Genomic DNA, 57,671 nt, shown 5'->3' with positions numbered 1-57,671 from the left:
AATTCCTTGACACTGTAACTCCTGAGCAATATGCATTTTCCAGCTATGATTCGGCGAGAGCAGTTATTCAATCATCATAAAGGAGGCACTCTATTATGTTAAATAGAGCAAAACCCATAATATCAGGGGTGGCTGAGCGTGTAGCAGCCCAAGAGGAGAAGTTCAACATGGGCATGCAAGAAATTCAAAAAGTAACAGCTAATCAGGCACTTGCCGAACAATTTCCTGACTGGGATTTAAAACCGCCCGCATTATTAATTAAGCGAAGGAGCAGCAAAATCGGATGAATGCTCCCAAAACTTATGCGGAATGGTCGAAGTTGATGGCGATCTTTAAAGAGCAAAAGTCAAACGATGAAGAATGTCTTGCAGCGATGGAAAAAGGCGGCATCGAATGGACGGCAGGCATAGCGGAAAAGATGACTCAGCAAGCCTACGCGGTTATCGAAAGCAGACTGCAGGCCGCTGCGCAATCTTTTAACGCGGAGCTTAATCGGGCAGGAGGACAAGAAGCTTCCATTGTCAAGGCGCTCACGAATGTTCGAACTCGATTCGCGATGCTGCAAAGATTTTGTCAATTGCCGGTTTTCCCTGAGAAGGTGCGGAGTACGCTGTCGGATGTATTGAATCGGTATATTGACGACACCCAACAATCCCTTGTTGCAAGCGCAAGGGAGGATCGGAGCGGGAAGCTCGCGCATCTCGTCAAGAGCAACTCTTTAACTAACTATACGCAATCATACACGCCGGCTCGGAACATCGGAAGTTCCAATGATTCCAGCGGTTACGGCAACGGCCAATCGTCGAAAAGAAGAAGGGTGTTGTTCTGAAATGAATGATTTGAACCATGTCAAAGATACAATGGAACGGTATTTAAAGGCGAGAATTCCCTTTATTTCGGTTAGAACATCGGAGAGAGGCAGAGCATTGTCCGTCTTGGGACAACTGGCAAGCAAGCTGGGCTTGCAAATGGGCTATCATACACTCTCGCAAGGCATGCGCGATATTACAAATAACCGTTTAATTAACGAAGATCGTTCCGTAATGGGGGGAATCGATTTTGCGGCCCAGAAGATCGGACAGCAACAGAATCAAACGTATGTGTTCACCGAGATGCAGGACATTGAAGACGATACCCTCATGGCAAGGCAAGTACAGGATGTCGTTATGTTGGCTACGGAGACGGGCGGAAGTATTATCATCATAACCAATAATCCGATCTGGAGCCCGTTGCAACGATTAGGCATGTCGATTACGTTGGCGCCCCCGAACGAAGACGAAATGCTTATGATCATCAAGGACCAAATCGATCCCTACCGAAGCGAAATGCCGATTGAGTGGCGAGAGGCGGAGGAAAAGCAAGCGGCTGCCATCTTGTCCGGGATCAGCCAGATTGAAGCGGAGAATGTCATCGCTACATTGTTGGCAAATGGCTCCATAACCAATGAGGATCTGAAAGAGCTCATGCATGCTAAGGACCGGATATTCGCGGATATCTCGGGTATTGAGCGAGTGATGGTGCGAGAAGACTATCAGGTAGGAGGATTGGAAGGGCTGAAGCTGTGGCTGGAGGCGAACGCACAATTATTGACGGCCGATCTGCGTGAAAGAGGGATCAGACCGCCGAGGGGTATACTGTTGGTCGGAGTTCCGGGCTGCGGCAAATCCCTGTCAGCGAAAGCTATCGCTTCATTGTGGAATCTGCCTTTATACCGACTAGATCTTTCGACGATTCATGGACAATATCTGGGGCAAAGCGAAAGTCGGCTCAAGGAAGCGTTGTCTACCGCCGATCACGTATCTCCATGTGTGCTGTGGATCGATGAGATCGAAAAAGGATTAGCCGGCGCGATTGGTGGAGGAGACGGAGGAACTTCGACCCGATTGGTTGGTCAATTCTTGTATTGGCTGCAAGAAAGCATGGCACGGGTTTTTGTTGTGGCCACCGCGAATGACGTATCCAAGCTGCCGCCCGAGCTGTTAAGACGAGGCCGATTCGATGAACTGTTCTTCGTGGACTTGCCTACTGCTGCAGAGAGGGAAGAGATTATTCGCATTTACGTACAAAAGGGATTAAAGCGTGACATTTCCTCAACGTTGTTGGCTGAGCTGGTTCGTTTGTCCAACGGGTTCGCCGGATCTGACCTCGAAGCGGCGGTAAGGGATGTAGTCAAGCAGGCATATGTCAAAGGGGATGAAACGATCACCGAGGAGACATTCATCAATTATTTTACGAATGTCGTCCCCTTGTCGCAAACCAGCCCGGAGCAGATCGATGCTATTCGCGCATGGGGGAAGGAGCGTGCTGTACCGGCAGGCAGGAATACCGAAGAAAGCGCAGGCACCGGAGGAGTGACCCGAGCGGCTGGCAGGAAGGTTATCGTATAGAGGGTGAGCGTATGAATCGCGACAATGCGCTTACATCGAATCGCATCAAGCATTCAGAAAAAGCATCTTCCGACGGGTGGTTTCCTTATAGCGAGAGCGCGTGCAATGAGCTGGAAATTGTATTGCGTCTCCCCGAGGGCTGTTCCGGTTCTTTTTATCTGCAACATAAATATCGGCAATGGCGCGTCCTTGCAGCATAACGAAGCCTATACGATTTATGCGGTAGGACAAAAGTACGACATCACCCCCCCGCCAAGGGGGGGATCACAAAATAGCGTTCCATCGACCTGCCGTGCAGACGGATGGGACAATCATAATTCGTATCGCGAACCGACGCGAGGGCGGAACGGTCAAGGTAGCGCAGTTCGGATTCCTCGTGGCGTCGCCGGATGCATTGCCGGAGCCGCGCCGTGTAAGCGCAGTCGCGGATGGCACAATCAGTCGCCTGCAGTGGGAGCCGGTCGGAGGGGCCGATTTGTATAACATCTACAGGAATCATCAGCTGATCGCCATGACGGATGGCCAAACATTCGGGAGCGAGGGCGGTTTGCAGAGAGGCGTGTATACCGTCTCGGCTTATGTAAGGCAACAAGGCGAAGGCATGTTAATTCCGCCGATACGAGTGGTGAGTGGAGAGTAAATAGTTAGGCAACGCAAAGAGGGTCAACCGGGCATATAGCCGGTTGACCCCCTTTAAGTTACACCCGGAACCTGCTCACCGCTGTATTAAGCTCAGAGGCAAGCGTGCGCAACTGCTCGGCTGCGCCGGCGACTTCTTCGACGGAGGCAAGCTGCTCCTCGGAGGCGGCAGCAACTTGCTGGGAATGGCCTGCCGAAGTTTGCGCGATACGGGCCAGCTCTTCGAGCGTAGCGGCGATTTGCTCGCTGCTTGCGGACATTTGCTCCGAAGCCGCGGATACCTCCTGAACCTGCGAGCTGACCTCTTCGACGGCTACCAGAATGGAACGGAACGAATCGCCGGAGCCGCCAGCGAGACTCGTGCACTCTCTCGCTTCGGAAGCCGAAGTCTCGAGTGATTTGGAGAGCGTGCCCGAGTGCGTGCTGATCGCTTGGAGGATCTCCGCGATCTCCTCCGACGATTCTCTGGAACGCTCGGCCAGCTTGCGAATCTCGGTGGCGACGACGGCAAAGCCATTGCCATGCTCGCCGGCGCGCGCCGCTTCGATCGAAGCGTTGAGCGCAAGCAGATTCGTCTGGCCCGCTACCTCGCTGATGTGGGACAGAATGTCGCCGATGCGATTGCTGTATTCGTTGAGCTCGCGCATGGATTCCGCCGCGAAGATGATGTGCTGCTCCAGCCGTTCGATCTGCCCCGTCGTACGGTCGATGATGATGCCGCCTTCCGCCGCCAGCTTCGCCGTATCGATGGCCAGCTCAGATACGACGCCGGATGATTCCGCGATGCGCTGAATGCCTACCGCCATCTCGGTCATCGCGGTCTGGCATTCCTGCGAGCTGATCAGCTGCGTCTCCGTGCCGACTGCCACGTTCTGGATCGACTCCGTAATTTCGTTTGTTGCCTGCGCCGTTTGGGTAGCCGTCTCCTTTAGATTGAGAGACGAATCCCCCACCTCTCGAGCGGATTGCTGGATGTTGATCGTGAGCCTCCGAAGACTGCCGATCATCTCGTTAAAAGATTCCGCCGCCTGTCCGATTTCGTTGCCATTCGTTACGGGGACGGAAGTGGTCAAGTCTCCGCCTGCGGCCAGCTTGGCGTTGTCCCTTAGATTTTGCAGAGGGCGGATGGCCATGCGCAGAAGCGGAATCATGATGCCGATGGCAAGCGCGGCGGCAATGAGGCCCAGGGCAACCGCGCGAAGGAGCATTGTACTCATGCGCGCTTCGACTTTGTCATAATCGAAGTCTATGCCAAATACGGCGATAGGCTCTCCTTTGACATTCAGAATTGGCGCCAAATAGGTAATCCAAGTGCCGAATCCATCTTCGAAAGGTGCGCTTAACCCGTGTTTGCCTGAAAGGGCTTCGTCGAAGTGGTTGAAAATGATGCTGCCAGCATCGTAGGGAGCAGTCAGCGTCTCGGGACCGCCAAAGGAGTCGCTGATTTGGAGAAAATACAGTTGATGAGCTCCGTTCAGGCTTGTGGTTTTAGCAGAAAAATAATAGGCGTTCGTAATCGTGTCATCGTCTGTCATGCCGTTAAGCAGACTTTTTGTAATGGAACCTTCGTTGTCCGGGATCGGTTGGCCCGAGTTGACTGCGTTTGCCATGGGCTCAATCACACTGAGGTTGGCTTGCGTCTGTGCTCTTAGCGTCCTGCCAAGCTGTTCGAATTCGTGATACGCTGCCTCTTTCTGAGCGAGATACATGACCGTTGTCATAATTGCAATGATGATCAAAAAGAGAAAGGATAAAACGATCGAGCTGGTTGCGAGCAAACTTTTTTGCTTCAGCCATTTGAACAATTCATAACACCCCGCTTGAAGTTTTAACTCCATTATAATGACTAATTGTTAGCGAATTACGTAACAAATCGTTTGATTTGTATTAAGAACACCCCGATTCGATAAAGAGACGATACAGCAGTAAATCGAAATCCGGCCACATTGTTAGCTAATCATTCAAAATTATTTTTTTAAAATTGCACCAAACAATTCCCCCGGTTCGTTTGTGTTTATATAGAAGGGGGGCAATTCAGCATGGAGGATCCCTTGCAGCGTACGGGCAAGGATATCGCTCAAATCTACCGTCGGCATGCCCACACCGTCTATAAAGTCAGCTTCATGCTGCTCAGAAACGTAGTCGATGCCGAAGAAGCGACGCAGACCGCCTTCTTGAAGCTGATACAGTCTGACATGACCTTCCGCGACAACGAACACGAGAAGGCTTGGCTCATCGTGACCGCCCGCAACCATTGCCGCAATATGCTTAAGCATTGGTGGAGGCGAATGCGAACGACGCTGGAAGAAGCCGACCAGCGGCTGCTCACGGAGGAAATCAGGCATGACGAGACGCTCGGCGAAGTGCTGGCCCTGCCTGCAAAATACCGTCTGCCTCTTTATTTGTTTTATTACGAAGGGTACAGCACGAAGGAGATTGCGGAGCTTCTCTCCATTAAGGAAGCGACGATCCGCACGCAGCTACATACGGGCAGGAAGCTTCTGAAGCTGCAGATAGGTGGTGAAGGCGATGACTGAGAAGGAGCTGATCGACCGTCTTGCCCGAATGGGACCTACGGACAAGCAGACGGATCGCATGCTGGAGCGGATTCTGAATCCGGCGGCGAAGCCCAAGTTTGCCCTCAAGCAAAGCTACCGGATCGCACTGCCCACAATCGTCATTCTGTTGTTGTCGCTCTATTGGCTGCCTGCCTTGCAACAGAAGCAAAACAAAGAGATTCCGCAGTTGATGAGCGTCCCTGCTCCTTTCGCCGTAGAATTCGGCCTTCCTAGAGGAGGCAAGTCGATCCATGCCGGAACGTTAGGGAAGTTTCTGAATTATAACGGCAGCCGGTACACGTTCCTGGAGGATGGTGCGGCATACGACCTCTCCGGCTGGAAGGTTGAAGAGCAAGGCGTGTTGGGTACGCTGCAATATGATATTGCGGCGGACATCCAAAACGGCGGAACGAAGGGGTACAGCAGCCGCGATTTGGCCACGACGTACATGAACGGAGGCACAATATATGCGCTGCCCGGCTACGCCCCCGCGTTCAGGCTGGCAGTATCCTACGAAGGCCGATACTATATCGCCGAGTTGTCGGGCAAGACGGACGACAGAGTGATCGACGCAAAAGAGTTTGTCTCGTTAGCTGATCTTAGTCGGATGACAATGCGGATAGAGTGGCTGGATTATCAAGGGACGACGGTTATGCAAGTCTGGGACGCAAAGAAGGATATCCGAAAGTGGTCCAACCTGATCGCCGAGAGCATCCCTATTGAAAAACTGACGGACGAGCAGTACGAGCGCCTGGCGAAAGCGCGATCGTCGGACAGATCCTTTCAGGTCAGATGGGTGCTGCGGGACGGAACATCCATCGTCATGTATCTCGTGCCCGATCTGTCCCTGCTTACGATTGGCAACGGCAACTACGAATTGAGCAAGACGTTTCTGGAGATGTACTCAAAAGAAATTCTACTAACCGACTGAAAGGATAGATGACAATGAATACAACGATAAAAAAAGCTTTCGTGACCCTTACAGCTGTTTCCTGCCTCGCATGCGGAGCATCCCTGGCTGCCGCGCAGCCGCTGGAGATCGTACCGATCAGTGCGCCGATTACCGGTGAAATCATTCCGATCAGCGCCCCGATTAACGGGGAGATCGTGCCGATCAGCGCGACTGATTATGTGATCGCGCATCAGAATAAGCTGGCGCCTGTTCGCGTATACGGCCAGGCCGCATCGATTGAGGAGAACCGGATTACGCTCGAGAATAACAACGACAACGCGGAGTTCCCCTCGATCGTTCTAAACATTGGAGAGAATACCCGGATTCTTAATGCGGTCGACGGACTACCTATGAAGCTAGAGGACATTCGCGAGAACGAGACGTTGTATGCGTACGTCGGACCGGCGATGACGATGAGTTTGCCTCCGATTTCGAACGCCGAGCTGATTATTGCCGGCATCCCGGCGGACTTTGCGGTGCCGACCTATGCCGAGATTGAAGGCGTGAAGAAGGGAACGGACGGCAGCGTCGTGCTGAAGACAAATCAAGATGTTGACTTTACAATAACAACGGATACAACTTTGATTCCGTTCCTGACGAAAAACATCATTACGGTCGACCATCTTAGACCGGGAAGCAAAGTGCTCGTGTGGTCGCAAGCTGTGACGGAAGACGGAAAGCAGGCTGCGGATGCCGGCACGGCGAACAAGGTCGTAGCGTTCCCTTATGAATACGCGGGATACGTAGAGGCAGGCTTGGAAGGGTTGTCGGTGAACGGGGAATCGCTGGAGCTTACCGAGGATGAGGCACCGTATGCGGCTGACGGTCATCTTATGCTGCCGCTTCGCAAGCTGGCGGAAGCGCTTGGCTATGAGATCAAGTGGAACGCGGAGACAAGCGGCATCGAGGTGGTGAGCGGCAATAATGTGCTGTACAGTCTTACGGCGCGCGGCTCGGAAGTGACGACGGGGGATGGCGAGACGCGTGAGCTTTTCGCAACATCCGTGGTGAAAGACGGAGTCACCTTCTTGACTGCGGATGATCTGATCGCGCTAAACGAAGTTAAGATTGTGAAGTAGGTCGTTGTCACAAATATAAATAAGGAGCTTGACTCTTGCAAAACTTTGTCAAAGAAAACCATGGGTGAATAAGTCGAAAATCAGCGCTCCAACAGAACCTTTGTCGATGTTGTAAAAATAAAAGGACATCGTACCGTTTCCAGCGAATTTGTTGGCTACCATACAAAACAATTTCCAGAAAAGGGGATGTCCCAATTCCATGGTATCTGTACACATAGCTTATCGTCAAGTTTATTTTGTCGCTTCGTTTAGAGTTTAGCAAACCTCAGAGTAATCATCTTATTTCAATGGTTAACGGCATTATTCTTTGTGAAAATGCATGCAACGCTCGGGGCTTTCATGTCATTGCAGCCGTCAAATCGAATCGAACGATCTGCCCAGCAGGTATTCGAACTTCGATGTCCGACTTCGAAGCAGTATACATGGATAACGCAGACCTCCGCTCCGTAACCGTGGAGAACAAACGTTACCGCGTCTATGTTTACGTAGGACCGCTAGCGGATACAAAAAATGTTCGGGTGTTATTATCTTGTGAGCCTAGAGGTCGGGTGGCTTTCGCTCGCCCATAATTTGCTCAAGAAGACGGCAATCGACCAAAAGGCAGAAATGGTGGTGCGGGGATAGCCTCCCTAGCACCACCATTTCTTTATATGCGCTGACATTTCAACACATGTACTGTCTCGTTAAGCAAAAAAACTACTTTTGAGACAGCCCCTTCCTCGATAATCTATAATTTTAAATATGCAGATGTAAAAATGTTAATGGGCAATCTTTAGAAGCGTTAGCCGGTGCATAATAAAAGAACTATGATTCGGGAGGGCCATCCTTTATATTTAGGGTCGAAACAAAGATCATATATGTTCAAGGAGGGGTAAAGATGAAGTTGTCCTTTTCGGCTTCGATTGGCGGACATTTGGCGAAAGTATTGACGGCGGTTATCGTCGTGGCTACGGCGTTCAGCGGACTTCTGCATACGGGAGTGGGCGAGCGGACGGCGCAAGCGGCGGAAGCGACCGCGAAACCATGGGAACCGGCGAACCTGATCGTCAACCCCGGCTTCGAATCGGCGGTAAACGGTTTTCCCGCTAATTGGCAAAAGTTCGTACCGGAAGGCACGCCTGAAATTTCAATCGATTCGGCCGTGCACAAAGATGGAAGCGCTTCCGTCAGGTTGAGGGCCGTCACTTCGGCTAGAGCCAGCATCAATCAGACGATGAACGTGCAGGGTGACAAAGACTACGAGCTGAGCGTTTGGCTCAAAACGGATAATATCGTTTCGAATGACAGGGGCGTAACGATTCGCTATATTTTGTTCAATGCCGGCGGCGCGAAGATCGGCGATACGACTCATATCGGCGATTGGAAAGGCACCCGCGACTGGACGAAGGTGACGCACAATCTCCATACGCCTGCCGGTACGGCAAAAGTGATGATCGAATTTTTCATTTGGGGGGCCAAGGGAACGGTTTGGTTTGACAGCGCAAAGCTTTCGCAGGGCCTTTATTTGACCGACATGCTGAGAAGCGAGCATCCCAGGCTGCTCGGAACGGCGAGTGATTTCCTGTATACCCGCCAGCTCGTAGCTTCCGATACCCGCGCTGCAGACTGGTACACGAAGGTGAAGGAGGCGGCCGATCGGCTGCTTAACGAGCCTGTCGTCACGTATGAGACCCCCGATGGTCTACGTCTGCTCGAAGTGAGCCGTGAGGTTATACAGCGGATGTACACGCTGGGAATGGTGTACCGCATTGGCGGAGATTCCGTCTACGCGGAAAGGGCCTGGAGGGAACTGGAGGCCGTCGCCGGCTTTCCGGATTGGAATCCGCGGCATTTTCTGGATACGGCGGAAATGACGCACGGGGTCGCGATCGGTTACGATTGGTTTTACGATTATTTCAGTGAGGCGCGGAAGCAAACGATTCGCGATGCCATTTTGCAGCTTGGCTTGACCCCTGGCTTGGACGGCTATCGCAATCGCGAAGGATGGTCCGTGGCGCTGGGAAACTGGAATTTTGTTTCCAACGGAGGGCTCGCGATGGGAGCGCTGGCGATCGGCGACGAGCCGTCCGCCAGATTCGTGGCCGAAGAACTTTTGCGCACGGGGCTGGATTCGATTCAAGCGGTCCTTCCCCAGTTGGCCCCCGATGGCGGCTGGTATGAAGGATACGGATATTGGGACTATGCGACGCAGTACTTGACGGTGCACCTTGCCGGCTTGAAAACGGCGCTCGGGACGGATTTCGGCCAAACCTTGAAACCGGGTCTCGAGGAGGCGGGACTTTTCCCGATTTATCTGGAAAGCCCGGTCAATCAAACGTTCAATTTCGCCGACGGCACCTCGGGCGTTTCCCAAACGCCGCAGCTGTTCTGGATGGCCGGGCAGTACAACAAGCCGGAGCTTCAATGGTTCCGCAGCCAGAGCGCGGCGCCGCAAGGCCTGCTATGGTATAAGCCGACGGCGTATCCCGGACCGAAGGCGGCGAATATGCCGCACGACGCTTATTTCGCGAATGTCGAAACGGCGACATTCCGCAGCTCCTGGGAGGATCCGAATGCGCTCTTTGTCGGCTTTAAAGGTGCTCATGAGGACCCTGCCCATAAGCGTTTGGACGGTGGCTCCTTCGTTCTTGACGCGCTTGGCGTCCGCTGGGGGTCGCTGTTATGGAGCGATGATTATAATTTGCCCGGGTATTTTGACGGCGGGGCGGCGAATGCGCAGCGCTGGACCTATTACCGGAACCGGGCAGAAGGAAGCAATACGCTCGTCGTAAACCCGGGAACATCCGCTGATCAGGATCCTCTGAAAGCGTCACCAATAACGTCATTCCGTTCGAATGACCGCGAGGCGTTCGCAATTGCCGATTTGACGCCGTTATACGCTGGGGCGAGCAAGGCGGCAAGGGGGATCAAGCTGCTCGACGAGAGGAGGCAGGTTTTGATTCAGGACGAGGTTGAGATGACCGCGCCCGCCGATATGTGGTGGTTCATGAATACGGCCGCCGAGGTGGAATCGATCGATGCCGCAGGCAAAACAGCTGTATTGAGGCAGGACGGCAAACGTTTATGGGCTAGAATCGTCTCCGCGCAAGGCGAATTTACAGTAATGGACGCACAGCCGCTGCCGCAGTCGCCGACCGGCCAAGGCCAGAACGCGAATGCGGGAGCCGTCAAGCTGGCGATTCATTCGCAGAATACGCAAAGCTTGCAACTCGCCGTGCTGATGGTGCCGTTAAGAGAGTGGGAGACGCCACCGGCCGTATTGCCGCAGCTTGCCCATTTGTCCGCTTGGGCCAATGATCAGCTTACGCTGTCCGAATTGAGCGGGATTACGCTTAGCGGTACTCCGCTTGCGGGTTTCGCGGGGAATACGTTTACCTACGATGCAATTGTTCCCGAGCAGGAAACAATTGTCCCGCTTGTCGAGGCCGTGCCGGCTAATCCCGGCGCTGCAGTCGTCGTCACGCAAGCGGCCGCGATTCCCGGAACGGCATGGATTGAAGTAACCGATCCGGGCGCAGCCGATGCAACTCGCTATGCGGTTCATATCGACAGGGCAGCTGCACCGATCGAAACCGTCCCTGCGGCGGCAATAACGGCGAGCGGCGACGACGGAAATGTTCCGGCAAATGTGGCGGACGGCGATCTGAACACCCGTTGGTCCGCGGAAGGCGACGGACAATGGATACAATACGATTTCGGCTCCGCAAAGACATTCAAGAGCGCTTCCATCGCATGGTTCAAAGGGAATGAACGGTCGGCCGTTTTCGATATCGCCGTATCGAACGACGGGCAGGCATGGACGACGGTATATAGCGGCACGAGCAGCGGAAAATCGCTGCAGTCCGAAAATTACAATATAGGCAATCAGACAGCCAGATATTTGCGGATTATCGGTTATGGAAATTCGCAGAACAAATTCAACAGCATAACGGAATTGAAAATATACGACCGGGAGTTCACCGTACCGGCGACGCCCAACCGTCTTCAGCGCGTCACGCTTTCCGCGGAGAAGGAGTCGCTGGATATCGGCGAAGCGGTACAATTGGCTACGGCAGCATTTATGAGCGACAATACGCCCGCGGATCTAGTAGGGGCGACGGTGGAATATTTCTCGGATCATCCCGGTATCGTCGCCGTATCGCCGCAAGGGATCGCGGAAGGCGTCGGAGACGGCATTGCACGCGTAAGCGTCCGGGTTACGAAGGACAGGTTTGCGAAAACGGCCAGCCTTTTCCTCGAGTCCAAGGACCAAAACAAGCTCAAACCGGTTCAAGCGACGTACGTTCGCGACGGGGATTATGCGGGTACGAATTTTTCGCAGGATACGGTACTAGCCGTTAAAGCCGGGGCCGCGGGTTACAACCGGATATCGTATTTACAGTTCGACCTTAGCACCGTACAGACGGCCGTATATGAAGCAAAGCTATACGTTTACGGCCAAGTGAACGATTCGCAGGGTAGCGAAGTGGACGTCGGCGTTCATGAGGTCTCCGAGGATAGCTGGACGGCGGCCGGGTTAAATTGGAACAACAGTCCGGCAGTCGGGCAGCAGCTTGCGTTGGAGCATTTTACCGGAATGGCGGAATGGCACGAAATCGATTTGACGGATTACATCCGTTCGCAGGCGGCGGGCGACCGAAAGGCAAGCTTGGCGCTTAAGCAAAGCGGAATCGGGCTGATGACCGTTCTTTACGGGCCTAACCATGCGGGAAACAAGCCTTATCTACGTATCAAGTCTGCCGTAACGGATAACGTATACGGAAATGCGGGGATGCCCGCGAAGCCGGTGCTGTCCGGCGACAACGGATACGATTCAGGCATCGGCGACGGCAACTACAACGTCAAGATGAATATGTGGTGGGGGGCCAACGGCACAATTTACAAGCTTTACGAGAACGACGTTCAGATCGATATTCAGCTTTTGGCGGATCGGACGCCGAATGCCCAATCCGCGATTTCCGCCGTTAAGCACCGGAAGAATGGTGTTTATCGCTACTATGCGGAATTAATTAACGAATACGGCTCCGCTCGAAGCGATGTTCTTACCATTACCGTCACGGAAGCGGCGCCAGGCAAGCCGATTCTTGCGAACGACAACTGGGACGGCGACGGCAATTACCAAATCAGCATGAATATGTGGTGGGGAACGAACGGTACGTCATATCTTTTGTACGAGAACGACGTGCTGATCGATACGCAAACGCTGACTCCGCAAACGCCTCAGACGCAGTCCGCCCATACCGCGATCCGCAATAAAGCGCCCGGCGCATATAAATACCGCTGCGAGGTTATGAACGGGGAAGGATCGACGACAAGCGAAACGATGATCGTGTACGTATCCAATTAGCTTCGCAAAAGCAGGCAGCAATGAGGAGCTAAGAGCGCTTTGGCAGCGGCAAGCCGCCACTTCGACGCACGGAAAGCGAATAGCCGGCCGGCGGCTGGGCGCCTCGCGTCAGGCGGGTGAACCGCTATGGCTATCCTTCGGGTGGATAGCTATAGCGGTTCGTGTTTGTTACGGATGAGGAAGCGCGGAGCCGTTTCCGGGCGGAAATTTGCGGAATTAGGAGAAATATAGCTGGAAACCGAAGTATAATCAGCTATATGAAATGCCGTTAGAGGAGAGATGATATGCGACAGGGCGCTGCCAAACGAAGCTTGCTCAAAAATAAAAACAGCGCTTTTATTACGCTGTTTTCGTCCTATTTGCTTATTTTTTTGCTGCCGGTCACGATCGGGGTCGTCATGTATGGGAAAATCGAGAGGAATATGACCGATCAAGGAAACCGCTCGAACCTTGTGATGATGGAACAGCTTATGCTGGTTGCGGACAACAGGCTGAAGGAGCTTGAGTATATGGCGGAGCAGATCACGTTGAATGCGAGACTGCAATTTCTGCTCAGCAAGGGCGCGTCGGAAAGTCCTGCGGATCAATACAAGTTCGTCGAGTTCATGCAGGATTTGACAAAATTCCGCAACGCGGACAGCATGATTTTGGATTATTACGTGTATGTCAAAGAGGGCGACCAAATCGTCACGGCGAATATGAAGACATCTCCCGAAACATTTTATCGACTGTCTCTGGGCTATGAAGATATGACGGCGAGTGAATGGAGACAGCGCCTGTTCGAAACAAACCATTACAAAAGCTATTTGCCTGCGGAACGGGTTAGCCATGCCGGAATGACCCGTAACGCGATTACGTTCGTGCAATCATTGCCGATCGATACGATGTCCGGAAATAAAGGGACGCTTGTTATTCTTGTGGACGAGCAGCAATTCAAACAGCTTCTCGCAAAAATCGAGTGGGGAAGCAAGGGATCGGTATTTATCGTCAATGACGATAACGAAGTATTGATGAACACCGGAGAAGTGACGGATTCGATCCGCGCGATCATTCCGACGCTGATCGAGCGTTCCGGCATGACAGAAGTGAAATCCGAAGGGCGGGCGCAGATGGTTTCCTACACGTCCTCCGATCGCAACGGATGGAAGTATATGACGGTCGTGCCCAAAAGCGCGTTTCTGGAGGTCGTCGACGAACTGAAAATGCGCGCGCTCTTCCTGTTGGCCTTCTGCCTAATCGGGGGAGCCGTCATCTCTTATTTGCTGGCCTACCGGCACTACAGTCCGGTCAAGGAACTGGTCAGTCTTATCCGCAACAAAAAAAGCATAACGGAAACCGATTCGTGGAACGAGTTCGATTTTATTAAAGAAACGATGCAGACGGCTTTCAACGACGAGAAAAAGCTGAGAGCGGCGCTCACGCAGCAAACCGCCGTGGTGCAAGCCAATTTTTTGGGCCGTTTGATTCGCGGTCAGGTGGATTCCTCGTCGTTAACGGAAAGTTCCTTAGCCGATATGGGCATCCGATTCGCTTCGAACCGATTCCGCGTGCTGCTCGTGGAAATTAATGACTGCAGTCGTTTTGTCCAAGGAGAGCACGAGAAGGAATGGGCTCTTGCAAGATTTGTAATCGGGAACATCGCCGGAGAGCTGCTGGACAGTCGAGGATACGTGCTGGAGCTTGACCAGAGGCGTCTGGCTGTCGTGATGAATGAAGAGGGACAGGCTGAGCACGGAAGCGAAACCGCCGGATCTTTTGCGGAGGAATTGTGCCAAACGGCGGAAACCAGTTTTCGGATGTTCATAACGATCGCGGTAAGCGGCGTGAGGGAAGGAGCCGATTCGCTCGGACACTGCTTCAGGGAAGCGGGAAAGGCGCTCGACTACAAGCTCATTGCCAGGCAGAACCGCATTCTTTTTTACGAGTCGCTTCAGACGAAGCTTTCCGCCTACTACTACTACCCGGTTGAAATGGAAGTGCAGCTGATGAATTTCACGAAGAGCGGAGAGCACGAGCAGATTGCGAAGACACTCGCCCAGCTGTACGAAACGAATTTGCAGGCTGACAGCATTACGCTGGAAATGGGCAGATGCCTATATTATGAAATCATCGGAACGCTCCTCAAAACGCTGCATTCCCTAAATATCGAGTACAGCTCGGTATTCGGCGACGGGATCAATCCGATTCTGCGGCTTGGCGACTGCAAGACGTTTCAAGAGATGCACATGCTCGCATTGGATTGGTATATAGAGGTCTGCGACTATCTCGCTGCGGGCAGAACCGACCATCGAGACCGGCTGCTAAGCGCGATCACGAAGCATATCGATGAACACTACGACGACATCATGCTCAGTCTGACAACCATTTCCGAGAAACTGGACATTACCCCGCAATATTTATCTACCTTCTTCAAAAGACAGAGCGGACAGAACATTACGGACTACATTGCGCACGTTCGGGTGCAGGAGGCCAAGCGGCTCATGGCGGAGTCTCCGCTTGCTTTGGCACAGATTGCCGGAATGGCAGGGTTCGGAAATAACATTAGCTTCAATCGCGTTTTCAAAAAAATCGAAGGCATTACACCCGGAAAATACAGGGAGCAGCTGCGGCAGCCTAATTCTATTAACGAAGATTAAATAATGAATGCGTCCATTCTTAATATTCGTTAACGAAAGCATAAACCTCATCCTATCCGAATAAAGCCGGCCGCGATATGCTAACTCATGAAATCGGCTGGCGGCCGGTTATCATAGCGGAAAGCACACAGGGAGGCACGAGTATGTTGAGGGGCACAAAAAAAATTGGGATGGCATCGCTCTCGCTTTTGCTGGCGGCTTTATTGGCGGCGGGCTGCAGCGGCGGGAAAGAGACAGGCAAAGAAACGGAAAAGAAACCTGTCGACGGGCAGTCGCAGACGACGGAGGTCGGATATCCGGACAAACTGAGTTATTTCGTTTATTTGGATCCGAATGTGAGCGCTACGCTGAAGGACTTGTCTCAGGTCGGCGTATATCGGAAGCTGGAGGAAATCACGAAGACGAAGGTGGAGTTTATGCATCCCTCTTCGGACGACCAGTTCAACTTGATGATGACGTCCGGCAATATGACGGATGTAGTGGAAGCCAATTGGGGGAAGGTCGTGCCGGGGGCTGACAACTACATCAAGGAAAAGCGCATCATCCGTTTGAACGAGCTGATCGAGAAACATGCGCCTAATTTTTCGAAGTTGCTTAAAGAAAGACCGGACATCAAGAAGATGATTACCTCGGAAGAAGGCAATATTTATGCGTTTCCGTTTATTCGGGGCGACGATTATTTGCTGACCGCACAGGGCCTGTTTCTTCGCAAGGACTGGCTCGACAAATTGAATTTGAAGGTTCCGACCACGATTGACGAGTGGGAGACTGTACTCCGCGCTTTTAAAGAGAAAGACCCGAACGGCAACGGCAAGGCGGATGAAATTCCGTTCCTGCTCGAGCTTAGCGGGATTAACAACAGCCATGCATTCGTCGGCGCCTGGGGGGTTACGGCCAAAGGCTTTTACCAGGAGGACGGGGTCGTCAAGTACGGGGCGGTTCAGCCGCAATTTCTGGAATTTATTAAAAAGATGAGCCAATGGTATAAGGAAGGGTTGATCGATAAAGATTTTGCAACGACGGACGGAAAGCTGAAGGACTCGAAGGTTACGGGGAACCAACTGGGCGCGATGATCGGCTTTAGCGGTAGCGGGATCGGAAAGTATATGGGACTGATGCAGGACATAGACAAATCGTTCGACCTCGTTGCCGCTTCGTATCCTGTGCTGAAGGCGGGGGATCGTCCGGAGCTCGGCCAGAAGGATTTTGTTTATAACGGAATGGCTACGGCGATCACGACTTCGAATAAAAACCCGGAGGCGACCGTCAAGTGGCTCGATTATGCATACGGGCCGGAAGGGCATATGCTCTTCAACTTCGGCATCGAAGGCGAGAGCTACAACATGGTGGATGGATATCCCACCTACACCGATTTGATCATGAAAAATCCCGACGGACTTCCGCTATCCCATGCGATGGGAAGATATATAAGGGCGTATTCGACGGGACCGTTCGTACAAGATCGGCGTTATATGGAGCAGTATGCCCAATTGCCCCAGCAGAAGCAGGCGATCGAACTGTGGATGCAGCCGGAAAACAAGAAGCTGATGCCTATCGTGATGCTTACACCCGACGAAAGCTCCAAGTTCTCCTCGATCATGAACGACGTGAACACCTTCTATGATGAGAAAGTGACGAAGTATATCATGGGCGCAGAATCGCTCGATACGTTCAACGACTTCATCAAGACGCTGAAAGGCATGGGGATCGACGAAGCGACCAAAATCCAGCAAGCCGCGCTGGACCGGTATAATTCCGGCAAGTAGGAGAGTCGGTACGGGCAACCCGGGTTGCTAGGTCAACTAAGTCAACTCGGGTTGCTCGGATTCATCCACGCGTTAATTCGGATTAAAGTAACGGAAGATAGGAGATTTTCGCATGCTTTCAAACTTGGGGAAGGATCTGAAACGGAACAAGTATGTATATTTGATGCTTGCACCCGTTGTGGCTTTCTATTTGCTGTTTCATTACGGGCCGATGTATGGAATTCAAGTCGCATTCAAGGACTATTCGCTTTCAGGCGGAATGTGGAACAGTCCGTGGATCGGGTTCAAATATTTCGAACAGTTTTTCGACAGCTATTACTTCGGCCGAATTGTTCGCAATACGGTGCTGATCAGCCTTTACGAGCTGTTGTTCGCTTTTCCCGCGTCGATCTTGCTCGCCATCATGCTTAATGAGGTACGGCAGCCTAGGTTCAAGCGGACCGTGCAATCGCTGACTTACATGCCGCACTTCATCTCTATCGTCGTTGTCGTAGGGATGATGACCGATTTCTTGGCAACGGACGGTCTTGTCAATCACCTGCTGACCTCGCTTGGACTGGGCGAGATTCCTTTCCTTCGTGAGCCAGGTTGGTTTCGGACGCTCTATATCGGCTCTGGCATTTGGCAGCATATCGGTTGGGGCTCAATTGTCTATTTGGCGTCGATCGCCAATATCGATCCGACGCTGTACGAAGCGGCGAAGGTCGATGGAGCAGGAAGGTTCAAGCAGATCGTGCATATTACGATTCCCGGCATGATTCCGATCATCGTTATTTTGTTTATTTTGAAAGTCGGCTCGATGATGGCGGTCGGCGATGAGAAAATATTGCTGATGTACAACAGCGCAACGTACGAAACGGCAGATGTGATTGGGACATATGTGTACCGTAAGGGCATTTTGGAGACAAACATGAGCTACAGCGCGGCAGTCGGCCTTTTCAATTCCTTGATCAATTTCGCATTGCTCATCCTGGCCAACAGCTTCAGCAAACGAGTGAGCGAAAATAAGCTATGGTAAGGAGGAGGAACGTGCGAATTAGACAAAGCTTCGGCGAGACCGTCTTCGAATCCGCGAATTTGCTGCTGCTGTCGTTGTTGTCGCTGACGGCGCTTTATCCTTTACTATACGTGTTTTTCGCTTCTTTTAGCGATCCGGCGGCATTGATGCAAGCGAGAGGATTTTTGTTCAGGCCGATCGGCTTGAGTGCGGAGTCGTACCTGATGGTGTTCGATAATCCGATGATTTATATGGGGTATATGAATACGCTTTTCTACGTCGCCGTCGGCACGTCGCTGAACATTTTGCTTACCTCTTTCGGCGCATACGGGCTTTCCCGGAAAAATGTGCTGCTCAAAAATCCGATCATGTTCATGATCGTCTTTACGATGTTTTTTTCCGGCGGGCTTATTCCAAGCTATATGCTCGTTAACAATCTAGGACTGCTCGATTCGCGTTGGGCGATCATTTTACCCTCGCTGCTCAGTACGTGGAACTTGATTATTATGAGAACGTCGTTCCAGGCAATACCTGCCGGCCTTGAAGAATCCGCGCGGATGGACGGAGCGAACGATTTTACGATTTTGTTCCGGGTCGTTCTCCCGTTGTCGCTGCCGGTTGTGGCTGTGATGGTGCTGTTTTACGGAGTGGCGCATTGGAATGCGTGGTTCGGGGCGATGATATATTTGCGTGACCGCGAGTTGTTCCCGCTGCAGCTTGTGCTTAGAGAAATTTTGATTACGAACAACACAGACTCGATGATGACGAGCGTCGGTGGCGGAGACAAGATGCCAGTCGGAGAAACGATCAAATACGCGACGATCATCGTGGCTACTGTGCCGATATTGCTGCTGTATCCTTTTCTGCAAAAATATTTCGTCAAAGGCGTCATGATAGGCGCGGTTAAAGGGTAGGAAATCGAATTTCAGTTGATTGACAGTCCCGCCCATGCCTCTTAACAATGTGAAACCGGGCGGGCTTTTAATCCGATCGAGTACAAGAAGAATTTATTATCTTGGGAAGGTAAGTTTGAAGCTAACGTGTGCCCGTTTTGTATCGTGTGTACCGATCTAAGCTTGGATCTCGTTACGATCTTAAGCTATTACCGAGTACGTTGGCACATTGAAACGGGATACCGTTACTTCAAGGAATTGCTTGGCTTTGATCAATACCAGTTGCTTTCAATACCACTGTTCGACATATTAAGGGATCTGAAGATGACCGCATAACGCTCATTTCACCTCTAGCACCACCAGTTTGCCTTCTTCAAGGTCTGATTTGTTTTTTTGCAAGAGTCAAGTAAGGAGATTGGAATTTCCTCGAAAGGGATGTTTCGCTCTCTTTTTTTTGCATTTGCAAAGATCAATTGAATTAATTGGAATGTTTTCGTATGATTTTGAGATAAGGCGAAAGGAGGTTGGCAGGATGAAGTTTACGACAGTGATTGAGTTGGGAGGCAAAACGGCTACCGGATTCGAGGTGCCGGCCGAAGCGGTAGAGGCGCTTGGGCAAGGAAAGAAACCTGCCGTAAAGGTAACGATTGGCGGGCATACATACCGCAGCACGGTCGCCGTGTACGGAGGGAAGTACATGCTGCCGCTTAGCGCGGAGAACCGGAATGCCGCCGGCGTCGCGGCCGGGGACGAGGTTGATGTCGCGCTCGAATTGGATACCGAACCGAGGGAACTGGAAGTGCCGGCCGATTTCGCGGAAGGGCTAGATCGCGTACCGGCTGCCCGAACGTTTTTCGAAGGACTGTCGTATAGCAACAAGCGCCGAATCGTGCTGCAAATCGAAGGGGCGAAGACGGAGGAAACCCGCATCCGTCGTATCGACAAGGCGGTTTTATCGCTGGGAGAAGGCAAGTTATGATAACGATGATTGAAGAACATGTGTTGCGTTGGATCGAGCGGGCGGTTCATCCTGAAGCAAAAATAAAATCGATTGAACGTTTGATGGGCGGAGTGTCGACACCGATCCATCGTGTAATCATTGACGTGCGAGGAGAGGCGCACCGACTCGTGCTGAGGCAATACACGGATGAGGAGTGGCTGGAGAGCGAGCCGGATTTGGCGAAACACGAGGCAGAAAGCTTGCGGAAAGCATCAGGCGCGGCGGATATTGATGCGCCGAACGTCGTTGCTTACGATGAGACGGGAAACGAATGCGGATTGCCGACATTACTGATGACCCATCTGGATGGCCGCGTCGTGCTGGAGCCAGAGGATGTGCGGGCGTGGACGGATCGCATGGCCCGTACGCTAACGCGGCTGCATGTTGGCGCGAGTACGGAGGGCTTCCCGTGGACGTATGGCGCTTACAGCGATGCGGCGAAGTTCGATGCTTCGGGCTGGACATCCGTTCCGGACCGCTGGAAGAGAGCCATTGAAATTCTGCTCGGGCCGAAGCCGGCGTTTGTCCCGAGATTTATTCACCGCGATTACCATCCGACGAACCTGTTATGGGTGGACGGGGAGGTCAGCGGCGTCGTCGATTGGGTAAACGGCTGCATCGGCCCGGCGGGCATAGACGTCGGTCATTGCCGGGTCAATCTTGCGCAGCTGCACGGCGTGGAAGCCGCCGACTCATTTCTGGAAAGTTACCGGCGCTATGCAGGCGACAACTTCGACTATAATCCGTATTGGGATCTGGCCACCCTCGTCGACTACGCCTTTGGAGAACCGGAGGTCTACCAGGGTTGGATCGATCTCGGCTTTGCCAAATTGACGAACGAGCTGGTGATGGAGCGCCTGGACGCTTATTTAGAGAGCGTGTTGGCAAGGGAGAACGAAATCTAAGAGCGGGACGAGTCTAAAGATTGATGGAAGGAGCGGAAATCGGCCGTCATCATTTTGATTTTTCTTTGCAGTCGAATACGCCGTTTGCGGTCCGTGCCGCAATGCATCAATTGATCCATCGTTTTGTCGAGCTTTTCCCGGAGCGTCAAAATAAAGCCGATCGCGACATGCGATTGTTCTATTTGGCGCAGATCGGCTCCCAATGCCAGGCCAAGCCGTTCATGGCGTGCATTCGCGCGAGGCATGGCCAGATTGACGTCAACTCGCTCCGGCGTAAAGTCCTCTCTGTAATCCTGACCCGGAATTTGCTCCCAGAATGATTGCCACTCATCCAATACGCCTATCTCGTATAAATAATATTTAAGAAATCCGCATAACCATGCCGTGCAGCTGGTATTTCTTTGGCCGCAGCCCAATCCGTCGGCGAGATGCGGGCAGCCTCTGCAGCAAGATCCTCCGTAGCTGATGCAAACGTTGCATATATGATGCGTTCCGAGCTCTCCGAGCGTCTTCATGCCGTCCACGATTAGCGCATTCCGGGTAAGAGTAACGGTATGTTCCCCCTCCGGGGAATCGTTCGTCGCCTTCCTTGCTCCGATTGTCTGTTCGCTCACCGGTCAAACCTCCATAAAATCGAATATTCAAAAATTCAAATATAATTATTCAAGTATAGTGCAACTCTGCGAAAATGACAAAGGTTCTGAAGCGATTGGTCAACCTGAAAGCCGAATTATGGTATGATGGAGAAAGATGATCAAGAAGAAACAGGTAAGGGGCAGCTGCCGTGAATCAAGAAATTCCTCAATTCAAAGCGAATTTTTACAAAGCTCTCGCTCATCCGATGCGAATTCGGATTCTTGAGGTATTATGCGAGGGCGATCGGAACGTTAACGAGCTTCAGACCATTCTGGGCTCGGAAGGATCGGCCGTCTCGCAGCAATTGGCTGTATTAAGAAGCAAAAATGTTGTATATGGCATCAAGGAAGGAACAACGGTTATATACTCGCTCCGCGATCCGCTGATCAAGGATATGCTCGCCATTACAAAGCAAATATTCGACAACCATCTCGTTGACGCGATTTCGCTGCTGGAGGTCATTCGGAAGGAGCCCTGATAATAGGCAACTTCCGATTGACAATCTAACGGCGAGGCGGTAGTATTTCATATATATTCAAATATTTAAATATATGAAGAAAAGAAGGTTGTACAAATGAAAGGGTCGGGGAGATACGCGGATTATCGCGCGGGGTCGTTTCGGAACGATTTGTTATCCGGCTTCATTGTAGGGATTATTGCCATTCCGTTAGGGATGGCATTTGCTATTGCTTCCGGCGTAAAGCCGGAATACGGGATTTACACGACAATCGTTGCGGGCGTGCTCATCTCGGTGTTTGGCGGATCGCGTTACCAGATCGGAGGACCTACCGGAGCGTTCGTTCCTGTTCTCTTGGCCGTGACGCTGCAGTACGGCTACGAAGGGCTTCTGACGGCGGGCATGATGGCCGGGGTGATTCTCGTGGTATTGGGGGTGCTCAAGGCGGGCAGCTTCATACGATTTATGCCGAAGCCGGTTATCGTCGGCTTTACTTCGGGAATTGGAGTCATCATCTTTGCCGGACAGCTTCCCGCATTTTTGGGTTTGGACCGGATCGATAAACAAGAAAGCTTCCTGCTGAACATCAAGGAAATGGCGCTTCATCTGTCTTCCGTCAATGCGTACAGCATCGCCACGGCGGCGATCGGCTTCGCGGGCATTTTGCTGTCGCGTCGGTACTTGCCCAAAGTGCCGGCTTCTTTGGTTGGTTTGCTGATCTCCGCCGCAGCGGCAGTGCTGCTGTTCGACGGGAGAGTCGAGACCATCGGCTCGTTGTACGGCGAGATACCGAATGCATTGCCCGCGCTTCGAATTCCCGAGCTTTCGCTGGAGCTGGCCGGACAGCTGTTCGTCCCCGCGTTGACGATCGCCATGCTGGGCGGCATCGAATCGCTATTGTCCGCCGTAGTGGCCGACGGGATGACGGGAAGCCGCCATAACAGCAATCGCGAGCTGGTTGGTCAAGGCATCGCGAATATAGTCGCGCCTTTATTCGGGGGGATTCCGGCAACGGGAGCTATCGCGCGAACGGCTGCGAACGTGAAGTCGGGCGCGGCGTCGCCGGTGTCCGGCATCGTGCATGCACTGGTCGTGCTGGGAGTGCTGATGGCATTTGCGGGGTACGCTTCCCGCATCCCGCTTGCAAGCATGGCGCCGATCCTGATGGTTGTCGCCTGGAACATGAGCGAACGCCGCGCGTTTATGGGGATGCTGCGCGCCAGAAACGGCGAATCACTGGTGCTGGCGACGACGTTTCTGCTGACTGTTTTTACGAACTTGACCATTGCCGTACTCATAGGAGTCGCCATGTCATTCGCCTTGTTCATCTCTCGCGTGCGACAGCAGCGCTCGGACGCCAGCGTGGCAGAGGAGGCGGAAAGTTAATGTGTACTAGATCAACGATAAAAGACGACCTGCATTCCTCATAGAAGGAATGCAAGGTCGTCTCTGTGTATGTGCATGTTATTATCCCGCAGGAGACACCCGATAAGCCGTACGCCTATCGTCGCCGGCAGTCCCGGCGTCGTCCACGGCGGTCAGCGCCCAGCCGAACGAGAGCACGCCGGCGAGAGATGCGGCTTCGTCCGCCGTCAGCGACGCTGCGACCGCTTCCGAGCCGGGCTCAAGGATGAGCTCCGCATCCTGTTTTAATGCGACGAAGATCCAACTATGGATGCCTCGGATCGTGTTGTATTTGATCTGGTAGCCGTTCTCCACCGCTGCCTTAAACGTATCCGGTTGCTCGGAGGCGACTGTCCTCAATCCAGCGTAGTCGAACTGGAATTTGCTGTCGTCCTTCGGGAGGTCGCCGCTGTTTACCCGCGAGATCAACTCCTCGTTCGACCAGCCAAGCGACTTGAGCGATTCGAGCTGAAGCGCGTCCCACTGCGAAAGTTTAGTTGCGGATGGTAGAGTCATGTTCAATCACTCCTTCATGTATGATGATCAACAAGTCCCTAAACGAAGAGACGCTCCCGACCAAGTGTTGGCGGGCCGGGAGCAGTCTCTGTTATCGTGCTAATTATTTGCTCGCTTTGTAAGCGTTCAGGAATTCCTTCGCTTTGGCTGCGTCGGCTTTAAGCTCCAGACCTGTATCCACGATCGGGCTAAGCGTAGAAATTGCCTTGAATTTGTTGCCGCCGTAGTAGGTGATAAAGTCTTCTTGGTTGATGGAGTACAATACGGCTTTGCGCAGATCCGCGCTCTCCGCGACCGCGCGGTTTTTCGTGTTGAACAGCAGATACGATACCGCGTTGCTTGGCAGCGTCTGCAGTTGCAGTTTGCTATCGCCCTTCACGATGTCGAATTTCGTCTCGGACACGGCGTAGTACAGATGAATCTCGCCGCTGCGAAGCGCCGCAAGGGTGCTGTCGGCATCTTTAATGAAACGTACTTTAATGCTGTTGATTTTCGGAGCGTGATCCGTGCCAGTCATGTAAGCAGGGTTTTTGTAAAAGATCGCTTCGTAATCGTTTTTGTACGACAGGATGTAAGGACCGCTAGTGTACAGCGTATTGTTGTACGCGTTGCCTTCCGTAACCGTGTTTTGGTCGCCGTAAGGGATATCCTTGTTCGGGTCGAACTTCGCCACGTCGTAGGTGTTGATTGCTTCTACTTGCTTCTTGGATACGATGCCCGCGGATTGGTGAGCCAGGTAGTTCAACACTTGCGGGAAAGGTTCAGTTGTTGTCACTTTGACGATTTGGTATTTGCCTGCGCCGTTGTCGGCTTGCGTTTTGTCTGACACAAGGGAGGCGATTTTCGCATCCAGGCCTTCTTCAAGAGCTGCTTTAATCGTCTGGTCGCTGCCGGATACTTTGATGCCTTCCAGAGCGGCTACGTCCGTAACGACTTCAGCGCTTTTGATATGCTCATGCAGCGTGTATGTGCGGTGATCCGGAACGGAATCCTTGTTCTTCGCACGGTCAAGCGAGAAGATTACATCGTCCGCGCCTACGCGCTCGCCGGTGTCGACAGCCAGCTTGTCCTTAACCGCGGCGAAGTTGATGTCGTCGCGAAGGATGAAGTAGTAGTCGGAGTTGCCGTCGGCGATGGCATGATTAAGCGACAGGGAGCCTACGGATGTCACTTTATCGTCGTCCGTGAGGTTAACGAGGCGAACGTATTGGTTCGTGTTGATAATGTTGATGGAACCGTCGTTGCCCTTGATCGGATCAAGCGATGTCAATGTAGGCATAGTCGATTGCAAGACCAGCGCGTCTTTATCACGTTTCGCTGTATCGTTGAAGTCAAGCTCTTCCCAAGGCAGGGAGCGGGACTTGGACAGACGAACGGAATCCGGGTTCAGCACGTCCTTGTTCAGCGCCTGGGATTTCAGCGAGCTGTAGAGCGGAGCGATATAAGCGTTATCGAATACGAGCTTTTGCTCGAAATCTTTGTACGTCGCTACAAATTGTTCCGGCGTTTGAGCTGCCGCTTGCTCGATCAGAGCATCGATGTCGGCATCGGACATGATGCTGTAGTCGCCGCCTGTCTTGAATAGCGAGCGAACCGCGTAGTCCGGGTTGCCTGTTACCGTTGTCCAGCCGGACAACGATACGTCGTAATTGCCTGCGTCTTGTTGAGCTTTGAAACTGCTGTAGTCGGCTTGTACGTTAAGCTTGACGTTGAAGCCGTTTTTGTTCAGCTGATCGCGGACGATGTTAAGATCCGCTTCATTGGCGCTCATGCCGAGCACCTCGATGTCTACCTTGTTGTTGTCGACGACTTCCGAGCCGGTCGTAGGCGACGGTGATTCTGCTACGTCGTTTTTGGTGGTCAGCTTGCAGCCGCTTAACACGATGGATAAGCTGAGCAGCAGCATCGCTCCGAGTTTGACTTTGTTCTTCATGGTGTTCCCCTCCTACAAGATATGTTTGAATAAGGTTGTTCAAAAAGTCCGCTTCTCATCACGAAGTATACCAGGAAGCCTACTCGACATCGAATCTTGAATTCAGGCGAAACTTAAGCATATGCTTACGAAGTATGTTTCCTTTGGAAACATTGCAGGTGCTCACGTAGCTGCCACTACGCTCCGCTCCTCAGTTTCTACCTTCATCCAATCTTCTCGATGCTGAAAACCGAACTTTTTGAACACGAACTATATGTTAACTCACATTCATTCATCGTCCAGTCATGGTTTCGAAACATAGAAGTCGATGGAATATGAATGAGGTTACGACAAGGAATAAGACTTTGGCGTTTTTAGTAAATGAAACAGGCCAATTGCTAATCCAGCTTCGGATCCAGCGCGTCGCGCAGACCGTCGCCAAGGAAGTTAAACGACAGCACGAGGGCGATAATCGCCAGGCCAGGATAGATCGCCGTATAGGAATGGGTCTCCAGGTAGGCGCTGCCCAGCTTCAGTATGTTGCCCCATTCGGGAATATGCGGCTCTACGCCGAGACCCAGGAAGCTGAGGCTGCTCGTCGAGATAACGGCCGTACCGATTGTCAACGTGGACTTTACGATCATTGGCGCCAGCGAATTCGGGACGATATGCTTGAACAGAATCGTTAGATCGCTGGAGCCGAAGGCTCTTGCAGCTTGTACATATTCCAGCGTAGATACCAGCATGACGTTTGCCCTCATCGTCCTGGCATAGGTCGGAATTGCGCCGATGCTAAGCGCCAGAATGAGGTTGGTCGTGCTGGCGCCGAAAGCAGCGATAATGGCAATAGCCAGCAGGATGCCGGGAATCGCATACAGAATATCCAGAGCCCGCATAATTATATTGTCCGTTTGACGGCCGTAGTAGCCGGAGATTGCGCCAAGCGCTCCGCCGATAATGACGGGGATGAGCGTGGACAGCAAGCCTACGACAAGCGAGATCCGGGCGCCGAATACGATGCGCGAGAATAGATCGCGTCCGAAGTTATCCGTTCCCAGCGGGTATTCCAAGCTCGGAGGCTGGAAGATCGCTGCATAATTATTATCGATAGCCATGCCGTAATCGAAGGTCAGGTAGCTGCTGATGGACAAAGCGAGCAGGAATAAAATAAAGAGCAGGCCCAACATCGAAGTCGAGCTTCGGGACAAACGGTCGATAATATCGCCAACCTTGGAGCCGGACGTGTAACCCTTGTCGCGAAGCTTCGAGATCAGGAGTAGGCCAAGGAACAAGGCGAACAGGTTGCCCGTAGCGGCTGTGGCGATCAGGATCAAAGCTACGCCCCACATCCAGCGAGGAAGCTTGGTCCCGTTCGCGGATTTGGCGATGAGAAGCAGCGCAACAAGCTGCACGACGGCTGATACCAGCAATAGGAACATGCCGGGCAGGAAGCCATTCGACACATAGGGCTTGAACAGGTTTAGCGACGATACGGCGAATACGAGCAAGGTCGTAAGCAGCGTATACACAGCTAGCGTGTAAGCCGCCGTCTTGCGTTTCTTGACAAGCTGGAACGCTGCGGTGGCTGCGAATACGTTAGCAGTGAACAAGCTAAGCATTAGCAAGTAGCCCATTATTCGGGTACCGGCAGTGAGCTCGCCTATGGCAATCAGATTGCGGCGAATGAGCAGCCAAACGACAAATTGCAGGGCCGCGAAGACGAGATAGGCGACACCAACGGCCAGAACGGCAGGACGGAAAGCACCTTCATCAGGCACATAGCTGTTCAGTAGAAGAACAAGTCCCAGCGCGAGCGTAATGATGCCCGCAAAGCTGGCTTGTCCATACTCGGGCGCCGACTTCAGCCGGAAGTTGAGCTCTTGTTTAGTCAAAGTAATATTCATCCTATAAGCACCCTTTAATATTGTTTCATCTTGGAGCGGATTCGCGGATCGAAGAACGCGTACATCAGATCAACGATGACGTTGACGATCGAGATCGTAATAGCTGTGTAGACGACGCCGCCCATGATGGCCGGAATATCCGGAATGAACTGCTTGTCGACGATGTAGCTGCCGATTCCGTTAATATTGAATACCTTCTCCGTAACGGCCGCTCCGCCAAGCATACCGCCGAATTGAAGGCCGATGACAGTGATGATGGGAATCAGCGCATTGCCGACGGCATGCTTCCATAATACGTTGCGGCGAGCAAGACCCTTGGCCCGAGCCGTAATAATATAGTCCTCGTGAATGACTTCCAGCGTGGAGGAACGCGTCATTCGCGCAACCGCTGCAGTCAATCCGGTACCAAGCACGACGATCGGCATGATCGCAGAAAGCCAGTTGTTCGGATTATAGGTTGCCGGCAGCCAGGACCAATTGATGGAGAAGTTCAAGATGAAAATCAGTCCTTGCCAGAAATTCGGGATGGACAGTCCGAGCAACGCAATGAACATAAACGTATAGTCAAAAAAAGAATTCGGCCTTGTCGCCGATATAATGCCGATAGGCAAAGCGATAATAACGGCGATCACTGTGGAGATCAGCGTTAACGTCAACGTGACCGGGAACTTGTTCGCGATGGATACCGTTACATCTTCGTTGCCGGCGAATGAACGACCGAGATCGAAGGTAAAGATATCTCTAATCGTGTTCCATAATTGGACAAGATAAGGCTGGTCCAACCCATATAGACGATTAAAAGCGGTAATCTGTTCATCAGTGGCCGTTTCGCCAAGGATATTGGCGGCGGGACTCATGGGCGAGATGTACAGGATGGTGAAGACAAGGAAAGCGACGCCCAGAATGACGAACAATGCCATGAACAGCCGTTCGGCGATGTATTTCGCATAAGGGTTAGCATAAACGGCCATCAGGACATACATGGGAAGACCCAGCACGAACGAAAGGGCGGCGAAGAGAGGATAACCCATAAGCTCGCGATAGGTTGCCGAGAAAGTTAATTGCCCCTGCGAATGCCCGGCGGCGGAGGTTTCATGGATCCGCTCTTCGACAAGAACGTTAAGTTTGGCTTCCGCCAATCGTTCCGCTTCGGCGTTAAGCCGTTCCTTCGTAACGGACTGCCCGAAGAAACGGTGCTTGCGCGAGAGCCGGTCAATCGCCTCCGCCAGCAATTGCTCTTTCATTCCGGCAGCCGCCAGCTCTGAGCGAATTTCTTGCTTTCGTCTGGTCGACCCGTCTCTTGTTTTACGGTATTGGTAAACTCCGAACAGGATCAACGTGATCGGCGCTCCGAGCAACAGCAACAAGGGGCGATAGGCAGGGTTAACGAACAGTTTATTATAAATGGAGGCAATACGATCAATGAAGCCGTATCCCGTTGCAGCAGCATCGCCAGTCAAACTATTCCGCTCCTTTAAAAGGTTGTTCAAAAAGTCCGCTTTTGATCACGTACCGAACTTTTTGAACTTTCACTTTTATCTATTTTAATTTGCATAATTCCGATCGATATAGTAGATTTTATTTTAAGGGTTACGAAAAGTCAATAAAATTTCAATTAGATACTAATGGAATGAAATAATAGCTTGAAATAAAATTTTCATATATTATTTATTATAGCTATTTGCAACAAAACAGAAAAGATGCGCGACACGCGAAAAAAATAAAAAAAAAGGTGACATCATGGATGAGTTGCTGCAAGTCAAAGATTTATCGGTTTCTTTCTATGTAAGAGATAAAGAAGTGGAGGCGGTTCGCGGCGTCAGCTTCGAGCTGCGCAAGGGCGAAACGCTGGGAATCGTCGGAGAATCCGGCAGCGGCAAGAGCGTCACGGCGCGCACGATTATGCGTTTGCTGCCGTCGCCCCCGTCTATCGTTAAGGGCGGAGAGGTCCTGTTCCAGGGGATGAATCTGGCGGACAAAAGCGATTCGGAGATGGAAGCGATCCGAGGCAAGGAGATCGGCATGATTTTCCAGGATCCGATGTCGTCCCTCAATCCGACGATGCGAATCGGCAAGCAGATCGAGGAGAGTCTCATCAAGCACCGCAGAATGAACAAGTCGGCAGCACGGAATGAAGCGATCGAGATGCTTCGGAAGGTAGGGATACCGAACGCCGAGACTCGTTATTCGCAATATCCGCACGAATTCTCCGGCGGGATGCGTCAGCGTGTCATGATCGCCATCGCGCTGGCCTGCCGGCCTTCGCTGCTTATCGCGGACGAGCCTACGACGGCACTCGACGTAACGATTCAGGCACAGATTCTGAATCAGATGAAGCAACTGCAGCAGGAGCTTGGCACGTCCATTATATTAATTACGCATGATCTGGGCGTTGTCGCCGGCATGTGCGACCGCGTCGTTGTTATGAAGGACGGCGAGATTGTGGAGACGGCAACGACAGAGGAGCTCTTTGCGAATCCGAAGCATCCCTATACGATTCGATTGCTCAATGCTCTGCCGCGTCTCGACGAAAAGAAGAAGCCGAAGCTCGCTCCTCTTGTGAAGCGCGAGAAAGACGATGTGCCGCTCCTGCAGGTGAAGTCGCTGCGTCAGCACTTCGATCTCGGCAAGGGACAGGTTCTTAAGGCCGTCAACAACATCAGCTTCGATGTTCACGCGGGGGAGACGCTTGGCGTCGTAGGGGAATCGGGCAGCGGCAAATCGACGACGGGCCGTACGATTTTGCGGCTCAACGAAGCGACGGGCGGCGAGGTGCTGTATCGCGGCATTCCGCTCCAACAGTTAAATCGCGGAGAGATGAAGAGGATGCGCCGCCATATGGGAATGATCTTCCAGGATCCTTATGCTTCGCTGAACCCAAGACTCCGCGTCGCCGATATTATCGGCGAGGCGCTTGATGTGCACGGCATGCATGAAGGGAAGGCTGCCCGCCAAAAGCGGATCGAGGAACTGCTCGACATGGTAGGATTAAACGCCTCGCATGCCATGCGTTACCCGCACGAGTTCTCGGGCGGCCAGCGGCAGCGGATCGGCATCGCCCGTACCCTTGCCGTCGAGCCGGATTTCATCGTTTGCGACGAGCCGTTATCCGCGCTGGATGTATCCATCCAGGCCCAGGTCGTGAAGCTGCTCGAAGAGCTTCAGCAGCGGCTGGGTCTGACCTATCTGTTTATCGCCCATGACTTGTCCATGGTGAAGCATATCAGCGACCGTGTAGCCGTCATGTACAAGGGCAAGATCGTGGAGCTGGCGGAGAGCGAGGAGCTGTATACCAATCCGCTTCACGATTATACGAAGACGCTGCTGGCCGCCATTCCGGTGCCGGATCCGAAGGTGGAGTCGCAGAAAAAGCTTGTCATCAATCAAGAAGCATCGAAGGCGGACCCGTATGGACTTGACGCGTCGCAGTTCGTGGAAGTGTCGAAAGGGCATTGGGTAGCGATAGCAGGGGCGTGAATCGGCAGTTGGAACGGCAGCAATAAGGGAAAGTTTAAGAAACAACGGTTTTGTGTTAGACTTAAATGGGAAATCCAGGAATAACAGTCTAACGAGTAGGATGTGCTGTATGGGGAAATGGTTAAAGGCGGAGTGGCTGTACGTTGCCGCCGCAGGAATTGTTGCAATCGTGCTGTTGTTTGCGGGCCCATTTATCGGGGTGGCGGACAACGGCGATTTTTTGCGAATTATGGGAACGGCTGGGTTAAATTATTACGATGCGGGTGAGTCTTACGAGGATCGTTTTTTTGGTTATGCCCATGCCTTATTCGCATATGACGGGTTTCTTCGGGGATTCTATCCTTCTACGCAAATTCTATTGGTTGTCCTTGCGAGATTGATAGGGGGAATTGCGAACGGCGAAGCCTTCGATATTCGCATTTTGGGAGGCATCTACACCGCGCTGTTACTGGCTGCAGGGTATGTTGCGATAACTGCTGTACGTACGGAGTTTCGGATTGTTTCGGCGCTGCTTGCTCTGCTGATGGTATTTGTTTTTGCCGACGTCGGCTACTTGGCTTATTTCAATTCATTATTCGGGGAACCTGTTTCATTCGTTTTCTTGCTGCTCTCGATCGGATTCGGGCTGAAGCTGGCAAGATCGGAACAACCGACAGTCCCGCTGCTGCTGCTCTTCTACGCGTCGGTGCTGTTTTTGACTTGCTCAAAGACGCAGAATGCGCCGATCGGAATCGGATTTGCCCTGCTGGGGCTTAGATATATCGGCCTTGGCGACAAAGGGAGACGTATACGGACGTGGATAGTCGGGTTGTCCGCGTTTACCGCGTTGGCGTCCGTGACGATGTATGTCGCGGCTCCCAAAGATTTTAAGGAAATTAATATTTATCAGACCGTGTTTTTCGGCATATTGAATAACTCGCCCGACGTCGAAGGCGATCTGGACAAGCTGGGGCTGCCGCAGCGATTGTCCGTACTGGCGGGCACGAATTATTTTCAGGCAGGGACGGCGATTCCGCAGAACGATCCTTCCTTGAAAGAGGACTTCTACGACCGGATTTCGCATTTCGATGTGCTGGGCTTCTATTTGAGCCATCCCGGCCGATTGGTAGAGAAGATGGCGTATGCGGCAGAGAACTGCATGAGCATCCGGCCTTATTATCTTGGCAACTACGAGAAGTCGGAAGGGAAGGAGCGAGGGGCGCTTTCGTTTCGCTTTAGCGGGTGGAGCGAATTCAAGCATCGATACGTTCCGAACGAGTTATGGTTTGTCGTTGCCTTTTTTGCGGCATATATGGCTGTTGCCTGCCTGGAATGGTTCAAGGCGCGGGCGCTTGGATCGCGAATCAAGGCAGAGTTGTTCCTGCTGCTGGCGCTTACCGGCATCTTTGCTTTCCTTATCCCGATATTGGGCGATGGGCAGGCCGACATGGGCAAACATCTCTTTTTGTTTAACGTCTGCTTCGATGCCATGGTCGTGTCATCCGTTGTCTGGGCGATATATCGGATTCGCAAGCAAGTACGAGTATTTGGGCATACAGGCCAATAAGCAAACCTTAACAAGACCCTTGCCAGAAACAGACCGGACGAGTTCGGTCGTTTCTGGCAGGGTCTTGTTTGCGTACCGCCGGCAGAAGCGCTTGTCCCAATTACGAAGCCATGGCTTCCGTTGCGGCAACCCGTTTTCGGTACACGGACTTGGACAGCCAAACGCTGATCTCGAATAACAGGATAAGCGGGATGAGGAGCAGAAAGTCGGATACGATGTCGGGCGGCGTCATCAGATTGGAGACGACGACAAGAACGAGATAGGCGTACCGTCTGGAACGGCGCAGCCGTTCGGGCGTCAACAGGCCGATGCGGGTGAGGAACATGACGACAATCGGGAGCTCGAAGGCAGCGGCAACGGGCAGCACGATGTTCATCATGAAACCAAAGTATTGAGCGACCCCATACGTCTCCGTTAGCTGAAGCTTCTCCGAGACGCTTGTGACGAACGAGAAGCTCATGGGCAAAACAACGAAATAACCGAAAGCAAGGCCGACCAGCAGGCAAAACACGCTGTAAGGGATATAACGAAGCGTGGCCGACCGTTCGTGCGGATACATTCCCTTTTTCACGAAGTTCCAAATCAGTAATAGCGCAACGGGAAGCGTCAACACAAGCGCGACGGACATCGCGATAACCATATAGATGCGAACGCCGTCAAAGGGGGAAAATGTGTTCCAGTCCATCGATGACGCCGGAGGCGCATTTTTGATAGCGTCGAAAATGTATGGCGCGACGACGAGTCCGGCGACGGTGCATAATACGAATACAATGGCGATTGCGATAATTTGTTTGCGCAGCTGAGCCAAGTGCTCCAGGAAAGTCATGATTGTCGGCGATAACATTACACAGCCTCCTCTAGGTTTCCAGCGAGCGTGGGGCGCCGGACAAAAAAGTTTTGCGTAACTCGAACGTATGGAAGCCGTCTCGCAGCTTCCGGTCGATCTCCTTCAATTGCTCCACATCCTCGAACGAGAACTTTCGAGCACCGCCCGGTGTTCGTTCCGGAAAGATGAGCTGTCGATCCTCGTAATACCGGATTTGCCTCTCCGTAAGCCCCGTCAATTCTCTGACCATGCCAATCCCTATCACCTTTTTGCTCATGCTCTCGCCTCCTGGTTCATTGCAAAGAATGTTGGATGCTGAATTTCGTGGCAGAATTAGGTTAGATAAACTAACATTTATTTCGTTTGGGAGAGATTTTAACAATCGGCAACCTGTTTGACAATGGTCTCGATGAACTATTCCAACCCGTTATACAAAAATGAGAGATATTGACGTGGGAGGAACAGCCTATATTTACGAAGTTTATCAGACGAAAGAGAATCTTAAAAAAACATTTATGTAAGTATTTCTGACATAAAAATAGAGTCTCTCAATCCCGGCATGTTATCTTGACGTTGTGTGGTAAACCAAGCACATCGATGCTGAAGAATGGGAGTGGAGCGGAATGGAATCGACCAAAGCGCCAAATGAAATGTCCAGGCGGCAATTTCTTAGCGCGGTAGGCAAGATCGGCGGCGGGGCCGCGGTATTTAGCGTCATGGGTACGCTGGGACTGTTGTCGCCGGAGACGTTGAAAGCGGCGGATTACGAGCCGCCCGATGCGAACGCGCTGAATCTGAGCGGACGCGGCGGCAAAAAAGTCGTCATCCTCGGAGCCGGTATCGCGGGCATGACCGCAGCGTACGAGCTAGGTCAAGCCGGATTCGACTGTACCATTCTGGAAGCGCGGGCTCGATCCGGAGGCCGAATCTGGTCCGTGCGCAGGGGGACGACGGTGACCGAGATCGGCGCGGCGAAGCAAGTGGCCAGATTCGCGGACGGTCTGTATCTGAACGCGGGGCCCATGCGCATACCGCAGTTCCATGTCACGATGGAATACATCCGGAAGTTCGGCATTGCCATCGAGCCGTTCGGCAACGTCAACGACCACGCCTACTACTACAACGAGAATGTTGGGGAGCTGTCGGGCAGGAAGGTTCGCAAGCGCGAAGCGAAAGCCGACGTACGCGGGTACGTGAGCGAGTTGATGGCGAAAGCCGTGAAGCAGAACGCGCTGGACATGCCCCTGACGGCCGAGGAGAAGGAAAAGCTTGTGGCGTACCTCCGGTCGGAGGGCGGACTGGATGCGGATTTATTTTACAAGGGGTCTTCGAGGGGCGGTTATAAGGACGAGCCGGGCGCGCGTCTCGACGCCGGCGTCATTCGCGATCCGTTTAGCATGAAGGCGATTCTGAATTCGGGCTTCGGGAACTATCTCAGCAGCGAATACGGTTACGACCAGCAGATGATGATGTTCCACCCCGTTGGTGGCATGGACGCCATTCCGCAGGCGTTCGAGAAACGTCTGAAGGGCAAGATCCGCTTTCACTCCGAGGTGTCCGAAATCAAGCAAAGCGACAAAGGCGTCACGGTCTCCTATAAGAACTTGGCCACGGGCGCTACTCAGAAGCTGGAGGGAGACTTCTGTATTTGCACGATCCCGCTATCGGTGCTCAAGGGCATTAAGGCGGACTTCTCGCCGGATATGAAAAAAGCGATAAACAGCGTCGGTTATGCCTCCGCGGGCAAAATCGGACTGCAATTCAAACGCCGCTTCTGGGAGGAAGACGAGGGCATATACGGCGGCAACACGTTGACCAATATGGACATCTCCTCCATCTATTACCCTCCAACCGGCTATATGGACAAAAAAGGGTTGCTGCTTGGCTACTATGCTTTCGGCGGCAGCGCGGACAAGCTTGGCGCGATGTCCTATCAGGAGCGGGAAGCGCACGCGCTGGCCCAAGGCGCGAAGATTCATCCGCAGTATCATAAGGAGTTCGAGGCTTCCTTCTCCGTCGATTGGAAGAAAATCAAGTATAACGAAGGCGGGTGGGTATCTTATTCGGGCGATCAACGGTCAACGTTGTATCCGACGCTGTGCAAGCCGGATCGCAGAGTATACCTGGCGGGCGAGCATATCAGCTACATAACGGCCTGGATGGCCGGCGGCATCGAGTCGGCGCGTGCCGTCGTCACCGACATCGCGGAACGCGTGATGAAGGAATAAGGTTACTGTTATGACGGCATAAATGATTGCGATCGCGCAAAAGGGCTGAACTTATTCGTCATTTATTAATGGAGGGAATGATTGGACATGGCGATCAAACGAAACGTCAAAGTATTGGCGGGAACGGCGATTTTATCGTGTTTTATCGGAGCTTCCGTGTACGCGGCGGCGGTTACGCCGAACAAATTGCCGCTAACGCCGATTAACGAGCCGGAGTTCTACGGCAGCCCCAGCTCTTCCATCTCTAACGCGGTGGCTCTGCCGGCAGGGTCGGCGACTTTCTCTACAAGCGGCACGGTGCCTCCTCTGCTCAACAAGGACGGCAAAACCGTCTATGAGCGCTACGGCAATACGGAGAAGCAGGCCGAGGGCATTCTCAAAAATATCGAGAAGCAGTTAATCGACCAAGGTTTGTCCCTGAAGGACGTCATCTATCTGCGCGTGTACGTGACGCCGGACGCGGCGCTGGACGGCAAATTCGACTATACGGGCTGGTTCAACGCGTATGCGAAGTTTTTCAACACAAAGGAGAATCCGATCAAGACGGCCCGCTCGACGGTCGGCGTGGCGGGTCTCGTCAATTCGGACTGGCTGATCGAGATCGAAGCGGTGGCGGCGTATCCCATCCCACATAATAGGGACTAGCTCTACGAGGTTGCGGGAAACAATAAAATAGAATCAGGAAGGGGAATGTTCCTATGCTTCAAAATATCGGATTCCCGGGATTGTTGATGATTTTGGTCGTGGTGCTCATCATATTCGGTCCGTCCAAGCTCCCGGAGTTGGGGCGCGCAGTGGGCCGGACGTTGCATGAGTTCAAGTCTTCGGCCAAGGAGCTGGTCTCCGACACGAAGGACGATGTGATCGAGGCGCCTAAGGAGGCTGCCAAAGGGTAGTCGGTGATACGCTTAGACAATGCGTTGCGAAGCGTCAAAGCCGAGCGTAGAGGGCTATCGTCCGCGGTGGTTTACCGAGTCGGGTCATAGGAGAGCTGTCGCCTCTTTCATAGGGGTGGCAGCTCTTTTTTTTGCTCGAATTCGACTTGAAATTCGGATTGCGTGCCACAGGCTCCGCCTTCAGCAAAAGCGGCAAGGATTATGTGATTATGGAACGATGTTACTTGTCGTGAACGGCTATCCTTCTCCCCTCACCGCAGCCGCTCGCATAGCCTCCTTACGGCAGACACATTGAATTTCTTGGAGCGGAACCGATATAATAGGAGAAGATTTGTTTACTACTAAAATATTGGCATGATAGTCGCCTCGTTTCTCATGGAACGGGCACATACCGAGTTTAGGGGATGGTGTAGGAAGATGCTGCGATTGTTCCGATTTTTACGGCCGTATCGGGTCGCGATTGCACTGGTCATGACGCTTATTCTGATTCAGTCGTTATCGGAGCTGTACTTGCCGACCTTGATGGCGGATATCGTCAACAGGGGTGTCATTGAAGGAGACAAGCCGTTTATTTGGCGGATGGGCGGCTACATGCTGCTCATTACGCTGCTGGGGACCACAGTCTCGATTCTAGCAAGTCTTTATGCCTCTAAGATTTCGTCCGGCTTCGGTCGGATCGTGAGAGGCAAGGTATTCCAGCATGCCGAGCACTTCTCGCTGCAGGAATTCGATCGAATCGGCACGGCTTCGCTTATCACCCGTACGACGAACGACATTAACCAGGTGCAGCAAGTTCTTATGATGATGCTTCGCCTCATGGTCATGGCGCCGATGATGTGCATCGGGGGCATCATTATGGCGCTGTACAAGGATGCCGAGCTTACGCTTGTGCTTCTGGTGGCGTTGCCGGTTCTTGCGGGAGCGATCTGGCTCATTACGTCGAAGGGGATGCCATACTTCAAGGCGATCCAGAAGAAGCTGGATCGGCTGAACCTTGTGCTGCGCGAAGGGCTGACGGGCATCCGCGTCATTCGTTCGTTCAACCGCACGGCACACGAGAACGAGCGATTTACGGAGGCCAACGCCGATCTTATGCAGACATCGATCAAGGTGAATCAGATTATGGCGGTTATGATGCCGGTCATGATGCTGATCATGAACTTGTCCACGATCGCGATTGTTTACTTCGGCGGTCTGCGTATCGATAACGGAGCGATGGGCGTCGGCGACCTTATGGCGTTCATTCAATACGCGATGCAGATCATGTTCTCGCTGCTCATGTTCTCCATGATGTTCGTTATGGTTCCGAGAGCGGCTGCATCCGCGGCTCGTATTAACGAGGTGCTGGAGCTTGAGCCGTCGGTGACGGATATAGACAATGTGTCGACAACAGCCCAGGCAGTCTCCGAGGGCGACGCAAAGGAAGCATCGGCCGGGATTGGCGGCGTTGTGGAATTCAACAAGGTCAGCTTCGGTTATCCGGGCGCCGAGATGCCGGCTTTATCCGACATTTCGTTCCAAGCTGGCCGTGGAGAAATAACGGCGATCATCGGCGGAACAGGCTCCGGGAAGTCCACCCTTATCCATTTGATTCCGAGGTTTTTTGATGTAGCGGGCGGTTCCGTCCGCGTTGGTGGCAAGGATGTCAGGGAATGGACGCAAGAAGAGCTCCGCGAGCGAATTGCGCTTGTTCCGCAGAAGGCGGTGTTGTTTTCGGGAACGGTCGCGGAGAATATCCGCTACGGCAAGGAGGATGCGACCGACGAAGAGATACGCAGGGCGGTGGAAATCGCGCAGGCGCTCGACTTCGTGTCGGCGATGCCGGATGGCTTCGATTCCGTACTGTCGCAGGGCGGGACGAACGTATCCGGCGGGCAGAAGCAGCGGCTATCCATCGCACGCGCGCTGGTGCGAAAGCCGGAGGTGTACCTGTTCGACGACAGCTTCTCCGCGCTCGATTACAAGACGGACGCGAAGCTACGAAGCGCTTTGCGGGCGGAGACGGCGGATGCGGCGGTATTAATCGTCGCGCAGAGAGTCAGCACCGTTATGGACGCGGATCGCATTATCGTGCTGGACGAAGGCCGAATCGCGGGCATCGGCACGCATAAGGAACTGATGGAGACTAGCGGCGTGTATCGCGAGATCGTGTCCTCGCAGCTGTCAGAGGAGGAGAGCGCATGAGCAAAGAGAACAATGCAGGAGCTGGCGCTCGCGGAGGCGGCCCTCCCGGCGGCAGACCCATGGGCTTCGGCCCGGGACCCGGAATGGGCGTTCCCGGGCAGAAGGCCCGTGATTTCAAGGGCTCGCTAAAGCGGCTGTCCGGCTATTTGAAGCCGTTCCGTCTCATTTTGCTGGCCGTGTTGCTGGCTGCGGTTCTAAGCACGGTATTTTCGATTCTCAGCCCGAAGATTCTGGGCAGAGCGACGGACATTTTATTTGAGGGCATCATAACCAGCACGAAGATCGACTTCCAGGGCATCGTCGAAATTCTCGGCTTGCTCGCCGGACTTTACGTGATCAGCTCGTTGTTCGCCTTCGTGCAGCAATATCTGATGGCCGGCGTCGCGCAGAAGGTCGTATACCGGCTGCGGAACGAAGTGAACGACAAGCTGGGCAGGCTGCCGCTGAAATTTTACGACTCCCGTTCGAACGGCGATATTTTAAGCCGCGTCGTCAACGACGTGGACAACATCAGCAACACCTTGCAGCAAAGCCTGACGCAGCTCATAACATCCATCGTGACGCTGATTGGCGTTATCGTCATGATGTTGACGATCAGTCCGCTGCTCACGCTGATTCTTGTTCTTACGCTGCCGCTTAGCTTTATTGCGATCGCGATGATCGCGAAGCGGTCCCAGGTTCATTTCAAAAACCAGCAGGCTCAGCTTGGCGATCTTAACGGCCACGTCGAAGAAATGTACACAGGACATACCATCGTAAAGGCTTTCGGACGCGAGAAGGAATCCATTAGCAAATTCGAAGCGATGAACGAAAAGCTGTATAATTCCAGCTGGCGGGCGCAATTTATCTCCGGCATCATCATGCCGGTCATGAATCTTATCGGCAATATCGGATATGTCTGCATCTGCGTTGTTGGCGGCGTCCTTGTGACGCAGCGGACGATTACCGTCGGCGACATTCAGGCGTTTATCCAATATGCCCGGCAATTCACGATGCCGATCACGCAGACGGCCAACATTGCCAACATCATTCAATCGACGCTGGCTTCGGCAGAGCGGGTGTTCGAACTGCTGGACGAAGCCGAGGAATCTCCGGAAACCAAGGGCAAGCAGCCTGCATTGGTCAGGTCGCATGGAGTGGTGGAATTCCAGGGTGTAAGCTTCGGCTACAACCCGGAGAAGCCGCTCATCCAGGACATGAACATCTCGGTCAAGAGCGGTCAGACCGTCGCGATTGTCGGACCGACCGGGGCGGGCAAGACGACGCTTGTCAATCTGTTAATGCGATTCTACGAGGTTGGCGATGGAGCGATAACGATAGACGGACACGATATCCGCGAGCTCGAGCGCGGGCAGCTTCGGAGCCTGTTCGGCATGGTATTGCAGGACACGTGGCTGTTCGGCGGCACGATTAGGGACAATATCGCTTATGGCCGGTTAGGAGCGACAGAGCAGGAAGTTGTCGAGGCGGCGCAAGCGGCGCATGCCGACCATTTCATCCGTACGCTGCCTGAAGGCTACAATACAGTGCTTAATGAAGAGGCGTCCAACATCTCGCAAGGCCAGAAGCAGCTTCTGACGATCGCCAGGGCGATTCTCGCGGATCCATCCATTCTCATTCTGGATGAAGCGACGAGCAGCGTGGATACGCGCACCGAAATTCAAATCCAGCAGGCGATGAATCACTTGATGTCCGGTCGAACGAGCTTTGTCATTGCTCACCGACTATCGACAATCCGGGACGCCGACCTCATTCTTGTCATGAAAGAAGGCACGGTTATCGAGCAAGGCACTCACGAGGAACTGTTGGCACGAGGCGGTTTCTACGCGGATCTGTACAACAGCCAATTCTCGGCGGGCCCATCGATTCCGACCGCCGGTTAACTAAAGCTTTAATTACCATACGACTGCAAAACACAAGGTACCCCTCGCGCGCTTGCGCAGGGGTACTATTGGTTAGAAGGTGCGGAACGGTCCCCCTGCAGGCAGCGGCGCTATCGGGACGAGATGGGCAAGCTTTATTGTTTCGCCGCAACACCTGCCGCATGCCGCCGTCTTCTATCTTGCGCCAAGCCTGCAAGAATTGCAGCCAAACCTAAAGCGACGACGATGCTTGCGCCCCATGGATTGTAAAGCGTGGTTGCCGTACTCTCGGCCATGACGCCTCCAAGTCCGGCGCCTGCCGCAAGGCCCAGGTGAATAAAGGAGATGTTGAAGCTGATCGCGATGCTCGCGGAATGCGGTGCTTGACGAATGAAGTACGTTTGGATGGCGGGACCGGATACGAACATGGCCAGTATGACGATCGCGATCAGCCCAAGTCCCAGCGGGACGGAGCCGGCGGCTAGCGGCAGGACGGAAAGTGCAGCGATATGAACGAACGCGCCTAACAAGATGACGCGTTTCTCGCCCCAGCGGTCCACCCCGAAGCCGCCGAGCCGAGAGCCGATGGCGCCGACAATGCCTAGCGCCAACATAACGGACGCGATGCGGGAAGCTCCGAGCCCCAGCACATCGGTCATGAACGGCGTAAGGAAAGTCAGCAGAATGGAGTTGCCGGATTCTCGCAGGAAGGAGAACATCAGTCCGGCAATGACGATCACGCTACCTAACGTTTGCCACTGCTTGCTTAGCGGAACGGCTTCGTCCCCGGCGATCGAGGGCAGCAGCCTTGCGATTACGGCGGCTACGACGAGCCCGGCTGCGCCGAGCAGCGCGAAGATCGCCTGCCATCCCAGCCATTCTGTAATGGCGATGCCGATCGGTACGCCTAGAATGAGGGCGGTGCTAAAGCCGAGGATAATCGTGCCGATCGCGCTGCCGACTCTTTCTGCCGGCACCAGCTTGGCGGCGATACCGAACGAAGTGACCAGGAAAACGCCGGAGCTGACGCCTAGAATAACTCTAGCCGCGAGGAGGAGGGCGAACGAAGTTGCCGCGACGGATAGGCCGGCTCTAAGCGCGTAGATGACGAGAGAGGCGATCAGTACCTTATTGCGTTCCAGACGAGAGGTTAGCGAAACTAGAACGGGGGTGCCGATTGCGAAGGAGAGCGAGTAAGCTGTGACCAGTTGGCCGGCGAGCGCGATGGAGATACTGAAGTCCTCGGCCAGCACGCGGAGGATGCCGGACACGACAAGCTCTGATGTGGCTGTCAGGAAGACGCCCAAGGCGAGGGCGTAGACGGTTAATCGATGAAGAGAATTCATTAGAATGACCTGCCTTTCGGTTGTTGTTCTGAACTGCTTTATTGAAGTATAGTAAGGTTACGATAATAATGTAAGAAGGCAAAAGAAATGGATATAATCTAAATGATTTGACTTAGTTACGAAAAGTAAGTTAATTTGTCATGAGTGATGATTGAATTGTAATTCGTGGAGGAGGCAAGGGAATGATAAGCGAAGGCAAACATAATTTGAGGAACGCTCGCGATGACGAACAATCCGACGGCGCGGCCTTGGCGAAACCGGGAGCATTACGGCAGCCTCTGCCGATAGGGACGCCGCCTATCTGCTCGGTGCTCGACATACTGGGGTCCAAGTGGACCTTTCTGGTCATCGCCCTACTGGCGGAGGGGCCTAAACGTTTCAATCAGCTTCATCGCGATGCTGCCGTAATCCGCACACAGTCGCTTACTAACGCCCTGCGCCACCTGGAGCAGAGCGGTATCGTTAACCGGACCGTATTTCCGACAGTGCCTGCAACGGTGGAATACGCTTTGACCGAGAAAGGCGCGGACTTCCTGACGGCTCTTGCCGAGATGGAGCGATGGGCGGAGAGGTGGAGGCCCGGAAGCTTGGCAGCTCAATCCCTATAACAGACATTGTGAACGAAGCAGCTCGTCCTCCAGTAGAGGGCGGGCTGCTTTTTCTGTGTTTCATCTTGGCGACCGGCATAGAAAAATGTGGCAGAGGTTATACTAATCGATGCTAAAATCTGGATGGCTGCGATACGGAGGCGAACCCATGAAAAGTACGGGACAAATCAACTTTGTGCAATTGTTTATGATGTTTTCGCTTATGAACGGCTTGGCCAGCCATGTCATCGTCAACCCCATGGTGCTGGACGTTTCGGGACGGGATTCCTGGATTACGGCGCTTGTCAGCGGGGCGTTGTTCATGATCTGGGTCGCGCTGCTCTACTGGATGATGCGCCGGTCGGGTCAACAGCCATGGATGGACTGGTTGTCCGCCCGAATTACTCGTCCCGCTGCTGTCTCGCTTATGGTGCCGATCGCGATTCATTTGTATTTGGTCGGAGGACTGACCGTCGCCCATACCTCGACATGGACGATTACGAATTATTTGCCCATTACGCCGAAGCTGCTCATAATTGGATGCCTCGTATTGTTCTGCGCGGCCATCTGCCTCTGGGGGCTGCCCGTCATTGCGGTCGTATCCGGCATCCTGCTTCCCATCGTCGTCGCGCTGGGAATCTTCGTCAGCTCGTTTAACGCGCCGATGAAGGATTACTCGCTCTTGCGACCTGTGCTGGAGCATGGCTTCGGGCCTGTTGCGAACGGCATGGTATATACAGGCGCGGGGTTCGTGGAGTTTATCGTCATTATGCTGCTGCAGCACCGTCTTGAGAAGAAGGTGCGGCTCTGGCAATTGCTAGTGTATGTGGCGTTCTCCACGATTATCTCTATGGGACCGCTCATGGCGGCGGTTACGGAATTCGGTCCGGCGGAAGCGATGCATCAGACGACCTCTCCCTACGAACAATGGCGGCTTGTCCAGATCGGCAAATATATCGAGCACCTCGACTTCCTGTCGATTTTTCAATGGCTGTCGGGCGCGTGCATTCGCATCAGTCTCTCGACCTTCTTGCTTGTCGAGCTGTTCCGATTCAAGCGCAAGAACGTTAGAAATATCATCGTTATCGCCGTCATGGCCAGCTATGCGTTGATCGCTATATACCCTATTAATGAATATGACTTCTACCAGTGGATGTCCTGGTATTACATGCCGATCTCATTGGCCGTTCTGCTGCCCTTATCGTTTCTGTGGATGGCGGCAGCCCTATTCCCAAGAAGAAAGAAAAGCAAGGAGGAAGCGACATGACAAGCAACATCGGGAGCAAGGAAAAGAACTGGACGGAAGAGAGCTTTAGGGAACTGTTCCGTGGAAGCGACGATGTTTTGTTTCAAACCTGCCGCTTCGGAGACAAAACGGAAGTGGAGGTTGTCTTAGCCTATGCGGAAGGATTGGCACGTACGAGCGATATCGGCGACTATATCCTGCCGGAGCTGGATCGGATGTACCGGGAAGGGATGGACGGAGATCCCTTCAAAAAGCTGTCTGGCGTCCTGCCGCTCGTCCAAACGGATCAGAGTCCCGATGAGCTGGCGGAGGTGCTCTTCCAAGGGGATCTTCTGCTATTATTCGTCGCGACGGGAGAGGTCGGGTTTATCGCGATTGCGGACAAGCCCACGCGAACGCCTTTCGAATCCAGTACGGAAATTTCGGTCAAAGGTCCGCGAGACGGCTTCGTGGAGGATATTACGGTCAACATCGCGCTGATCCGCAAGCGGCTTAGAACGCCATCATTCCATGTAGAGCATATGCTTTTGGGTGCTCGTTCGAAGACCCGGATTGCGCTGCTATATTTTCGCGATATTTTAAATCCCACTATTCTGACTGAGATGAAAGATCGGCTTAAACGCATCGACGTGGATGCCATCTTTAGCATCAGCCAATTGGAGGAATACCTGTCGGATTCGAAGTTTAAGCTGCTGCCGGTGGTGGATTTTACAGGTCGCCCCGATTACGTCATGAGCAGTCTGCTGTCGGGAAGAATTGTCATCGTTGTGGATGGTTTGCCCATGGTGCTGATTGCTCCTGCGGGGATTTCCCTCATTCTGAAATCGCCGGAGGACGCCCATTTCAATTACACGTATGTGTCGTTCGCGCGCATCATTAGGGGAATCAGCCTGTTCCTCTCCATCTTCCTGCCTGCGATCTGGGTGGGGCTGATGTCGTTCCATCCCGATCAGATTCCTTACCGCATTATGGCGACGATCTCCGTAACAAGGCTCGGTATCCCGCTGTCTTCGCATATGGAGATGTTCCTCTTGTTGATGCTTCTGGAAATATTTCGGGAAGCTGGCATCCGCCTTCCGAGTGCAATCGGACAAACGCTCACGTCCATCGGCGGCTTGATTATCGGAGATGCCGCCATCCGGGCGGGGCTCGTCTCTCCGTCCGTCGTCGTTGTCGGCGCGATTACCGCCGTATCCGGCGTTACGCTCGTCAATCAGACGTTGAGCACGCAGGTAAGCTTAATGCGGTTTTTCTTCTTCCTGCTGTCCGCGCTCCTTGGCTTGTTCGGCGTTATTCTCGGCATGGTGCTGCTGCTGGGCTATATGGCCAGTTTGAAGCCTTTCGGCGTGCCGTACCTGACTCCGTTGTCCCCGCTTAACTTTAAGCAGCTCGTCGTTTCCTTCCTGCGCGTTCCTTGGAGCAAGATGAAGAAAAGGCCTATGGCGCTGGAAACGATCGATAGCGATAATCAGGGGGGCGACAGCTAATGACATTGAAAAGATTAGCTCTGGCAGCCTCCGTCCTGATCATGCTGCTGTTCTCCGGCGCATGTACCGCTATGCCCGATATCCAAAGCAACGCTTATGCGACAGCAATCGGCATCGATTACAAGAACGGAGAATGGATCGCCTACGCGCAGGTGATCAACTTCTCGACGGTCGCGCACTCCGATCAGGTAGATCTCGGTCCCGGCAAGCCCGTATGGATTGGCTCGGGGAAAGGAGATACCGTGGCATCGGCGCTTATCAGAGTGGGAGAAACGTCGCAGCTTCGCATGTTCTGGGGACATGTGCAGGTGCTCGTCATCTCGGAGGAAGCGCTTAAGAAAGGCGTGCAGGATATATACAGCGCGATTAACCGTTATCGCGAGGTTCGTTATACCGTCTACGTTTATGGTACGAAGCAGAATATACGCGATGTGCTCATGCAAAAGTCGATCATAAACATGGCTCCGTTATATACGATGATGTTTACCGGCACGCAGTCCGCCTCCAAAGAAGCGTTTATACTGCCCGTTAAGGCCAATCAGGTCATTGCCCATCTAAATGAGCCCGGCGAACCGGCAGCCATACCTTCAATCGGCATTGATGGAGGGGATTGGACAGAGGATGAAAAGCCTAGAAAGATGATTAGGTTGACGGGGATGTATTTTTTTCGCAGCAATCGAATGTCCAGCTGGATGCCCGTGGAAGACTTATATGGCCTTAGGTGGATCGAAGAGGATCTGGAGCGTACTCCGCTGCTCATACGCCGTGAAGGAAAACCGCTTGCGGTGCTCATGCTCTCGCATCCAAGATCGCGCGTTAAGGTCATCTCGGAGGGCGAAGGGAGCCAATTCAGGATACAGGTGAAAGTGAAAGGGTTCGTTATGGAGATAATGGACAATGCATCGATTAAGGAGATGGAGAAACTGGCGGAGGAAGCCATCGCCCGGGAGGTGGAGACGACTTTCCGGGAAGGAGTAAAGAAAGAAACGGATCCCTTCGGCTTGGTGGAGGAGCTGTACCGGAGCAATCCGAGCCGCTTCCGCAAGGAGACAACGGGCAGCAAGTTTGTGTTGTCGAACGAATCGCTTGCCGAAGTAGTAGTGAGGGTAAGACTAACGAACACAGGCAAATATCAAGGCAAGCCGCCGTAATGTTTTCCTAAGCAAGCAGGATTGGGAGCAGAGAGGAGAGAAGTAAATGGCATAACAAGAAATGGGCTCTATGAGGGGGAAGCGACGTTAGTGGGTTACGTGGAACAAAAACGAAAAGAGTTGGAGCAGTATTTGCCGGAGTTAACAAGAAGGTCGGATTTTTTCGAATTTTGGGAGGAGACCATTGCGGAGGCGCAAGAGGTGCCGCTTCGGCCGGAAAGAAGGGAAATCGACTACCCTATTCCCACGGTGCGCGTATACGATATTTCGTACAACGGCATGGACGAGACGCGAATCCATGGATGGTTGATCTTGCCGGCCTTCCTGAACAAGGATAAATACCCTTGCGTCGTCCATTATCATGGCTTCAACGGCAGCCGGGGCAATCCTGTGGGCTTCATGCACTTCGTTATGATGGGGATGGCGGTGGTTGCGGTCGATTGCAGGGATCAGGGCGGCAAGACGGGCAACAGCGCCCAGTATTCGCATGGCTACTCGTTGAACGTGGCCTGCCGGGGCGTACATAACAAATACGAATATTATTTCCGCCATGTGTACATGGATTGCCTCAAGGCGATCGACTTCGCCTGCGCGCAGGAAGAGATCGACGCGGACCGCATCGTTATCGACGGAGGCAGCCAAGGAGGAGGACTCGGCATGGCGATCGCCGCGCTGGACAACCGCGCGAAGCTGGCCATGGTGGATGTGCCCAGCAACAGCAATATCGTCGCCCGCATCGAAGGAAACCACGGCGCGTTCGGCTCTGTCACGGAGTTTCTGCGCCATCATCCCGAGCTGACGGATCAGGTGATGGACAATCTCAGCTACTTCGATACGATGAATATGGCGGAACGCATTCAGTGTCCCGTGCTGGCATCCGTAGCGCTTAAGGACGAGACTTGTCCTCCCCAAATGTATTATGCGACATACAATCGGATCGTCGGCGAGAAGGAGATCTTTCTCTATCCGTTCAACGGCCATGAGGGCGGGGGCTCCAAGCAAGCGGAAGTGAAGTTGGCGCATCTGCGCCGCCGCTTCCCGGACTGGTTCGAAGTTTAATTAATGAGTGGAGGAGGAGAGCATCGGATGTCGAACATAACGGTCGAATGTTCCGTTTGGGTGGAAGCCGGTCCCGACCGTGCCTGGAGAGCGGTCACGAAGGATGAAGAATTGTCGTTATGGTATTCTCCCGGCTCGCCATGGGATATTCCGCAATTGGAGGCAGGTGCCGAGCTGTGGTTCCACCATACGCCGAACGATTATCATGACGGCTCCGAGGTCGTATCGTTGAAGGCCGTTATCGAGAGAATCGAAGAGCGGTCGGAGTTCTCCGTTCGCTGGGAATTCGATGGCGAGTTATCGGACATGGTTACTTCGTTCCTGGTGAAGGAGGAGAAGGGCGGATCGACGGTAACGATTCGCGAGACAGGTTACGAGGATGAAGCGGCGGCCGCGCAGACGGAAGAAGGCTACACCATGTCGCTTGCGAATCTGTATGCGTATTTGAGCGGGAGCGAGCTGCCTTATTAAGTGCGGGAGAACCGACATCATGATGGAAACAGAAAAATAATCTGGTCAAATCATGGGGGGCGGAAGAAGGATGGCAAGAAACAGAGCGATCAATTCGCCATGGATGTATGCATTCGGGATGCTGGCAATGATGATTCCGAGCCATGCTTTCAGCGCTTTTTATGTGTTTTATTATATGGAAACACTGGGGCTTGCCATCGGTCTGGTGACGTTCGCAAGAACGGTGTTCATGATCTGGGACGCCGTCAACCAGCCGTTGGCGGGATACTTATCCGATCGAACGGATACGAGATTCGGACGAAGAAAACCTTGGCTGTACGTTTCCATCCCGCTCTTTTTCCTTATGTTCTATCTGGTGTTCGCGGTGCCGGAGGGGTTGTCCGAGACGGCTCTGTTCGTCTGGTTCCTGGTCGCGCTTGTGTTGTTCGAAGCAGTGGCGACGATTATATGGGTCAATTACGGCTCCTTGTTCCCGGAGTTATATAGAGGGAATACGCTGCGCAAGAAGGCTTCGGCCATTCAGCAAGGGTATCAGATCGTCGCGATTCTCATCGCTTCGGTCGCGGGACCGATTCTTTACGACGGCCTCGGCTTCGGCCCCATGGCACTTATATTCGGCGGCATGTTTGCTGTATTAATGATCCTGTTCCTTCGGTTTACGCAGGAGGACGAAGAAGCTCGCAAGACGCCGCGCATGGGGCTCAAGGAGTCGTTCGCGGCCACGGTGACCAATAAGCCGTTCTGGATTTTCAATATTGCCAATTCGTTCGCCCAGACGGTTAACGGGTTGCTGAGCTCCATGATTCCCTTTTACGCCAAATACGTGCTGGAAGTGCCTCCGGATCAAGTGGCCTTGCTGCTGGCTTCCATCTTCGTTTCTGTAATTCCGCTTGTTGCCGTCTGGTTCTGGATCATAAAACGGATGGACAGCGTCAAGGCGTGGCGATTGTCGCTGCTCGCTTACGCGCTGTCGGTCATTCCGTTATGGTTCGGAAGCAATCTCCTGACCGGAATTGCGGCGGGCGTGTTGGTCGGCTTCGGCCTCGCTGGATTCCTGGTAACGCCGCCGGTCGTGAACAGCCATATTATCGATCTGGATTATGCAGAGACGGGAAGGCGCAGGGAAGGTATCTATACGGCGGTCAGCGGTTTCATTACGCGCTCCAGCGGCTTGATCTCGGTCCTTTCCGTCCTCGTTGTTGGCGTGCTGCTAGGCTACGAGAGCGGCGATAATCCCGGCGACAATCCGGAGTTGACGTTCCGCGTCCTCATCAGCGTGGTGCCGTTTGTTTTGCTGGTTATCTCGCTGGCGCTTTCTTCTTTTGTCCGATTGAAGCCGCTGCCGGACACTGAGCAGGCATATCAGGATTAGGCGAGTAAGATCGGCTTCGCTTCTTGAGCTGGATGGAGCGGACTACGGGAAGCATCTGAGCGAGGACTTGTTGCTTGTATCGTACGTCAGTGCAGGAGCCTCCATGACGGTCTAGCGCGTGCACTTGCAATCTCCGAAGTCTGTATGATAGGGTAGCGTAAGAAGAGAACCGGAGGATGGAGAGTCATGACGATAATGTACGAAATTACGATGGATTTGACGGCCGACTGGATCAAGACGGTAAAGGAAGTGCTGCGCGGAGCGGGCTACGAGATGGAAGAAGGCTTGCCGGCTGCCGAGGTTGCGGAGCATTACTTCCGCCTTTCTCTGCCCGATGATAGAGCGGAGGAGCTGGCAAGCGAGACGCTGCGACGGCTAAAAGAAATGGAGTCGATCATCATCGACCACATGAACACCACGATCGTTCCCGACATTCGGCAACGCACCAAGTACGAGGGAAACACGTTCCACTTCAGCTGGGTATATAACGAAGGCGAGCATATTATCGAGCTGAATTCGGAGTACCGGATTCCGATTTAGGCTAACGTTTATGTAGGGAGTGCGGCGTCGACTTTGGCGAGCGGTTCTCCGGTGAGCAGCGGCTTTGCCGCGTGGCCAACGTGAAATAGTGCGACAAGAGGCGTATCCTGCGGGATACGTTTTTTGCTGCTATTTTAGAAAATCATTAGCATTCTCCATAGTTGACCGATTCTTCCCGGAATGAAACGCGCTGCGCCGCCAAAGGAAGGAGTGACGGAAGGATGTACGAGTTCGACTTGCCTTCAGCTATGTGCGCGATAAGAATTGTACGAAAATACACAAATAGTACCAGGTGCGTGCTTGTATTCTGTGAATTTGTACAAATATACATAAATTTAGGCTCGGAGAGCTCTAAAACGATGATGTGAAGCAAAAATTTGTGTATATTCGTACAATTTACTGCTTTAGATGGGATTCCGTCTGTGAAATTGAGTAGATTTGCACAATTGTAGAGGAAGGCTGAGGATCGGTTCAGTCGGCGACAACGTAATGGAAGCCACGGCACTCACAGCCGGCAACAGCGTAATGGAAGCCACAACACTCACAGCCGGCAACAACGTAATGGAAGCCACAGCACTCACAGCCGGCAACAACGTAATGGAAGCCACAGCACTCACAGCCGGCAACAACTGAATGGAAACCACACCGCCCAGTTAGTGTTGCAATCAACGTACCCTATATCATTAGATGTGAGGGCTCAGGAGGACAATGCCCTCCTGGTTGCGCGCCGCCCTTAGTCTACTTTTGAGGCTGTATTTCTCCCTTGATATAAGTCGAGGTGTTGGCAACACGGCTCGGCGCGTAAAAAATCGCGATGATAAGCTCGGCGATTAACAAGTTAAGCGCGAAAGCGGAGAAGACGCCGAACGTGTAGCTTGTCTCATACGGAAGCCGCAGCCCTTGCTCTGCAAGGAATGTCATCGTGTGGACGAACACATTGGTGAAACAAAAGACATAACTGCGAACCATCGAACGGAGATGGCCGACTACGTCCTTCTTTTTAATGCGCATAATAGCAATGACAGTGAAGGCCGGCCATACGATGTTCATCATATTATAAGCGACGCTGACGGGTTTGCCGCCTGTTGAGTAGGGAGCCATGTAACCGGAAGTAAGGACAACGAGCATGACAGACACAACATACACGTATCCGTTGACCCGGTGAAACCCCCGGAACCGATTCCGGAGGTATTTGGAGAAATTCATCGCTCCCGTTGCAGTGGCAATCGTCGCGAACGCCACATGCACGTACATGACATTAAGCCATACGGGGAGGTTGAGAACGCGGTCTATTCCTGTTTTGAGCGCGAGGAATTGCTCCGCTTTCGGGTCCAGGACGTAATTGTCCACCAGAACGTAGATGAGGTAGAAAGATATCGTTACAAGCAAAAAGGCAAAAAGCCGCGTAGTTTTCATTTAAGGACCTGCCTCTCAAGCACGAATGAGTAATTCGCAAGCGGTGGCGCTTGCGGATAATTTTACAGAGATGGTCACACTTTTTAGTATAAATGAAGTGTACGTGAATAATTTCACGTAATGTTACAAAATAGGCACAATTTTTGAGATTCGTGCGTCCATGCCCCTATTAGCTCATGCATAAGTAGCTCGATCGCAAGTTGGCGTTTGCGGAAGCGACACTGTTACAAAACAAACGAAAGCCCTTAAACAACCGGTATCGATATACCCGACACCGGCTGTTAAAGGGCAAGTAGACTAGCGACTATGTTTCTCCTCCCAATTAATCTGCGCCGTGAAACGAAGCTGGCCGATCTCCTGCTCGCTCAAGGCAGGAGCTTCTGACGTCTCTCCCGTGTTCACCAGCACTAGTCGCGATTGTTCGTTCCAGCTAACATGGGCACCGAATGCTTCCAGGACCATTCGTGCCGGAATATAAGTGCGGCCATTCACGATTGTTGCCGGCGCGCCTAACGTCTGCGATTTGCCGTTCACAAGCGCTGAGCCGGATCCAATAGTCAGCGCTATTGTGACATCGCCTTTGCGGGCTGTTACTTTGCGTTTCGCCGGGTCCCACAGAACGGAAGCGCCAAGCTTCTCCAGCAGCTCGCGAAACGGCAAAAGCGTGGAACCGTTGCGAATAACCGGTTCATCGCGAAGCGGGAGGAACTTGCTGTTCCATGCGACGGCAGCATTGTAATCGATGGCGCTAGCTGGAGCTGTGAGATTAATCAGCCAATCGCTTGCTGGCGGTAAATCTCCGGCTGAGCCATCTGGGACAGGGACCAGCCATTCGCCTGTATGTGCATAAATGAAAGGATGATCGCCCCAGGGGGAGATCGGAACCTCGGGTTTGACACGTAGTTGAAAGTAAAGCGAGGCCTGACCAGGCGAGTCGTCCAAATAAAGCTGCTCCAGATCAAACAAGGACAGCAACCTCTTTTTTGCTATATCCCGGGGGTAGGCGGCAACGATCTCCTTAATCGGCGCAGAGGTGCTAGAGTTATGGTCCACGGCCCAATCTCCGTTGGCATGTATAGTATAGCTGGAATACGCTTTATACTGCGGCGGATAGTCGCCATCGTCCGTTGGCCAAAATCCCGGTTCGAGTACAGGTTCCACCTTGCGGTAAAACGTTGATGCCGCTTCCTCGAGTGTAATTATGTCATCTGGAGTAATAAATTCAGTATCTGACCAAGTCAGAGTATGTGCAACGACCTTGCCTGATTCCCGATCCACGTAGATGATGAACCGGTTATTATCATAACGGATGCCTTCAAAGGAACGAACAAACTCTACGCGATGGTAGACGCCTGTTTCGAACCTCAAGGAATAATAGCTGTACGGATAACGCCACAGTGTCCAATCCGTATCCAGATCCCAGCCCTGGCTTTTAGTATATGCCTCCGCAATGGATACGGCTTCCGTGTAAGTAATCTTTTCCTCGCCCAGGAACTCTATCGGTACGTTGTCATCGTGGACGGACACTCTGCCCAAACGTTCATCCAAACTGACAGGAAGCCCCGACTCTGCGTTTAAACCGATCGTCCCTTCACGATCCCAATCTAACATCGTGTATTGAATTGTCCAAATATCGTTGGCTAGTCTAGCCGTATAATGGTCTGCTTGCTGCGGTATCAGCTTTAAAGCAATCGCTTGGTTAATCGCGGCGCTCTCAGTATCCAGCTTCTTGATGGGACTCTTGTCGTGGGCGATCGCTGCAAGCGTGGCAACTTTGGCTGATTGCTCAGTGTTGCCGTTTACGGCCAAAGCTCCAGCTTCACGGTTAGCGCCTGCGTACGAACTGAGCAAGAGCGTCACGAATACAGCCGCCGCCAAGACCCGGGCATTTCTTTTGCTTGTTTCCAAGGATTCCACTCCCCGCCACAATAAATAAATATTACCAATTATTAAAACGTCAATTATGCAGGAAGGTTGCGATCTGCCATCTGCAAAGTTACGATAGTGATAGTGTTTTATGAAGCTGAGAAGGGAAGAGGCGGCAATGGATAAAATGATGTTCGTAGAAATCGGAATGGGAATCGACCTGCATGGGCAAAACGTGACCAAGGCGGCGGTGCGCGCCGTGCAGAACGCCATCCATCATAATTCGATGCCGGGTATTCGGTCCGTGCTTCCTGGCGGCGATCTGGCCAATATGAAGGTGAACGTTAGGCTGGCGGTGCCTGCTGATAGAGAGAAGCTTGACCTGGAGAGGGTCAGAGAAGAGCTGCCTTACGGACAAGTTACATTCGAAGTTGTGGACGGAGGCATGCTGACAAGCAGCGGTATTTTGCTCACGGACAAGGATGATGTCAATGATCTGGCATATGTCGTCATCGCGTCAGTGGAGGTTGGCTATTAGCTTTTGAAAATGGGAGCGGCGAGTCGCTTCGGCGGCTCGCCGTTATTATTCAGCGCGCTTGTTTAACTTCATTGTTGCCTAACACAATCCATGCCCACGGGATGAAACGCTGCGCGAATGCGACGATTGCCCAAGTGCCGAATAAAGCCAGCAGGAAGCCGCCTACGTACCAGGCGTGGTAGAGGTAAGGCTCGGCGTTCAAGGGACGAAGCTCGCGATATGCGGCCAGCAGCAGCGGATGCAGCAAATAGATGCCGAAGGCATACGGACTAAGCTTCTTCAGGAAACGTACGACGCGCGTATGCGTCCATCTGGTCTCCAGGATTAAGGCTCCGTAAGTCAACGTCAGAGCAGACAAATAGGCGTAAATGCTCCCCGCGAAGTAGAATGCCCACGTTGGGGGCGTAATCGTATTTATTCTAAATTTGTACCACAAGACGATGTAGGCAAGCCCGGAAGCAAGCCAGCCTCCCCAAAGCAGAGCTAGCCCGAATCGTTGAACGAGACCCCCGCGTAACGAAACAATGGCTGACCGGATCTCGTCATACTTTATGCCGACGAATACGCCCAACATGTAATAACCGAAGTAGGATAGAAACCAGCTGGCGGCATTCGGAATATCCACGAATTGGCCAGCGATATAGAAGGCAGCTTGTACGGCAATCCCGAACGGAATTCCCCAAGAAACAAGACGAGGGAATGCCTGGAGCAGTCGCAATACGAACGGGAACAGCGCATAGAACTGAATGATGATAAAAATATAATAAAGATGAGCGTAAGCGGTCCCCGTTGCCAGCTTTTCGAGAAAATCGGGCAGTAGGGAGGCTGCGCGATCCCCCTCGCTTCTCGTAACCTCAACGGCGATATAGTAGATTGTAGAGCATACAGTATATGGTATAATGATTTGGGTCGACCGTTTCCTATAAAAGGAAATAAGTGTATGTCCTGCGAACGGCATGTTGCCATAGCGCTTGAACAAAACAAGACTGCTCAGAAACAGAAAGACGGGAACGGCGAAATTCATTCCGATATTCGCGGCGATGTACAGGAAGTAGGCGACTGGCGAAGAAGCAGTCATTTCGATGGTGGCGAAGGATGTGGAGTGAATGGCAATGACGGCAATAATGGCGAATGCTCGCAGCAGATCAAGCTCTGCAATCCGCGATTGCGGCTTCGGAACTGTAATGTTGGAATTCATGAATACCCCCGACAGGTGATGTTCTTATATTTTCCATTTAAGCCAAAGTCAATTGTCATCGACAATTAGTCCCGTGTCAAGCGGGGAGTTGCAGGAGGAACCTATACAATGATGCGCAAAAAAAGAACGGCACTACTTACGGCGATATTATTAATTGTCGTCATTGCGGCGGCAGCGGCAGGCTGGATCTGGTACAAGGAACGGAATAACACGGTGAATCGGCATGAGCCTCAGGCTTTGTTGCAAGTTGAATCGATCACTCAGCCCGAAGACAATTATGATGTCATCGTGGCGGGCACGGATCCCGAGGGCATCGTGGCTGCCATTTCCGCGGCGCGAAACGATCAGCGCGTATTGCTGGTCGATGGGCGGAATCGCGAAATTCTGGGCGGACTCATGACGCTGGGCTGGTTGAATTCGCTGGATTTGAACTATTCGCCGGAGCAGTCCAAGCTGTCCGGCAAACATAATTTTCTCAACAAGGGGATCTTTCAGGAATGGTACGACATGATCGAAGGGACTTCGTTCGACGTCAATACGGCGGCTAACGCGTTCTACGAGCTAGTGAAGGCGGAGCCGAATATCGATCTCCTCATGAAGACGAAGTTCCTGGAGCCTATCATGGAGACGGGCAACAAAGGCTCGGGCCAAATAATTACGGGGCTTCGCTTGGAAACTGAAGGCGGCGTAGAATATGCCGTTCGTGCTGGAGCGGTCATTGATGCTACGCAGGACGGAGATATCGCCGCGGCGGCGGGCGTTCCGTATTCGGTGGGGCGCGAGGATATCGGCAGGCCGCAAGACCAGCAGGCCGTCACGCTTGTTTTTAAGATGAGCGGCGTGACCCAGCAGGTGTGGGATTCCTTCGCGAACATCGGCGACGGCACGGGCATCGACAGCATGAGCGCATGGGGGTTCATAAAGTCGAGGGAATACGTCTCTTCGAATCCGGAGCGGGTCGGCATTCGGGCATTGAACGTAGGCAGGCAAAACGACGACACGATACTGATCAACGCGATGCATATTTTCGGCATTGATCCGCTGAATCCGGAATCCGTGCAGGAAGCGCTTGAGATTGGAGCCAAAGAAGCCCCTCTGATCGTGGATTATCTTAAGAAGACGTACAAGGAGCTTAAGGACGTCGAGTTCGCGGGCGTGGCACCGGAATTGTACGTGCGGGAGACTCGTCATTTTGAGGGCGAATATCGTCTGACCGCTGTCGACGTCGTGGACAACCGCGACTTTAAGGATGCCATCGCCTACGGCTCTTACAGAATCGATATCCAGCGGCTTAACGCGCAGGATCAAGGAGCCATCGTCGCGGCGCCGGAACGATACGGCGTGCCGTTCCGCGCTATCGTGCCGCTTGCGGTGGACAACCTTCTTGTCGTCGGTCGCGCAGCGAGCTTCGATACGATTCCGCACGGCAGCGCCCGCGTCATCCCGCTGGGCATGGCAACCGGCGAGGCGGCAGGCGCCGCGACGAAGCTGGCAGCGGAGCTTGGCTTGTCGTTCCGCGAGCTTTCGCGTTCGGAATCGGATATCTCGGAGCTGCGCAAACGTTTAATGGCACAGGGCATGGAGCTTGCGCCGGTCAAATTCGAGACGCCGGAATATGCCAAACACAAACATTATCAAGGGCTGTTGGCCGCCGTAAGCATGGCGCTGACGTTCGGCGGCGATCATAACGAAACCTTTAACCTTGACGGCATCGCAACGGCGGGTCAATTCGCCAATATCATGCAGACGGTCAAGATCGCTCATGCCGATCACTTCCTGGGCAATCCGTACGTGGCCATCGCCGACCTCGAAGAACCGGCCAAGCTGCCGCTTACGTTGGAGCAACTGGCGTACACCATCGCGTTGACGACGGATTTGTCCGTTACGCCGGAGTCCGCACTCGACGAGGTCGTCTCCAAGGGATGGCTCGCGGAGACAACTTTGTCGGATATCGAGGATTCCCAAGAGCTTAAGGTGGGGGAAGTTTTCTCGCTGGTTCGGGATCTGATGGAGTTTTACGCGGGGAAGGTTTACAGCTAGTTTCATTTATTTGAAAATCTCGAGCGGATTGTACGTTTTCGTGCAATTCGCTTTTTGGTGTTGTACCGAGCATGGGCGTTGGGTAGGCACATGCGTATGGGTCTAACTCATCTGAACGGTGAGGTTGCACTGGCGGATGTTGAGCCGATGAAATCTAGCGGGCATTACCGATCAATTACGAAGCAGGGGGCTGTCAAGTCATTTACAACTTTAGGACAGCCCCCATGTTCAATTGTTGGAAAGATTATTATTTCGGCATTCCTTCTCCATTTTTCACAGCGTCCGCAGCAGCTAATTTACGGAATAGATGGAAATTCTCAGACTGTTGAGAAACCCACCAATCTTTA

46 protein-coding genes and 1 pseudogene (1 of these 47 running past the window's edge) are annotated in these 57,671 nt (G+C 52.9%); 35 read left to right on the top strand and 12 right to left on the bottom strand.

Annotation, left to right across the window (positions count from 1 at the left end; all coding sequences use genetic code 11):
- The 6 genes from B1748_RS31385 to B1748_RS31360 all read left to right on the top strand — a co-directional run.
- Positions 1 to 80, top strand: the 3' end of a protein-coding gene (locus B1748_RS31385; protein ID WP_087571911.1) for a hypothetical protein. Its footprint begins 1,624 nt before the window's first position; only the last 80 of its 1,704 coding nucleotides appear in the window; its start codon lies off the left edge, out of view; it ends in the stop codon at positions 78 to 80.
- A gap of 15 nt (positions 81 to 95) precedes the next feature.
- On the top strand, positions 96 to 287 hold the full coding sequence (locus tag B1748_RS31380) for a hypothetical protein (protein ID WP_087571910.1): 192 nt from the start codon (positions 96 to 98) through the stop codon (positions 285 to 287).
- Complete coding sequence (locus tag B1748_RS31375; RefSeq protein ID WP_087571909.1) at positions 284 to 829, top strand: hypothetical protein; 546 nt, start codon at positions 284 to 286, stop codon at positions 827 to 829. The genes B1748_RS31380 and B1748_RS31375 overlap by 4 nt, the downstream gene beginning before the upstream one ends.
- A 1-nt stretch (position 830) precedes the next feature.
- Positions 831 to 2,387 (top strand): AAA family ATPase, encoded by a 1,557-nt coding sequence (locus tag B1748_RS31370; protein WP_087571908.1) that lies wholly within the window; start codon positions 831 to 833, stop codon positions 2,385 to 2,387.
- Between the two features lie 11 nt (positions 2,388 to 2,398).
- Positions 2,399 to 2,587 (top strand): hypothetical protein, encoded by a 189-nt coding sequence (locus tag B1748_RS31365; RefSeq protein ID WP_087571907.1) that lies wholly within the window; start codon positions 2,399 to 2,401, stop codon positions 2,585 to 2,587.
- 92 nt (positions 2,588 to 2,679) lie between these two features.
- Positions 2,680 to 3,027, top strand: coding sequence for a hypothetical protein (locus B1748_RS31360; protein WP_087571906.1), 348 nt, complete (start codon positions 2,680 to 2,682; stop codon positions 3,025 to 3,027).
- A 58-nt stretch (positions 3,028 to 3,085) separates the two neighbouring features.
- On the opposite strand, the gene B1748_RS31355 is transcribed toward B1748_RS31360, so the two are convergent.
- A complete protein-coding gene (locus tag B1748_RS31355; protein WP_179215915.1) occupies positions 3,086 to 4,831 on the bottom strand; it encodes a methyl-accepting chemotaxis protein in 1,746 nt (581 codons plus the stop codon).
- Between the two features lie 234 nt (positions 4,832 to 5,065).
- Here B1748_RS31355 and B1748_RS31350 point away from each other — a divergent pair, with 234 nt between their 5' ends.
- The 10 genes from B1748_RS31350 (at position 5,066) to B1748_RS31305 (ending at position 21,159) form a co-directional block, all read left to right on the top strand.
- Complete coding sequence (locus B1748_RS31350; RefSeq protein ID WP_087571904.1) at positions 5,066 to 5,563, top strand: RNA polymerase sigma factor; 498 nt, start codon at positions 5,066 to 5,068, stop codon at positions 5,561 to 5,563.
- Positions 5,556 to 6,515: a hypothetical protein gene (locus B1748_RS31345; RefSeq protein WP_087571903.1), complete on the top strand. Its 960-nt coding sequence runs from the start codon at positions 5,556 to 5,558 to the stop codon at positions 6,513 to 6,515. The genes B1748_RS31350 and B1748_RS31345 overlap by 8 nt, the downstream gene beginning before the upstream one ends.
- A 14-nt stretch (positions 6,516 to 6,529) precedes the next feature.
- Positions 6,530 to 7,615: a stalk domain-containing protein gene (locus tag B1748_RS31340; RefSeq protein ID WP_179215914.1), complete on the top strand. Its 1,086-nt coding sequence runs from the start codon at positions 6,530 to 6,532 to the stop codon at positions 7,613 to 7,615.
- Positions 7,616 to 8,492: 877 nt separating this feature from the next.
- Positions 8,493 to 12,962, top strand: a complete 4,470-nt coding sequence (locus tag B1748_RS31335; protein WP_087571901.1) for a CBM96 family carbohydrate-binding protein — start codon at positions 8,493 to 8,495, stop codon at positions 12,960 to 12,962.
- A gap of 284 nt (positions 12,963 to 13,246) precedes the next feature.
- Entirely contained in the window at positions 13,247 to 15,598 is a 2,352-nt protein-coding gene (locus B1748_RS31330; protein ID WP_087571900.1) for an AraC family transcriptional regulator, read from the top strand.
- A 143-nt stretch (positions 15,599 to 15,741) separates the two neighbouring features.
- Positions 15,742 to 17,364 carry an extracellular solute-binding protein gene (locus B1748_RS31325; protein WP_087571899.1) on the top strand — a complete coding sequence of 541 codons (1,623 nt, stop codon included), beginning with the start codon at positions 15,742 to 15,744 and terminating at the stop codon, positions 17,362 to 17,364.
- A 112-nt stretch (positions 17,365 to 17,476) separates the two neighbouring features.
- The gene (locus B1748_RS31320) at positions 17,477 to 18,382 is read left to right on the top strand and encodes an ABC transporter permease (protein WP_087571898.1); all 906 of its coding nucleotides are present in this window, start codon (positions 17,477 to 17,479) and stop codon (positions 18,380 to 18,382) included.
- Between the two features lie 11 nt (positions 18,383 to 18,393).
- Positions 18,394 to 19,275: a carbohydrate ABC transporter permease gene (locus B1748_RS31315; RefSeq protein WP_087571897.1), complete on the top strand. Its 882-nt coding sequence runs from the start codon at positions 18,394 to 18,396 to the stop codon at positions 19,273 to 19,275.
- A gap of 511 nt (positions 19,276 to 19,786) precedes the next feature.
- On the top strand, positions 19,787 to 20,233 hold the full coding sequence (locus B1748_RS31310; RefSeq protein WP_087571896.1) for a YdeI/OmpD-associated family protein: 447 nt from the start codon (positions 19,787 to 19,789) through the stop codon (positions 20,231 to 20,233).
- The gene (locus tag B1748_RS31305; protein WP_087571895.1) at positions 20,230 to 21,159 is read left to right on the top strand and encodes a phosphotransferase family protein; all 930 of its coding nucleotides are present in this window, start codon (positions 20,230 to 20,232) and stop codon (positions 21,157 to 21,159) included. Before B1748_RS31310 ends, B1748_RS31305 begins: the two co-directional genes overlap by 4 nt.
- On the opposite strand, the gene B1748_RS31300 is transcribed toward B1748_RS31305, so the two are convergent.
- Entirely contained in the window at positions 21,156 to 21,773 is a 618-nt protein-coding gene (locus B1748_RS31300) for a hypothetical protein (protein ID WP_087571894.1), read from the bottom strand. The genes B1748_RS31305 and B1748_RS31300 overlap by 4 nt on opposite strands.
- 170 nt (positions 21,774 to 21,943) lie before the next feature.
- Between B1748_RS31300 and B1748_RS31295 the strand changes: the two genes are divergently transcribed.
- Complete coding sequence (locus B1748_RS31295) at positions 21,944 to 22,273, top strand: ArsR/SmtB family transcription factor (RefSeq protein WP_087571893.1); 330 nt, start codon at positions 21,944 to 21,946, stop codon at positions 22,271 to 22,273.
- A 96-nt stretch (positions 22,274 to 22,369) separates the two neighbouring features.
- A pseudogene (locus tag B1748_RS31290) lies at positions 22,370 to 23,629 on the top strand (SulP family inorganic anion transporter); the annotation flags it as partial.
- Positions 23,630 to 23,719: 90 nt separating this feature from the next.
- Here B1748_RS31290 and B1748_RS31285 read toward each other — a convergent pair.
- The 4 genes from B1748_RS31285 to B1748_RS31270 form a co-directional block, all read right to left on the bottom strand.
- The gene (locus B1748_RS31285) at positions 23,720 to 24,172 is read right to left on the bottom strand and encodes a hypothetical protein (RefSeq protein ID WP_087571891.1); all 453 of its coding nucleotides are present in this window, start codon (positions 24,170 to 24,172) and stop codon (positions 23,720 to 23,722) included.
- 103 nt (positions 24,173 to 24,275) lie between these two features.
- Entirely contained in the window at positions 24,276 to 26,105 is a 1,830-nt protein-coding gene (locus tag B1748_RS31280; protein WP_087571890.1) for an ABC transporter substrate-binding protein, read from the bottom strand.
- A gap of 377 nt (positions 26,106 to 26,482) precedes the next feature.
- Positions 26,483 to 27,988: an ABC transporter permease gene (locus tag B1748_RS31275; protein ID WP_087571889.1), complete on the bottom strand. Its 1,506-nt coding sequence runs from the start codon at positions 27,986 to 27,988 to the stop codon at positions 26,483 to 26,485.
- Positions 27,989 to 28,002: 14 nt separating this feature from the next.
- Positions 28,003 to 29,448, bottom strand: a complete 1,446-nt coding sequence (locus tag B1748_RS31270; protein WP_087571888.1) for an ABC transporter permease — start codon at positions 29,446 to 29,448, stop codon at positions 28,003 to 28,005.
- Positions 29,449 to 29,728: 280 nt separating this feature from the next.
- Here B1748_RS31270 and B1748_RS37855 point away from each other — a divergent pair, with 280 nt between their 5' ends.
- Positions 29,729 to 31,465, top strand: a complete 1,737-nt coding sequence (locus B1748_RS37855; protein ID WP_306299349.1) for an ABC transporter ATP-binding protein — start codon at positions 29,729 to 29,731, stop codon at positions 31,463 to 31,465.
- Between the two features lie 109 nt (positions 31,466 to 31,574).
- Positions 31,575 to 33,011 (top strand): glycan biosynthesis hexose transferase WsfD, encoded by a 1,437-nt coding sequence (gene wsfD / locus B1748_RS31260; RefSeq protein WP_087571886.1) that lies wholly within the window; start codon positions 31,575 to 31,577, stop codon positions 33,009 to 33,011.
- Positions 33,012 to 33,111: 100 nt separating this feature from the next.
- On the opposite strand, the gene tatC is transcribed toward wsfD, so the two are convergent.
- Both tatC and B1748_RS31250 read right to left on the bottom strand, forming a co-directional pair.
- The gene (tatC, locus tag B1748_RS31255; protein WP_087571885.1) at positions 33,112 to 33,855 is read right to left on the bottom strand and encodes a twin-arginine translocase subunit TatC; all 744 of its coding nucleotides are present in this window, start codon (positions 33,853 to 33,855) and stop codon (positions 33,112 to 33,114) included.
- A 13-nt stretch (positions 33,856 to 33,868) separates the two neighbouring features.
- Positions 33,869 to 34,114 carry a MerR family transcriptional regulator gene (locus B1748_RS31250; RefSeq protein WP_087571884.1) on the bottom strand — a complete coding sequence of 82 codons (246 nt, stop codon included), beginning with the start codon at positions 34,112 to 34,114 and terminating at the stop codon, positions 33,869 to 33,871.
- 346 nt (positions 34,115 to 34,460) lie between these two features.
- Between B1748_RS31250 and B1748_RS31245 the strand changes: the two genes are divergently transcribed.
- The 5 genes from B1748_RS31245 (at position 34,461) to B1748_RS31225 (ending at position 41,028) form a co-directional block, all read left to right on the top strand.
- Positions 34,461 to 36,065: a flavin monoamine oxidase family protein gene (locus tag B1748_RS31245; RefSeq protein ID WP_087571883.1), complete on the top strand. Its 1,605-nt coding sequence runs from the start codon at positions 34,461 to 34,463 to the stop codon at positions 36,063 to 36,065.
- A gap of 87 nt (positions 36,066 to 36,152) precedes the next feature.
- Positions 36,153 to 36,710: a RidA family protein gene (locus B1748_RS31240; protein ID WP_087571882.1), complete on the top strand. Its 558-nt coding sequence runs from the start codon at positions 36,153 to 36,155 to the stop codon at positions 36,708 to 36,710.
- Between the two features lie 53 nt (positions 36,711 to 36,763).
- Entirely contained in the window at positions 36,764 to 36,961 is a 198-nt protein-coding gene (locus B1748_RS31235) for a twin-arginine translocase TatA/TatE family subunit (RefSeq protein ID WP_087571881.1), read from the top strand.
- Between the two features lie 417 nt (positions 36,962 to 37,378).
- Positions 37,379 to 39,145, top strand: a complete 1,767-nt coding sequence (locus B1748_RS31230; protein WP_087571880.1) for an ABC transporter ATP-binding protein — start codon at positions 37,379 to 37,381, stop codon at positions 39,143 to 39,145.
- On the top strand, positions 39,142 to 41,028 hold the full coding sequence (locus tag B1748_RS31225; RefSeq protein WP_087571879.1) for an ABC transporter ATP-binding protein: 1,887 nt from the start codon (positions 39,142 to 39,144) through the stop codon (positions 41,026 to 41,028). The genes B1748_RS31230 and B1748_RS31225 overlap by 4 nt, the downstream gene beginning before the upstream one ends.
- 134 nt (positions 41,029 to 41,162) lie before the next feature.
- Here the strand turns inward: B1748_RS31225 and B1748_RS31220 are convergent, their stop codons facing one another.
- The gene (locus B1748_RS31220) at positions 41,163 to 42,353 is read right to left on the bottom strand and encodes an MFS transporter (RefSeq protein ID WP_087571878.1); all 1,191 of its coding nucleotides are present in this window, start codon (positions 42,351 to 42,353) and stop codon (positions 41,163 to 41,165) included.
- A 182-nt stretch (positions 42,354 to 42,535) separates the two neighbouring features.
- On the opposite strand from B1748_RS31220, the gene B1748_RS31215 reads away from it, so the two are divergent.
- From B1748_RS31215 to B1748_RS31180, 8 genes are all read left to right on the top strand, one after another.
- Positions 42,536 to 42,961 (top strand): winged helix-turn-helix transcriptional regulator, encoded by a 426-nt coding sequence (locus B1748_RS31215; RefSeq protein ID WP_087571877.1) that lies wholly within the window; start codon positions 42,536 to 42,538, stop codon positions 42,959 to 42,961.
- A 148-nt stretch (positions 42,962 to 43,109) separates the two neighbouring features.
- Positions 43,110 to 44,207 carry a GerAB/ArcD/ProY family transporter gene (locus tag B1748_RS31210; RefSeq protein ID WP_087571876.1) on the top strand — a complete coding sequence of 366 codons (1,098 nt, stop codon included), beginning with the start codon at positions 43,110 to 43,112 and terminating at the stop codon, positions 44,205 to 44,207.
- Positions 44,204 to 45,673 carry a spore germination protein gene (locus B1748_RS31205; RefSeq protein WP_087571875.1) on the top strand — a complete coding sequence of 490 codons (1,470 nt, stop codon included), beginning with the start codon at positions 44,204 to 44,206 and terminating at the stop codon, positions 45,671 to 45,673. The genes B1748_RS31210 and B1748_RS31205 overlap by 4 nt, the downstream gene beginning before the upstream one ends.
- A complete protein-coding gene (locus B1748_RS31200) occupies positions 45,673 to 46,824 on the top strand; it encodes a Ger(x)C family spore germination protein (RefSeq protein WP_087571874.1) in 1,152 nt (383 codons plus the stop codon). The genes B1748_RS31205 and B1748_RS31200 overlap by 1 nt, the downstream gene beginning before the upstream one ends.
- A gap of 90 nt (positions 46,825 to 46,914) precedes the next feature.
- Positions 46,915 to 47,883: an acetylxylan esterase gene (locus tag B1748_RS31195; RefSeq protein ID WP_087571873.1), complete on the top strand. Its 969-nt coding sequence runs from the start codon at positions 46,915 to 46,917 to the stop codon at positions 47,881 to 47,883.
- Between the two features lie 27 nt (positions 47,884 to 47,910).
- A complete protein-coding gene (locus B1748_RS31190; RefSeq protein WP_179215913.1) occupies positions 47,911 to 48,354 on the top strand; it encodes an SRPBCC family protein in 444 nt (147 codons plus the stop codon).
- Between the two features lie 70 nt (positions 48,355 to 48,424).
- Positions 48,425 to 49,726: an MFS transporter gene (locus B1748_RS31185; RefSeq protein WP_087571871.1), complete on the top strand. Its 1,302-nt coding sequence runs from the start codon at positions 48,425 to 48,427 to the stop codon at positions 49,724 to 49,726.
- 186 nt (positions 49,727 to 49,912) lie between these two features.
- Positions 49,913 to 50,266 (top strand): hypothetical protein, encoded by a 354-nt coding sequence (locus B1748_RS31180; RefSeq protein WP_256976054.1) that lies wholly within the window; start codon positions 49,913 to 49,915, stop codon positions 50,264 to 50,266.
- A gap of 738 nt (positions 50,267 to 51,004) precedes the next feature.
- Here B1748_RS31180 and B1748_RS31175 read toward each other — a convergent pair.
- Positions 51,005 to 51,682: a DUF2306 domain-containing protein gene (locus B1748_RS31175; RefSeq protein WP_087571870.1), complete on the bottom strand. Its 678-nt coding sequence runs from the start codon at positions 51,680 to 51,682 to the stop codon at positions 51,005 to 51,007.
- A gap of 297 nt (positions 51,683 to 51,979) precedes the next feature.
- Entirely contained in the window at positions 51,980 to 53,590 is a 1,611-nt protein-coding gene (locus tag B1748_RS31170) for a copper amine oxidase N-terminal domain-containing protein (protein WP_218781679.1), read from the bottom strand.
- 136 nt (positions 53,591 to 53,726) lie between these two features.
- On the opposite strand from B1748_RS31170, the gene B1748_RS31165 reads away from it, so the two are divergent.
- On the top strand, positions 53,727 to 54,086 hold the full coding sequence (locus B1748_RS31165; protein WP_087571869.1) for a Lin0512 family protein: 360 nt from the start codon (positions 53,727 to 53,729) through the stop codon (positions 54,084 to 54,086).
- Between the two features lie 49 nt (positions 54,087 to 54,135).
- Here the strand turns inward: B1748_RS31165 and B1748_RS31160 are convergent, their stop codons facing one another.
- Entirely contained in the window at positions 54,136 to 55,284 is a 1,149-nt protein-coding gene (locus tag B1748_RS31160; protein ID WP_087571868.1) for an acyltransferase, read from the bottom strand.
- Between the two features lie 108 nt (positions 55,285 to 55,392).
- Between B1748_RS31160 and B1748_RS31155 the strand changes: the two genes are divergently transcribed.
- Positions 55,393 to 57,324 (top strand): FAD-dependent oxidoreductase, encoded by a 1,932-nt coding sequence (locus B1748_RS31155; protein WP_087571867.1) that lies wholly within the window; start codon positions 55,393 to 55,395, stop codon positions 57,322 to 57,324.
- Positions 57,325 to 57,671: the final 347 nt, after the last annotated feature.

The organism is Paenibacillus sp. MY03 (assembly GCF_002165585.1).
GTDB classification, from domain to species: Bacteria; Bacillota; Bacilli; order Paenibacillales; family Paenibacillaceae; genus Pristimantibacillus; species Pristimantibacillus agaridevorans.
The sequence above is the reverse complement of the archived record's forward strand: the minus strand, read 5'-3'. Positions and strand labels throughout refer to the sequence as shown.

Bases quoted from the DNA above. Each gene is read 5' to 3' on its own strand.
- B1748_RS31380 (WP_087571910.1), top strand. From the start codon at position 96: ATGTTAAATAGAGCAAAACCCATAATATCAGGGGTGGCTGAGCGTGTA.
- B1748_RS31375 (WP_087571909.1), top strand. From the start codon at position 284: ATGAATGCTCCCAAAACTTATGCGGAATGGTCGAAGTTGATGGCGATC.
- B1748_RS31370 (WP_087571908.1), top strand. From the start codon at position 831: ATGAATGATTTGAACCATGTCAAAGATACAATGGAACGGTATTTAAAG.
- B1748_RS31365 (WP_087571907.1), top strand. From the start codon at position 2,399: ATGAATCGCGACAATGCGCTTACATCGAATCGCATCAAGCATTCAGAA.
- B1748_RS31350 (WP_087571904.1), top strand. From the start codon at position 5,066: ATGGAGGATCCCTTGCAGCGTACGGGCAAGGATATCGCTCAAATCTAC.
- B1748_RS31345 (WP_087571903.1), top strand. From the start codon at position 5,556: ATGACTGAGAAGGAGCTGATCGACCGTCTTGCCCGAATGGGACCTACG.
- B1748_RS31340 (WP_179215914.1), top strand. From the start codon at position 6,530: ATGAATACAACGATAAAAAAAGCTTTCGTGACCCTTACAGCTGTTTCC.
- B1748_RS31335 (WP_087571901.1), top strand. From the start codon at position 8,493: ATGAAGTTGTCCTTTTCGGCTTCGATTGGCGGACATTTGGCGAAAGTA.
- B1748_RS31330 (WP_087571900.1), top strand. From the start codon at position 13,247: ATGCGACAGGGCGCTGCCAAACGAAGCTTGCTCAAAAATAAAAACAGC.
- B1748_RS31325 (WP_087571899.1), top strand. From the start codon at position 15,742: ATGTTGAGGGGCACAAAAAAAATTGGGATGGCATCGCTCTCGCTTTTG.
- B1748_RS31320 (WP_087571898.1), top strand. From the start codon at position 17,477: ATGCTTTCAAACTTGGGGAAGGATCTGAAACGGAACAAGTATGTATAT.
- B1748_RS31310 (WP_087571896.1), top strand. From the start codon at position 19,787: ATGAAGTTTACGACAGTGATTGAGTTGGGAGGCAAAACGGCTACCGGA.
- B1748_RS31305 (WP_087571895.1), top strand. From the start codon at position 20,230: ATGATAACGATGATTGAAGAACATGTGTTGCGTTGGATCGAGCGGGCG.
- B1748_RS31285 (WP_087571891.1), bottom strand. From the start codon at position 24,172: ATGACTCTACCATCCGCAACTAAACTTTCGCAGTGGGACGCGCTTCAG.
- B1748_RS31280 (WP_087571890.1), bottom strand. From the start codon at position 26,105: ATGAAGAACAAAGTCAAACTCGGAGCGATGCTGCTGCTCAGCTTATCC.
- B1748_RS31275 (WP_087571889.1), bottom strand. From the start codon at position 27,988: ATGAATATTACTTTGACTAAACAAGAGCTCAACTTCCGGCTGAAGTCG.
- B1748_RS37855 (WP_306299349.1), top strand. From the start codon at position 29,729: ATGGATGAGTTGCTGCAAGTCAAAGATTTATCGGTTTCTTTCTATGTA.
- wsfD (WP_087571886.1), top strand. From the start codon at position 31,575: ATGGGGAAATGGTTAAAGGCGGAGTGGCTGTACGTTGCCGCCGCAGGA.
- tatC (WP_087571885.1), bottom strand. From the start codon at position 33,855: ATGTTATCGCCGACAATCATGACTTTCCTGGAGCACTTGGCTCAGCTG.
- B1748_RS31250 (WP_087571884.1), bottom strand. From the start codon at position 34,114: ATGAGCAAAAAGGTGATAGGGATTGGCATGGTCAGAGAATTGACGGGG.
- B1748_RS31245 (WP_087571883.1), top strand. From the start codon at position 34,461: ATGGAATCGACCAAAGCGCCAAATGAAATGTCCAGGCGGCAATTTCTT.
- B1748_RS31240 (WP_087571882.1), top strand. From the start codon at position 36,153: ATGGCGATCAAACGAAACGTCAAAGTATTGGCGGGAACGGCGATTTTA.
- B1748_RS31235 (WP_087571881.1), top strand. From the start codon at position 36,764: ATGCTTCAAAATATCGGATTCCCGGGATTGTTGATGATTTTGGTCGTG.
- B1748_RS31230 (WP_087571880.1), top strand. From the start codon at position 37,379: ATGCTGCGATTGTTCCGATTTTTACGGCCGTATCGGGTCGCGATTGCA.
- B1748_RS31225 (WP_087571879.1), top strand. From the start codon at position 39,142: ATGAGCAAAGAGAACAATGCAGGAGCTGGCGCTCGCGGAGGCGGCCCT.
- B1748_RS31220 (WP_087571878.1), bottom strand. From the start codon at position 42,353: ATGAATTCTCTTCATCGATTAACCGTCTACGCCCTCGCCTTGGGCGTC.
- B1748_RS31215 (WP_087571877.1), top strand. From the start codon at position 42,536: ATGATAAGCGAAGGCAAACATAATTTGAGGAACGCTCGCGATGACGAA.
- B1748_RS31210 (WP_087571876.1), top strand. From the start codon at position 43,110: ATGAAAAGTACGGGACAAATCAACTTTGTGCAATTGTTTATGATGTTT.
- B1748_RS31205 (WP_087571875.1), top strand. From the start codon at position 44,204: ATGACAAGCAACATCGGGAGCAAGGAAAAGAACTGGACGGAAGAGAGC.
- B1748_RS31200 (WP_087571874.1), top strand. From the start codon at position 45,673: ATGACATTGAAAAGATTAGCTCTGGCAGCCTCCGTCCTGATCATGCTG.
- B1748_RS31190 (WP_179215913.1), top strand. From the start codon at position 47,911: ATGTCGAACATAACGGTCGAATGTTCCGTTTGGGTGGAAGCCGGTCCC.
- B1748_RS31185 (WP_087571871.1), top strand. From the start codon at position 48,425: ATGGCAAGAAACAGAGCGATCAATTCGCCATGGATGTATGCATTCGGG.
- B1748_RS31180 (WP_256976054.1), top strand. From the start codon at position 49,913: ATGACGATAATGTACGAAATTACGATGGATTTGACGGCCGACTGGATC.
- B1748_RS31175 (WP_087571870.1), bottom strand. From the start codon at position 51,682: ATGAAAACTACGCGGCTTTTTGCCTTTTTGCTTGTAACGATATCTTTC.
- B1748_RS31165 (WP_087571869.1), top strand. From the start codon at position 53,727: ATGGATAAAATGATGTTCGTAGAAATCGGAATGGGAATCGACCTGCAT.
- B1748_RS31160 (WP_087571868.1), bottom strand. From the start codon at position 55,284: ATGAATTCCAACATTACAGTTCCGAAGCCGCAATCGCGGATTGCAGAG.
- B1748_RS31155 (WP_087571867.1), top strand. From the start codon at position 55,393: ATGATGCGCAAAAAAAGAACGGCACTACTTACGGCGATATTATTAATT.